This is a genomic window from Aetokthonos hydrillicola CCALA 1050 (assembly GCF_017591665.1).
GTDB classification, from domain to species: domain Bacteria; phylum Cyanobacteriota; class Cyanobacteriia; order Cyanobacteriales; family Nostocaceae; genus Aetokthonos; species Aetokthonos hydrillicola.
In genome coordinates this window covers 57,672-115,342 of sequence record NZ_JAAKGC010000014.1, presented here as the reverse complement: position 1 = coordinate 115,342, position 57,671 = coordinate 57,672, and the positions used below count along the sequence as shown (strand labels likewise).

General features: G+C 40.1%; 47 protein-coding genes and 1 CRISPR repeat array (2 of these 48 cut by a window edge). Of the genes, 24 read left to right on the top strand and 23 right to left on the bottom strand.

Going from position 1 to position 57,671, the window contains the following annotated elements:
- Positions 1–1,096, bottom strand: the 5' end (the start) of a protein-coding gene (locus tag G4P69_RS09945; protein WP_208341335.1) for an ATP-binding protein. Its footprint begins 1,241 nt before the window's first position; only the first 1,096 of its 2,337 coding nucleotides appear in the window; its start codon is at positions 1,094–1,096; its stop codon lies off the left edge, out of view.
- A gap of 517 nt (positions 1,097–1,613) precedes the next feature.
- Between G4P69_RS09945 and G4P69_RS09940 the strand changes: the two genes are divergently transcribed.
- Positions 1,614–1,880, top strand: coding sequence for an NIL domain-containing protein (locus tag G4P69_RS09940; RefSeq protein WP_208341351.1), 267 nt, complete (start codon positions 1,614–1,616; stop codon positions 1,878–1,880).
- Positions 1,881–2,064: 184 nt separating this feature from the next.
- On the opposite strand, the gene G4P69_RS09935 is transcribed toward G4P69_RS09940, so the two are convergent.
- From G4P69_RS09935 to G4P69_RS09905, 7 genes are all read right to left on the bottom strand, one after another.
- Positions 2,065–2,652 carry a Crp/Fnr family transcriptional regulator gene (locus G4P69_RS09935; protein WP_208341336.1) on the bottom strand — a complete coding sequence of 196 codons (588 nt, stop codon included), beginning with the start codon at positions 2,650–2,652 and terminating at the stop codon, positions 2,065–2,067.
- Positions 2,653–2,994: 342 nt separating this feature from the next.
- Positions 2,995–3,258 (bottom strand): hypothetical protein, encoded by a 264-nt coding sequence (locus tag G4P69_RS09930; RefSeq protein WP_208341337.1) that lies wholly within the window; start codon positions 3,256–3,258, stop codon positions 2,995–2,997.
- Positions 3,259–3,389: 131 nt separating this feature from the next.
- A complete protein-coding gene (locus G4P69_RS09925) occupies positions 3,390–5,471 on the bottom strand; it encodes an Hsp70 family protein (protein WP_208341338.1) in 2,082 nt (693 codons plus the stop codon).
- Between the two features lie 91 nt (positions 5,472–5,562).
- Positions 5,563–7,224 (bottom strand): Hsp70 family protein, encoded by a 1,662-nt coding sequence (locus G4P69_RS09920; protein WP_208341339.1) that lies wholly within the window; start codon positions 7,222–7,224, stop codon positions 5,563–5,565.
- Between the two features lie 15 nt (positions 7,225–7,239).
- On the bottom strand, positions 7,240–7,848 hold the full coding sequence (grpE, locus tag G4P69_RS09915; RefSeq protein ID WP_208341340.1) for a nucleotide exchange factor GrpE: 609 nt from the start codon (positions 7,846–7,848) through the stop codon (positions 7,240–7,242).
- Between the two features lie 471 nt (positions 7,849–8,319).
- Positions 8,320–9,183, bottom strand: coding sequence for a hypothetical protein (locus G4P69_RS09910; protein WP_208341341.1), 864 nt, complete (start codon positions 9,181–9,183; stop codon positions 8,320–8,322).
- A gap of 2 nt (positions 9,184–9,185) precedes the next feature.
- Positions 9,186–10,247 (bottom strand): AAA family ATPase, encoded by a 1,062-nt coding sequence (locus G4P69_RS09905; protein WP_208341342.1) that lies wholly within the window; start codon positions 10,245–10,247, stop codon positions 9,186–9,188.
- 190 nt (positions 10,248–10,437) lie between these two features.
- On the opposite strand from G4P69_RS09905, the gene G4P69_RS09900 reads away from it, so the two are divergent.
- Both G4P69_RS09900 and G4P69_RS09895 read left to right on the top strand, forming a co-directional pair.
- Positions 10,438–10,722: a helix-turn-helix domain-containing protein gene (locus G4P69_RS09900; protein ID WP_208341343.1), complete on the top strand. Its 285-nt coding sequence runs from the start codon at positions 10,438–10,440 to the stop codon at positions 10,720–10,722.
- A 127-nt stretch (positions 10,723–10,849) separates the two neighbouring features.
- Positions 10,850–11,077, top strand: a complete 228-nt coding sequence (locus G4P69_RS09895; protein WP_208341344.1) for a hypothetical protein — start codon at positions 10,850–10,852, stop codon at positions 11,075–11,077.
- Between the two features lie 858 nt (positions 11,078–11,935).
- On the opposite strand, the gene G4P69_RS39125 is transcribed toward G4P69_RS09895, so the two are convergent.
- Both G4P69_RS39125 and G4P69_RS09875 read right to left on the bottom strand, forming a co-directional pair.
- Positions 11,936–14,839, bottom strand: a complete 2,904-nt coding sequence (locus G4P69_RS39125; RefSeq protein WP_243902926.1) for a HEAT repeat domain-containing protein — start codon at positions 14,837–14,839, stop codon at positions 11,936–11,938.
- Positions 14,840–15,126: 287 nt separating this feature from the next.
- Complete coding sequence (locus tag G4P69_RS09875) at positions 15,127–15,726, bottom strand: hypothetical protein (RefSeq protein WP_208338939.1); 600 nt, start codon at positions 15,724–15,726, stop codon at positions 15,127–15,129.
- 419 nt (positions 15,727–16,145) lie between these two features.
- On the opposite strand from G4P69_RS09875, the gene G4P69_RS09870 reads away from it, so the two are divergent.
- The 6 genes from G4P69_RS09870 to G4P69_RS09845 all read left to right on the top strand — a co-directional run bounded on the left by G4P69_RS09870 (position 16,146) and on the right by G4P69_RS09845 (position 26,146).
- Positions 16,146–19,238 carry a zinc ribbon domain-containing protein gene (locus G4P69_RS09870; RefSeq protein WP_208338940.1) on the top strand — a complete coding sequence of 1,031 codons (3,093 nt, stop codon included), beginning with the start codon at positions 16,146–16,148 and terminating at the stop codon, positions 19,236–19,238.
- Complete coding sequence (locus G4P69_RS09865; RefSeq protein ID WP_208338941.1) at positions 19,235–20,407, top strand: TRAFAC clade GTPase domain-containing protein; 1,173 nt, start codon at positions 19,235–19,237, stop codon at positions 20,405–20,407. The genes G4P69_RS09870 and G4P69_RS09865 overlap by 4 nt, the downstream gene beginning before the upstream one ends.
- Positions 20,408–20,410: 3 nt before the next feature.
- Entirely contained in the window at positions 20,411–22,975 is a 2,565-nt protein-coding gene (locus G4P69_RS09860; RefSeq protein ID WP_208338942.1) for a GAP1-N2 domain-containing protein, read from the top strand.
- Positions 22,976–23,125: 150 nt separating this feature from the next.
- Positions 23,126–24,832, top strand: coding sequence for a TRAFAC clade GTPase domain-containing protein (locus G4P69_RS09855; protein WP_208338943.1), 1,707 nt, complete (start codon positions 23,126–23,128; stop codon positions 24,830–24,832).
- A gap of 2 nt (positions 24,833–24,834) precedes the next feature.
- Positions 24,835–25,008, top strand: coding sequence for a hypothetical protein (locus G4P69_RS09850; RefSeq protein WP_208338944.1), 174 nt, complete (start codon positions 24,835–24,837; stop codon positions 25,006–25,008).
- A 70-nt stretch (positions 25,009–25,078) separates the two neighbouring features.
- Positions 25,079–26,146 carry a beta-N-acetylglucosaminidase domain-containing protein gene (locus tag G4P69_RS09845; protein ID WP_208338945.1) on the top strand — a complete coding sequence of 356 codons (1,068 nt, stop codon included), beginning with the start codon at positions 25,079–25,081 and terminating at the stop codon, positions 26,144–26,146.
- Between the two features lie 235 nt (positions 26,147–26,381).
- Here G4P69_RS09845 and G4P69_RS09840 read toward each other — a convergent pair whose 3' ends face one another.
- Together G4P69_RS09840 and G4P69_RS09835 are read right to left on the bottom strand one after the other, a co-directional pair.
- Complete coding sequence (locus G4P69_RS09840) at positions 26,382–26,828, bottom strand: putative toxin-antitoxin system toxin component, PIN family (protein WP_208338946.1); 447 nt, start codon at positions 26,826–26,828, stop codon at positions 26,382–26,384.
- Entirely contained in the window at positions 26,810–27,031 is a 222-nt protein-coding gene (locus tag G4P69_RS09835; protein ID WP_208338947.1) for an AbrB/MazE/SpoVT family DNA-binding domain-containing protein, read from the bottom strand. Before G4P69_RS09835 ends, G4P69_RS09840 begins: the two co-directional genes overlap by 19 nt.
- Before the next feature lie 338 nt (positions 27,032–27,369).
- Here G4P69_RS09835 and ispG point away from each other — a divergent pair, with 338 nt between their 5' ends.
- The gene (ispG, locus tag G4P69_RS09830; RefSeq protein WP_208338948.1) at positions 27,370–28,596 is read left to right on the top strand and encodes a (E)-4-hydroxy-3-methylbut-2-enyl-diphosphate synthase; all 1,227 of its coding nucleotides are present in this window, start codon (positions 27,370–27,372) and stop codon (positions 28,594–28,596) included.
- 154 nt (positions 28,597–28,750) lie between these two features.
- Positions 28,751–30,040 (top strand): carboxyl-terminal processing protease CtpC, encoded by a 1,290-nt coding sequence (gene ctpC / locus G4P69_RS09825; protein WP_208338949.1) that lies wholly within the window; start codon positions 28,751–28,753, stop codon positions 30,038–30,040.
- Here the strand turns inward: ctpC and G4P69_RS09820 are convergent.
- The gene (locus G4P69_RS09820) at positions 30,037–30,222 is read right to left on the bottom strand and encodes a DDE transposase family protein (RefSeq protein ID WP_208338950.1); all 186 of its coding nucleotides are present in this window, start codon (positions 30,220–30,222) and stop codon (positions 30,037–30,039) included. The genes ctpC and G4P69_RS09820 overlap by 4 nt on opposite strands.
- A gap of 356 nt (positions 30,223–30,578) precedes the next feature.
- On the opposite strand from G4P69_RS09820, the gene G4P69_RS09815 reads away from it, so the two are divergent.
- The 5 genes from G4P69_RS09815 (at position 30,579) to G4P69_RS09795 (ending at position 37,197) form a co-directional block, all read left to right on the top strand.
- Positions 30,579–31,466 carry a DUF3102 domain-containing protein gene (locus tag G4P69_RS09815; RefSeq protein WP_208338951.1) on the top strand — a complete coding sequence of 296 codons (888 nt, stop codon included), beginning with the start codon at positions 30,579–30,581 and terminating at the stop codon, positions 31,464–31,466.
- Positions 31,467–32,195: 729 nt separating this feature from the next.
- On the top strand, positions 32,196–32,939 hold the full coding sequence (gene uppS, locus G4P69_RS09810) for a polyprenyl diphosphate synthase (protein ID WP_208338952.1): 744 nt from the start codon (positions 32,196–32,198) through the stop codon (positions 32,937–32,939).
- A gap of 55 nt (positions 32,940–32,994) precedes the next feature.
- Positions 32,995–34,185, top strand: a complete 1,191-nt coding sequence (locus tag G4P69_RS09805; RefSeq protein ID WP_208338953.1) for a family 2 encapsulin nanocompartment cargo protein terpene cyclase — start codon at positions 32,995–32,997, stop codon at positions 34,183–34,185.
- An 83-nt stretch (positions 34,186–34,268) separates the two neighbouring features.
- Positions 34,269–35,681 (top strand): family 2B encapsulin nanocompartment shell protein, encoded by a 1,413-nt coding sequence (locus G4P69_RS09800; RefSeq protein ID WP_208338954.1) that lies wholly within the window; start codon positions 34,269–34,271, stop codon positions 35,679–35,681.
- A gap of 100 nt (positions 35,682–35,781) precedes the next feature.
- Positions 35,782–37,197 (top strand): family 2B encapsulin nanocompartment shell protein, encoded by a 1,416-nt coding sequence (locus tag G4P69_RS09795; protein WP_208338955.1) that lies wholly within the window; start codon positions 35,782–35,784, stop codon positions 37,195–37,197.
- 115 nt (positions 37,198–37,312) lie between these two features.
- On the opposite strand, the gene G4P69_RS09790 is transcribed toward G4P69_RS09795, so the two are convergent.
- Both G4P69_RS09790 and G4P69_RS09785 read right to left on the bottom strand, forming a co-directional pair.
- Positions 37,313–37,903 (bottom strand): HD domain-containing protein, encoded by a 591-nt coding sequence (locus G4P69_RS09790; RefSeq protein ID WP_208338956.1) that lies wholly within the window; start codon positions 37,901–37,903, stop codon positions 37,313–37,315.
- Between the two features lie 89 nt (positions 37,904–37,992).
- Positions 37,993–39,459, bottom strand: coding sequence for a TIGR03985 family CRISPR-associated protein (locus G4P69_RS09785; protein ID WP_208338957.1), 1,467 nt, complete (start codon positions 39,457–39,459; stop codon positions 37,993–37,995).
- A gap of 865 nt (positions 39,460–40,324) precedes the next feature.
- Here G4P69_RS09785 and G4P69_RS09780 point away from each other — a divergent pair.
- From G4P69_RS09780 to G4P69_RS09770, 3 genes are read left to right on the top strand one after another with little or no spacing between them, the layout of a single operon-like run.
- Positions 40,325–42,370: a type III-B CRISPR-associated protein Cas10/Cmr2 gene (locus tag G4P69_RS09780; RefSeq protein WP_208338958.1), complete on the top strand. Its 2,046-nt coding sequence runs from the start codon at positions 40,325–40,327 to the stop codon at positions 42,368–42,370.
- The gene (locus G4P69_RS09775; protein WP_208338959.1) at positions 42,361–43,557 is read left to right on the top strand and encodes a type III-B CRISPR module-associated Cmr3 family protein; all 1,197 of its coding nucleotides are present in this window, start codon (positions 42,361–42,363) and stop codon (positions 43,555–43,557) included. The genes G4P69_RS09780 and G4P69_RS09775 overlap by 10 nt, the downstream gene beginning before the upstream one ends.
- 9 nt (positions 43,558–43,566) lie before the next feature.
- On the top strand, positions 43,567–43,722 hold the full coding sequence (locus tag G4P69_RS09770) for a hypothetical protein (protein WP_208338960.1): 156 nt from the start codon (positions 43,567–43,569) through the stop codon (positions 43,720–43,722).
- 198 nt (positions 43,723–43,920) lie between these two features.
- A CRISPR array of direct repeats spans positions 43,921–45,314; the repeat unit is 36 nt; unit sequence GTTTCCAACTATTCCGATTTAACCCAATCGGTAGGG.
- Between the two features lie 519 nt (positions 45,315–45,833).
- Here the strand turns inward: G4P69_RS09770 and G4P69_RS09765 are convergent.
- From G4P69_RS09765 to G4P69_RS09750, 4 genes are all read right to left on the bottom strand, one after another.
- Positions 45,834–46,358 (bottom strand): hypothetical protein, encoded by a 525-nt coding sequence (locus tag G4P69_RS09765; RefSeq protein WP_208338961.1) that lies wholly within the window; start codon positions 46,356–46,358, stop codon positions 45,834–45,836.
- Positions 46,342–46,662 (bottom strand): hypothetical protein, encoded by a 321-nt coding sequence (locus G4P69_RS09760; protein WP_208338962.1) that lies wholly within the window; start codon positions 46,660–46,662, stop codon positions 46,342–46,344. Before G4P69_RS09760 ends, G4P69_RS09765 begins: the two co-directional genes overlap by 17 nt.
- A 13-nt stretch (positions 46,663–46,675) precedes the next feature.
- The gene (locus G4P69_RS09755) at positions 46,676–47,110 is read right to left on the bottom strand and encodes a hypothetical protein (protein ID WP_208338963.1); all 435 of its coding nucleotides are present in this window, start codon (positions 47,108–47,110) and stop codon (positions 46,676–46,678) included.
- 118 nt (positions 47,111–47,228) lie between these two features.
- Positions 47,229–47,957, bottom strand: coding sequence for a hypothetical protein (locus G4P69_RS09750; protein WP_208338964.1), 729 nt, complete (start codon positions 47,955–47,957; stop codon positions 47,229–47,231).
- Between the two features lie 909 nt (positions 47,958–48,866).
- Here G4P69_RS09750 and ltrA point away from each other — a divergent pair.
- The 3 genes from ltrA to cas2 all read left to right on the top strand — a co-directional run bounded on the left by ltrA (position 48,867) and on the right by cas2 (position 51,442).
- Positions 48,867–49,829 carry a group II intron reverse transcriptase/maturase gene (gene ltrA, locus G4P69_RS09745; protein WP_208338965.1) on the top strand — a complete coding sequence of 321 codons (963 nt, stop codon included), beginning with the start codon at positions 48,867–48,869 and terminating at the stop codon, positions 49,827–49,829.
- 125 nt (positions 49,830–49,954) lie between these two features.
- The gene (cas1, locus tag G4P69_RS09740; RefSeq protein WP_243902104.1) at positions 49,955–50,959 is read left to right on the top strand and encodes a CRISPR-associated endonuclease Cas1; all 1,005 of its coding nucleotides are present in this window, start codon (positions 49,955–49,957) and stop codon (positions 50,957–50,959) included.
- Between the two features lie 207 nt (positions 50,960–51,166).
- Positions 51,167–51,442: a CRISPR-associated endonuclease Cas2 gene (gene cas2, locus G4P69_RS09735; RefSeq protein ID WP_208338966.1), complete on the top strand. Its 276-nt coding sequence runs from the start codon at positions 51,167–51,169 to the stop codon at positions 51,440–51,442.
- Between the two features lie 669 nt (positions 51,443–52,111).
- Here the strand turns inward: cas2 and G4P69_RS09730 are convergent.
- Positions 52,112–52,348: a helix-turn-helix domain-containing protein gene (locus G4P69_RS09730; RefSeq protein WP_310833764.1), complete on the bottom strand. Its 237-nt coding sequence runs from the start codon at positions 52,346–52,348 to the stop codon at positions 52,112–52,114.
- Positions 52,349–52,650: 302 nt separating this feature from the next.
- On the opposite strand from G4P69_RS09730, the gene G4P69_RS09725 reads away from it, so the two are divergent.
- Together G4P69_RS09725 and G4P69_RS09720 are read left to right on the top strand one after the other, a co-directional pair.
- Entirely contained in the window at positions 52,651–52,872 is a 222-nt protein-coding gene (locus G4P69_RS09725; protein ID WP_208338968.1) for a hypothetical protein, read from the top strand.
- Between the two features lie 357 nt (positions 52,873–53,229).
- Positions 53,230–53,748 carry a cupin domain-containing protein gene (locus G4P69_RS09720; RefSeq protein ID WP_243902925.1) on the top strand — a complete coding sequence of 173 codons (519 nt, stop codon included), beginning with the start codon at positions 53,230–53,232 and terminating at the stop codon, positions 53,746–53,748.
- Positions 53,749–53,884: 136 nt separating this feature from the next.
- Here the strand turns inward: G4P69_RS09720 and G4P69_RS09715 are convergent, their stop codons facing one another.
- The 3 genes from G4P69_RS09715 to G4P69_RS09705 form a co-directional block, all read right to left on the bottom strand.
- Positions 53,885–54,934 (bottom strand): AI-2E family transporter, encoded by a 1,050-nt coding sequence (locus G4P69_RS09715; protein ID WP_208338970.1) that lies wholly within the window; start codon positions 54,932–54,934, stop codon positions 53,885–53,887.
- 167 nt (positions 54,935–55,101) lie between these two features.
- Positions 55,102–55,611, bottom strand: coding sequence for a tetratricopeptide repeat protein (locus G4P69_RS09710; RefSeq protein ID WP_208338971.1), 510 nt, complete (start codon positions 55,609–55,611; stop codon positions 55,102–55,104).
- A 555-nt stretch (positions 55,612–56,166) separates the two neighbouring features.
- Positions 56,167–57,671: the 3' portion of an elongation factor G gene (locus tag G4P69_RS09705; protein WP_208338972.1), read on the bottom strand. 553 nt of this gene lie beyond the right edge of the window; only the last 1,505 of its 2,058 coding nucleotides appear in the window; the start codon falls outside the window, past its right edge; it ends in the stop codon at positions 56,167–56,169.

Genomic DNA, 57,671 nt, shown 5'->3' with positions numbered 1-57,671 from the left:
ATTTGAGCAAACCTTCTATAAAGTTTTTTGACTGAGGAATAGATTCAACAAATTTTGATTGAATCATCTTCAATTTCATTGAATAGTCTAAATCTTCATTCTCTTGTTTATTTGCTAATTCTAAAGACATTATTTGACCAATAAATTCACATGCAGTCCGTATACTGTAGCTCACGTATCTAGGTGATGAATGATGGCAAGCAATCAATCCCCATAATTTTTTCTCTCGAATTAACGAGATAGACATAGAAGCGTCAACACCCATGTTTTTCAAATATTCAAGATGAATGGGAGAAACACTTCTTAAAACAGATAAACTCAAATCAACTGGTCGCTTCGTTAGTGGATTATTGACAGGAATTAATTCTACCGGTTGATAACTAGCACTAGGAATCAACCGTAGCCAGTTCAGAGTGTATAATTTTTTTGCTTGTTTAGGAATATCTGAAGCTGGATAATGTAAGCCAAGGTAAGGGGTTAAATCTTCTGCTTTGTCTTCAGCAATAACTGAACCTACTCCTTCATCATTAAATTGATAAATCATGACTCGCTCAAAGTCTGTAAGTTTTCGTACTTCCTTGACGACAACTTGGCACATCTCTTGTAGAGTAGATGATTTCTGCAGCTTATTAATAGTGTTTTTTACTAGATGATAAAAAGTTTCAAAATCTGTGTTTTCTTGAAGATTTTTAGGTTCTAGTTCACAGATCAACAATCCATCATAACGATGAATAATCGCATCAAATAATATATCCTCTTTTTTATTATTTTTAATTGAGATTTTGAGAGGATTAACAGTTTCAAATTCTTCCAGCAAGCACTGCTTTATAGAAAGAACTTGCTTTGAACTTAGCAAGTTCTTTAGCGGTTTATTCAGTAATTCTTCAGGATGACGATTAATTAACTCGAAAGTATTGTTACTTACTTGTATGATTTTTAACTCTGGTTCCTCAATAACCAAAAGTATCCCATGAGGCTGGATTAAACCAGGGATGTGAATCGGCTCGCGATCGCAGTTCGTCAGATCCACGCTTTGGGAAATTATATTCTCACTCTGGTTCTGAGAACTTTTTTGTTGCTCGCAATTGCTTGACATTCTGTTTGTTATTATAAAAACTTATATATTTTATTAACCTTACTTATCATTACTTGATATTTTATTGAGATGCTCCCGGTGAAGGTATGTCTTGAGATTTACGTCTTCCTGATTTGCCAGTAAAACAAAATTCCTTTGTTAAGTCACTGTACTCTAAGTTTAAGACTTTATTTATCTTGAGGTCAAAGTAGAAATGGTAATTCCACGTTTTTGGTTTTACCTACTTTGCCATCATTCCACAGCTTGGCTCGTCTAGCTTTGTGCTGGCAGAAGCGAGAAAATTTTTTTTCACCAGAGACTTACGGTAGCAACAACAAACAGTGCCGATCGCTTGATCTTCTCGGGTGCATTACGCTTTGGCTCTTGCTCTCTACTAGATTTTTCCGGCTTGTGAAAAACCTTGTTAGCTGAGTGCTATTGAGTGTTAGCTTTATTTATATATAATTGTTATTGTGCAAATATACTACGCTAATCCTGCAGACTAAAAGTACTTAAAGGATAAAAAATGCAAGAAATTATAATTTCAGAGAATAAACTGACTCGCAAACGAATTCGTTTAAGGATTCCTAAAGAATATCACCAAGAACCTGTCATTTCTCGTCTGGTATCTGAGTATGGCTTGACGGTGAATATCTCTGCTGCGATTCTGGGAGCTAATGGAATTGGAGATGGTTGGTTTGACCTAGATTTACAAGGAACGAGCGTACAGATTGATAGTGCGATCGCGTACCTGAACGATCTGGATCTGCAACTCTGGGATGAAAGCCAAGACGATATTTGGTGAAAATGGGCATAGGGCAATGGGCATGGGGCATAGGGGCTTTCTTGCATGAGGAGCGCTTGAGATCTCGTACGCAGTATTGACTCGTTCCCACTCAAGATTTACCTATTTAATTCTCTCCTGCACTCCTATGCCCGGTGCCCGGTGCCCCATGCCCTATGCCCTATGCCCCATGCCCCATGCCCCATTAAATCTCATAATGCCAAAGTTCTTCCTCTTTGAGAACTATCCGATGAATGGGAAGACGGACAATTAAGCCTTGTTCCTCTAAGTTAATTAATAAACGAGTTATAGTTACACGATTAGAATTTAGCATCTCAGCAAGATCTTGATGCGTAAGCCGCAAATCAATAAGATGTCCGCTTTCTACTTCCCTACCAAACTTTTTAACTAACCATCCCAAAAGCTTTAACAGCATTATTTCCACAGTTTTATGGCTGCGAATCAGCATAAGTTCTTGAGCTTGTTGAATATGATCTTGGAGAACCTCTGTGAGTGGATACCACTCATGTAGTGGAAGGATTTTCGCTTCTACCTTGCTTAAACACTCAATTTGATAAGGTTCAATTTTTGATAAAGCTTTACCAACTATATCCCCTGGACCCCATATTCCTAAAGTGATTAACCTACCGTCTTCATGCCATGTTACAATCCGTACGATGCCCGTTTCTATTTTCCAAAGACTATTCGGTTTCAGTGGTAGTAACGACCGAGATTGAAACTCCTTCGTGACGTTGTCGCTAGAATGAGTTGGCAAAGGGGATGATAATGACATGGATGCAAACCCACTAATTCTATAGATAAACCGTACTTTAAAGTAAGTATATCAGATTTAGGGAATGAGAAGCGCACTTGCTTGGAAGCTTTTGTTGTTATGTCAATCATCCCGTGGATATTGTTATGGCTTAACTAGTACCAAATTAGTACTTTTGTCAGGTAATTAACGTGACTTTTTTCCCATGTAATTACCCGATAAGGTTTCTAATATTTACTGTTAGTATACGCAGAATCAAACTCATCCCATACCTAACTGTGGGTTGGGTTTTTTTATAAGGAAGGCTAGCTGAAAACCTGCGTTTCTTTAGAGTCAGTAGTGTTAATAAGATCATGGATGTCATTATGCCATGTTCGTAATAATACCAAAGCGACTCACATTTTCTTTTACTAGGACAATTTTTCTTAAAACGGTTTTCAGATCAGATAGTTTCTTTTCTAGTCCACGTTCTAGCTTATGTTCCATCGAATCTAGCTCAGCTAGATTCCCCTGCGTGCTATGGAAAAAGTTGGTGATATCTCTGGCGCTTAAGCTCACCCGAAGCGCAACAGAAGGATATGTGTTAAAGATAACAGGCTGCCCGATTAGACATTTGGTTGCAGCCACTTTACGATCATTGCTGCTGCTTCCGGCAGGCAAGATCGCGGAAAAATCTTTCTGCAGAAGCCGATAGATTATTTAAGGCTTCGTATGGATTGGCAAATAGTTGCTCATAGAGGAATTTATGGTGACGCTAATTATATAAAAAGCTTTAACCCTGTACGGCGTCGGGTGATGCCATCAAATTGACCACCACTTTCTGTGAGTTCCTGAGCGATCGCGCTAAACGTTTCGCTTAAATCACCCAAACTTGTAAAGAAACTGAGTTCCTCACTCGAAGAAATCTCGCGTAAAAAGTATTTATCCGCTTCACCAAAACCCACAGCAATAATTTCGATACCTGCTTGATGGCAACGTTTAGCAGCACGTATAGCTTCTGGTTGATTCTTCCATACACCATCAGTCAACACCAGTGCATAACGTAAACCTTTTGCTTCTTTCAAATGGCGGAAAATTTCATCAAATGGATGAGTTTCATTACCATAGCCTGTGCGGCCAATATATAGATTATCAATACCGCGTATAATTTTGTTAACGTTCTGACTTGCGCGGGCGGTTATCAATGTCTTATCTGAAAATTCAATGATGCCTATAGATGTATTTGTTACATCGCACTCATTTACAAAACCCTCTGCTGCCTTTTTCGCTTCTATCAAAGGCTCTCCAGTCATACTACCTGACAAGTCAAATGCCATGTATAAATTAAGATGCTCGCGTCTGGTTTCAGTAACCAATGGCAAGCAGAAACGCTCAGGGATATCATGAGGTAAAGGTTCAACAGTTAACTTTAGATTCTGCTGAGTACTCCGTTCAACTGCAGCGACATTTACCACACCATTGACATCGTATGCATACGTAATGTCAATAACAACTGTTTTTCCTTCCGTGTAAGGTATTTCTGTAAAAACATACTTCCCAAGGTAAGCACAACTGAGGGGATCTGTCGTCTCACCTTGCGTCATAAATACTTCTAACCAGTTTTCACCACTGCGACGAACACGCAACTGGTAAGGACGAGTTTGCTGACAAGGTATCAGCTGATTTTTTTGAATAATGATGCTGTTGACATATTTTGTACCATCTTCGTTTTGTGCTATCATGCCTAAGCTATGGCTCATCACGTCACTTGACTTTTTCCGTCCAGCTAGCTTTATGATTGGTTGTGAACCCTGTTCAATATCCATTGCGGCTTGAATAGCTGCACCTAGAGCCACAGCTTCATCTGGATTAACTCCACCTAAAGCAGGTTTACCAGACATAGCTTCCACATACGATCGCACCATAGGCATTCGTGTGGAACCGCCGACAAGCACAACCCCTTCAATATCCTTCCAAGTGAATTTAGCATCTTCTAAAACTTGGTTGACCAGCATTTGTGTGCGTTCCATTAAATCTCTGGTCAATTCTTCAAATTGTGAGCGCTTTATTTCGTAGCTCCCACTATAACCATTCCCTTTGACTGTAACTTTAACAGATTGTTTTGCAGACAAACTTATTTTTGTTTTCTCTGCTAAAACCATGAGCTCATTAAATTCTTCTCCAATGAGTTCTGCTCCAAACTCTTGCTTAAACTCTGCTGCCAGATATTGTAAAATCCGGTCGTCCCAATCTTTACCACCTAGCATGTGATCTCCCGACGTTGCAATCACACGCAATTCTGCTGGAGTTATTTCCACTAGGGAAACATCGAAAGTCCCACCACCTAAATCGTAGACAAGAATGTTTGACTGCGTGTTGGTGGGACGAACCCCATAAGCATAAGCAGCAGCAGTGGGTTCATTAATAATCCGTAATACATTCAATCCTGCTTGTTTACCGGCTTCAATAGTAGCTTGACGCTGCATATTATTGAAATATGCTGGAACTGTAATCACAGCATCAGTAACAGGTTGTCTTAAAAAGGTTTCTGCACAATTTTTGAGATATCTTAAGACAAAAGATGATAAATTAACGGGTGTATACTTCTTGTTATTTTCAATGTAAAGGGCATTGGGATTTCCCATGTCCCGTTTAAAGAAAGAATACACCCCTTCATCACCAAGAGATTGTTTTTCCTTAGCTTCGTCACCAACTAAAGGTGGATTACTTCTTAAATCGACAACAGATGGAGTGAGCAAGCTATTTTGCTCATTGGGAATCGCTTCTGCTTTGCCATTAGAGTTAATATAAGCAACAGCAGAAAACGTAGTACCCAAATCTATGCCGACAAAAGTACTCATGGTATTATACAAGGGGCATGGGGCATGGGGGAAAAAAAGAGATAAAATAACTTTTGACTTTTGATTTTTGACTTCCCGTAAGGGCGTGGTGCTAACTAATAACCAGTGATTTACTGCGGGAAGTAGCAGCTATGATTTCTTCTACAGACGTGATACACTCAGTTTGTAGAGAAATATCGACTTCACGATTTTCTTTTAACTCGCGGGCGTGCATATGCAAACGACCTTGCTCGTTAAGTTGGAATGTAACTTCGATTGGTGAGTTTGGCGGTAAACCAGCAGGGAGAGTCATATCTGTTTTACCCAATTCACGGCTGTCGGCTACTTCGTATTCTCTATCATTAGATAAGTTATCAACTATTATCAGTTCAACAGTCTCTTGGTTCTCATCCCTTGTACCAAAAGTTTGACTAGCCGTTGCTGGTAGCCTATCGTTACGAAGAATCATATTTGTCACAAGTTCTTTTCCTTTTTGGGGATGCCATGTGACAATACCAAAAGTGCGGCTGGTGACGTTTATAATTTTTGTTTCTAGTGATTTTTTTACTGCTGGAAGTTGTAAACCATAATCATTAGCTAATTCTTGTTGAACATCCTCCAACACTTTGCTGTCGACTTGTTCAAGTCTGACAGTGTCAGCAGGAATTCCCACCGCACCAGCTACACGCTTGATAAATTCATCGTCAAGCATCAGCTTTTGTCCATAAATTGCTGCGCCTTTAGCAACTGCTTCGTCTGGTTCAGAGAATTTAGGTTCTTTGCCAAATTCTGCGAACAGTCGCTTTGCAACCTGTGGCATTCTGGTAGAACCACCTACCATTAACAACTGATCAAAGTCGTAAACTCCACGCTTCTTTGCTTCTGCAAGTGCTTGTTTTGTTAGTTCAATTGTACGGTTTAGTAGTCCTTCTGTGAGTTCATCAAATTTTTCGCGTGTTAGGGTGATTCTCGCGGAATCAACACCATGAACGATTCTGATATCAGTTTTTTCTCTTGCGGTGAGCGTTTGTTTTGCTTTTTCGGCTTTTTCGTAGAGATCTTGCAGAACTTCGGGAAAGTCTAGGGGATCGTCGGTGGAATTTGTTTGTTGTTGCCATTCTTCTGCAAAGTGCCTGACAATAATCTCATCCCAGTTACGACCACCCAAGTAGTGATCTCCATCGGTACAAACTACGGTGATGTTTCCTTGTTCAATTTTGATGATGGTGACGTCAAATGTTCCACCGCCCAAGTCATATACTAAGACTGTTTGGTCAGTTTGTTCATTGACACCGTAGGCGATCGCCGCAGCCGTTGGTTCGTTGATAATACTGCGTACTTTTAACCCAGCAATTTCTCCTGCTTTTGCAGTTGCTTCACGTTCAGGAATACCAAAGTAAGCTGGACAGGTGATGACAACATCAGTAATTTTGTACGAGGTGTACTGTTCTGCATCCTGTACAACTTTCCGCAAAATGTAGGATGATATTTCTTCTGGTGTGTAGTTTGTCCCTGCGTAATTAAAAGAAAACTCGTTTGATCTACCCATATAACGCTTTACCATCTCTACTGTATTATCTGGGTATAGAGCGCTGCTGTTTTTTGCTTCTTTACCGACAATACGCTCATCGTCGCTGAATTGTACGACTGATGGAGTTGTGCGATCGCCTGCGATATTAGGGACAACGGTAGGACGGTTATACTCATCTACATAGGCAATACAAGAATAAGTTGTACCTAAGTCAATACCAAAAATAGGACTTTCTCCAGACATTTTTTCTCCCTCTATTTATTCGTTCTTTGTATACCGATATACAGTCACGATTTCTGGTCGTACAACGCGTTCACCGTAACGCAAGCCTTTGCGCACACGGCTGGCTATGTGTCGATCTAAATCAGGATTGTCAGTTTTCTCTGTTTTTTGAGCATTTTGCCAAGTACGGTCAAAAATATCGGAATCTGTTTGATAGATCTCGAAACCATGGCGAGTTACCATATCCTCAATGTCTTGAACAAAAGCGCTTATTTCCCCAGCAACACAATTTAGTTCTTGGGATTGACATAAAGATCCGTACTTGGACGCGATCGCGCTCATATCGTCATACAAAGATACTAACTCCATCACAAGAGGACGTAGATGCTGGAAATTCAGGTCATTCCGATAATCTTGTAATTCTTGATGGAGTAAGTTAATAGTTCGTTCTTTGCTATCGTCGTACTTAATTTTAGCGTCAAAATCTGTTTGTAAGCGGGAGACAAGAACTGATACACCGCTTAACATTTGTCGAATTGAGGTTATGCTTTCTTGTACAAGATTTGAATATTCTTGCTTTTGGGCGACTAAGTCAGATGGTGAATCGGTGTGTTCAACACTCTCAGTTTGATGTAAATCATTCACGGCTATCTTCCCAGGTGTTTAAGAGCACTAATCTTTAATTTACTTATCAGGGTATGAGTTACACTTTCAGGACATGAGCAACTTATGTAACTTTTTATCAAGCACAGTGTGTAGGATATATACAATTTAGCAAGTTATATCACAGGAGTCAGGAGCCAGAATTCAGAATTCAGGAGTAGGGTGTGTTAGCGCTGACATCTTGCACAATTCTGAATTAGCCCGATATCCCGCCCGGAACTGAAGTTCCGGGCTAATAGCTTAAGTCCATTGAAATGGACTAAAATCCTTGAGCAGTCCTCTTGAGAGGACTTTAGCTATCAGAAGCGCGATTTAAATCGCTGGCTGGCTGACAGATCAGGTGCAAGATATCAGTAACGCACCGAAATTTCGGAATGATGAGTTGCGGCTTTATGACCTCACATCCAGAATGCCATACCTCCAGGTCTTGAGAGACTTAAGGTTATATAAATCCTAAATTTCGCTAATTACATTTTGCAACTCAACTAAATCAGGATATTGATTGATATCAATTTGCCTGAGCGCCCAATCAAAAAAAGCATCCAGCGCAAGATATTGAGATTTCTGTCGCTGCATAGCTTTTTGTAGATCCTTCCCATGAAACCAGATCAAATACTGCTGCTGTGTCCAGAAGCGTTCTTGGGTAAACTGTTGTTGATATATAGCAAGACTTTGCTCAAATCTATCTTGTGTGACTGTTTCCACAGCTTGTTGAAACTGGTGAATTAGCGCCACAGCTTGAGTGTGACAGTCAGATAGACTGAGTGAAGTTGGAAGCTTACCGCTACCACCTGTCCATGTTGTTTTAAGTTGCTGGCGAGTTGCACTTAATTGCAACAAATCAGCCAAAGCCCATCTTACTGATTGGTAATCTTGTATGCTTCTTGCAGCGTCTTCAATCCATGCTGAAATTATTTCAACACCAGGTGAATCTCCATGTCCCCATCTAGAAGTAGGATTATTGAATTTCTCTATATACTTTGTATTCCAATAATTATGAATTAAGTCAGCATTCAATAAATAATTTTCGACACAACCACGATGTGTAAGTAGCATCGAGTTGAGTCGAAGCAATTTGATGTCTGTAGTCGGTTTAGCATCAAAATCGCGATCGCGAAAAATTATGTATTGCTGATTTCTCGCACTATCTCTTGAAAAGTAACCCTGGACAAAAACCGAAAACGTAAATTTACCACCAGAGGGAACAATGGTCGGCTTATTTGTTAAAAGGTTCTCAACAATTCTGTTAAGCAGTCTAAAATCTAAACTTGTGAGTTTACCCTCACAGAAAATAACTTTACCGCTAACGACACTCACAATTACACCTCTAGCCGCTTGATATATGCTTCTGGCACTAGCTGCTCTATATAATCAGAGTGGGTTGTAATGATAAACTGATTATTTGTGCCTAATTTAGGCAAAGCTCTCAGCAGTGCTTGTTGCATCGGTGGATGTAGGTGTAATTCAATTTCATCAATAAGAATGACAGAGTTGTGAATATTCCAACTAGCAAAGTCCATTAGCATAGGAAAAATAGCACGTTCACCACCTGACATCTCAGAAATTTCATACTGGTTTTTCCCGTCGTATAAATAAAACCAGGGTTCACTTAAGATATCATCCACATTCTCTCGCAGAACCGGGCCTTCAAAGCTGCGTTCTGGAAAGACTGCTTGGTAAGCACGTTCAATTTCGGCGTATAAGTCTTTTTGTCCTGGACGTAGATGTGGAATTTTACCCATTTCTACATCCTGATGAAATTGTCGCCACTTAGAAAGGCGATCGCGCAAAAGATCTTCTGTGATTTCCAGTTTGCGATCTGGGTCTTCAGTCGTTAGACTAGTTGAAGTTCTCTGTTCTGTATACCACAGAATTGTACCTACTCGCTCAAATACTTGAAATCCTTCAGCACGCAGTAGTTGTTTAGCGTATTCTCGCCCTTTAAATTGAAATAATTCACCAGCACTACCTGCTTGAACACGCCCATTGTGCCATTTTAGGGTAACAATATGCTTAGCCGCAGGAGGCTGCAAATCACGACCCATGTCTCGTAATTTCTGTTGAAAATCTCCCACAGCTTCGAGTTCACCAGATGAGAACTGCACCTTCACGGTTACCTCTGGCTCAAATCCTCCCCAGTTACTACCCAGTAATTCATAGTTAAATCCAGCCCATTCTAAATCAGAGGGTTCTTTTAAGCGTCCAGTTGCTGTACCAAGCGTTGCGGCGATCGCTTGCAGAAGACTTGTTTTTCCAGCACCGTTCATTCCGATGAGAACGATAAGATCTCGTGCTAACCCAGTTTCTGGATCTGTAAAATCAAATAAATCTGGAGAGCGGAATTTTTTAAAGTATCTTAACTGTAGGGATTGAACTTTCATCTGTTATTCAAGTGAAGACCCTTTGTGATTGTCTAATTTTTGCATAGCACAAGCTGCGCGGCTGTTGACTCATGCCGCTTTTTTGTTTTGTATAGTAATCGCTGTTTTACTCAACTCTTAGTACAAATAATATTGCCATATGACAACTGAAAGTGCAAATATAGAATCAAAAATTGTAAAAGAGGTCATAATGGTTCCGCTAGATTGGGTGGTTATGATTGCTTGGAATAAGGAGTGCGGCACAAACCTAAGAAACTTAAGGGGTGGTAGGTCTAGGCGTGATATTGCAGAGGGACTTTCTTCTTTAGGTGTCGAATGCTCCCAGGAATACATAAGAAAGCTAGAACTGGGTGAAGCATCCTCAGTTTCAACAAAAATTGTTATTGCACTTGCTAAAACCCTTGATGTAGAACTGGTTGAACTGATTCCAGTTTTACGGGTAGAACTGTCAAAACTTATTGGTGGTTTTAGTTGATTTTTTGTACTGGTAGTTGTTATTATGAATAGAGGGAAGTCAAAAGTTGGGGCTTAATTGCTCTAAAAATTCAAGCAATGCGGAAGCCCTAACTACATAAACACCTAAAAACCTAACATTGATATATATGACCCAAAACGTATCTGATATTGAAGAACTTGATTTCAGTGATGATGAACAAAACACAGAAACAATCAAACATCTATTAGTAGGCTCCCCTAAAGCTGTGACCAACACGATACACGCCTTGTTTAAGCTAGGATACGCTGACCCTACAGCATGGAGTCGTCCAGTACCAACCAATAAGCACGGCGAGGTTATGAGTATTTTTACTCGATCTATTTTAGTGAAGTGAATGCCACTTTTTTAAAATTCAGTAGAACTAGAGTTTTTATTTAGACGATTGAGACGTTTTTTCACTGCTCTAAGAGGCGATCGCACCACTACTGATGTCTTGCACCATTCTGAATCAGCCCGATACCCCGCCCAAAACTTAAGTGGAATGGCACTAAGAAAAACCTAAAAAGGGGCTGACATGGTGACACCGGGACGCGGGGACGCGGGGAAAATTGTATCACCGCGTCCCCGTGTCTCCGCTCTCCGCGTCAATCTTAACCCTTAACTTAGTGCCATTCAACTTAAGTGTAGGGCTAATAGCGCGCATTCCATTGAAATGGACTGAAATCCTTGAGCAGTCCTCTTGAGAGGACTTTAGCTATTAGCCAGCGATTTAAATCGCTGGCTGGCTTGAAGCTGGATCTGTTAAGGTGAACAACCACTACGTAAACTCTAAACTCTTTGAAGCACTGTTTTGCTGTTCGACTATTCAACCAGATGAACCCAAGGTAAAGCAGAATGAACTGTATTGGATAGGCGTTTATCACCCGTGTAGAAGTCTGCTTGAAATCTTTGAGCTAATGCTTTTCATTTAGTATATAGACACGCGATCGCACTTATCTAAATAGCTGCGTAGGAACGTAGACGCCGGAGGCGGCTTCCCGCAGGGTAACCCAACATTTTGAGGACTTTGTCGCGTAGCACAAGCGTTCAAACCAGTCTAAACTTTTGCTGAAACTGAATCGTATTGGATTAGTGACACGCGATCGCACTCGTCCAAGATTTAGAGGAAATTCAAACAGTTTGGTAGTTTCAACTGGATTTGCTTTAGAGATGACTGATAGTCGCTGAAGAGTTCGTAGTTTGTTCTACAAGATTACTTGTTATGGGTGGGAGAAATATTACCAAAACTGATATTCCCAGCATGACCTATAGTAATATTAGTGTTACTATCGCCTGTTATATTGCCAGTATTTGTCAACTGGGTAGTTATACTGTTAATTTTCTCTTGTGCTTCTGATTTAACTTGCTCCCATCCTTGTTCTGGTAAACCTTTCCCTGCTCGCAATAGTGCGACAGGAAAATCTTCGCAAGCAAAGTCAAAATAGGGAGTTTGTTCTTTCTTATATTCTTGTTGGGTGCTTTGAGAGACAGTTGTCCGGAGATATCTCATCAAATCAGAAACGTGTACCATTGTATCCCCTGGTTGGTTTCCTGCACCTTGTAAAGCTTCTAGAAGATGATATGTGTAAATGCTCATTTGCTGGTCACGACGAACCCAAGATTTTTGTTTACCTGTGGAGGAGGTAAAGACTGCTCTCCCTGCTCCTTGTTCTAATTCAGCAATATACTTGTCGGGTAAAGCGTTGTGTAGAAACCCATCAGGTATTTCTGGTTCTTCATCTTTAGATGTTGCCATTCCTGCTGCATGGCAACTATCTATAATAACTAGTAATCTTTTAGAAGTGATTTGTTGTAGTGCTTCTTTAAAAGTTTTTGCAGGTAGGGCAGATTTAGTAATACTAACTGTAGTATCATAGGGTATTAAATAATATTCATCTGTATACTCATGTAGATAACCGTGACCAGAGTAATAGATTAATATAGTTGCTTCTGGGTCATTTTCTGCTTGTTGTTTCAGCCAATTTAAACCGTCTAAAATTTTCTGTTTTGTTGCTTCTTGCCCAAAAAGTAAACGCAGGTGGTCGTTATCATTAAGGTAACCACACAAGTTGGAATTTACCAAAATAGATTTTAGTGCTTGAATATCTTTAACCGTGACAGGGAGCGATCGGTTGGGATAAGCTGATTCGTTGACAGCAATGAGTAGAGCATAGTTATGAGAAATAAAATTTGACATAGGAGTTGGAGGTATTTGGTAAAATTTATAAATTTCTTGAACTTTTTCAAGTGTTTCTATAGCTATATAGCAATCACTAAGATTTTTTACTATTACAGAATTAGCATTGCTTAAAGCTTTAATTAGCAGAGGAATAGCCGATTGATGACCGACTTTACCCAGTACATATGCGGCACTATAACGCACATTCCTGTCTGGGTCTTCTAGAAGTTGAATTAATCCAGGAATAGCGGATTTATCACCGATTTTACCCAGTGCATCTGCGGCTCTTTCACGCACATTCCATGCTGGGTGTTCTAGAAGTTGAATTAATCCAGGAATAGCGGATTTATCACCGATTTTACCCAGTGCATCTGCGGCACTATAACGCACATTCCATTCTGGGTCTTGTAGAAGTTGAATTAATCCAGGAACCGCCTGAGGAGATTTTGTTTTTGCTAGAAGTAAGTTTTTTACTAACAGAGGTAGTCTCAAATTAACCAATAAATTAATTGTCTTTTCTTGCCAATCTCGGTTAACTGATCCTGCTAATCTTGCTCCTAGTTGCCAATCTACCTGTAAAGCTAACTTCACTACTTGTTCTGCTTGCGCTTGGTTCTTTACCAATTCCATCATCAGCGCTAGTGGTTCTGTCCATTTCAAATAATTTAAATACTTCCACTTCAAATCCTCAGCGCTAAAACTAGGTAAAAGCTGACATAACTTCTCTGCAGCATAATATTCTTGTAATAGCTGATGGCGAAACTCTACTTGCTCATAGCCAGCGCGTTGAATTAAATGATGCTTGAGTAAATCTTCCAGCCATTTTTTGGCTTGAGTTGGAGGATTATCAACCTTACCTTGAAGAAACTCCTCTAGTAATTTTTCCGCTACTTGTCTATCGATAGTAACTTGTAACTCTGTAGGTTCTTCTCCTTGAATCATGGCAAATGCCAAATGTGCTAATAATTCCGATACCCAATGGCGAAATTCATCAGAAACTTTAACTTTGTCCCAGAATTTTTTGTTATAACTTTCAGTAAAACAACGAAAAACTAAACCCAAATTTGCAGGTATGTCGCCTGCTTGAGTAAAGACGCTACACAACATCCATAATAATAATGGTGTTTTCCCAAAATCCTGCAACCTTTCACCCAACCTTTGCAGCATTTCCTCACCTTGTTCTGGTAAATAAACACGAACAAACTGCTGCATTTGTTCAGGTGTTAGTGGCTGCATTTCCAACTTCTTCTCAATATCTAAATCACCACCCACACCTAAATCTCGTGTCGTAAAAATCATTGGCGTGTAGCGACAATATGTCTGTCGAAATCTATTTAAGTCTAGTCTGGCGTCCTCGTTGGGTAGTTCATTTAACCCATCAATCAGAAGCAAAAACTTTTGTGCTAATAGTAAATTTTCAATCTGCTTGATTTCTAACGATAAGTTGTGCTGGAGCAGAAAATCTCGAATCAAGTCTAGAACTGAGGTTCTGTAGCAGCGTAGTTCTACCAGTACAGGAATTTTGAAATTTTCGTCTTTCCATTTCCCCTCGTCATCCACTATCTTTATACCTTTCTCTGCTTCTTCCCACAACAGTCTTTCTAAAGCTGTTGATTTACCAGAACCAGGTTGTCCTACCAGAAGAACATGATCCTTGGCGTACTTGCGTAATCCAACCAAAACACTTAATCGTTCAATTTCAACTTTTTCTTCTTGTTCTTCCGGTGTTTGCCCTAATTGTTTTCGCGGTTGTAATGTCTGTACTTGTAGATCGAAGCTAAAGCGCTGGGGGAGAATTTTTTTGTCTTCAGTGCGCCGATGGTCTAAAGCATCACTTGATATGTACCAATCCTCCCAACACTTATATATGTCATTCTCACAGATAGATTGTAGGTAGTCGCGAAAATCAGGATTGTCTTCTCCAAGTATGTTGACCATCGACTGGTGGAAAGTACAGTGCTGTTTTAGAACTATTATGACTGAAATAAGCTTTCTTGGTTAGTAGTTGCGCTTCAGCGCAGCGCTATAGACACGAAGTGGCTTCCCGCAGGGTAGTGCAACTACGAACCTTTTAATCCTCAAAAAAAATTTACATAATTGCTAGTAATCTTATCAATCTACCTGTCTCCACCAACAAATAAACAGCAATTACCCCTCTGTGCAGTTTGATATTATGGTTAAGCCTTCGTCTACTTTTTGTTAGTTCTATAGAAACGATTATGATTTCATCCCTGAATACCTTGACATAAAATACCTAAAATTTTATTTAGTTCCTTAATGTAATAATTATTCAAATCAATAAACATATCAGTTCCTTCCAACTTCAAAAACTTCCAAATATCTCCCGTTGTCACAGCACCATAAATAGTTTTTATTTCATTTCCTTCTTGTTGATTAAACAACTGTGCTGCAAACATTGCTGCCATGCATTGCCCTAAACCGCCTTTAATATTCTCATTTTTTGCTTCAACAATAATCATTACAGGTGCATTAATTGTTAATTGTTCTTTAGAGCGACTGATAATAAAATCACAATAGCCATTCAGTCCTTTTTCAAAATCAACATTAAACTCGCTCCCAGAAAATAAACTAATCTCATAATTAGCTTTACGTCTTACCTCTAATAAAATAGGCGCAATGATCATTTCTGAACGCGCTTTTTCAGTGTTGATTGCTAATGCCAATTCTGTTGTTTCTTCTAAACTAGTTTTTAGCGTGTCACTTATTTGTACAGGTTCAGCATTTGCGAATAGATCTATTTCTTCGTCAATATGAATATTGAAATCTTTTTTAAACTTACTCAATGTGAAATCGCTATAAGCCATTTTCCTTACTTATTATTTTCTCGTGTAGATTTTTTAGTCCGACTTTGCAGGCGTTATTCTTATGGCCCCTAGAGTGTAGCCTATGGTAGAATATATCTTGCTTTATTTCTATGCTAAATTAATAACGATGCATGTTTTAGCAGTTTTGTCTAATCAGCCCAGAAAGTAGTAATAGAGTATAGGAATCCTATCAGGAGCATCACCGAAACTGGAATGATGTAGTGCATAAAGCCCTGCAGGCATAGCTGCGCCTCATGTGGAGCGTATGCTCTGCACTGATGTTTCGCTCGCTGAATATACTCAGCGAGATGCTGGCACTACAAACGTTTAAGAAGATAACTATAATTTTAAGAGTATTCCTGACTGTTCCCTATTGCCTGTCTAGGTAAATAAGTTCAAAAATCAAAGCGCACTGCTTTATGACCGAAAATTCGCGCCCAAATTTCTTTATTCTACTAGACATTGATCCAACTCAACCTTGGTCTGACTTTTCTTTTCAAGAAAAATTAGATCTTAAGCGAGCAGAATGGACTAAAAAGGCAAAAAATCCTAAAAATAGGCTCAAGTACGAGAGTTATAATCGGTTAGTTCCACAAATCAAAGCTGTGATGGGTGATGTGGAACAGCGCAAGAAAGAAGCGGCAGCAGCAATTCAACAGCAATCCTTAGCTCAGCAAAAATGTCTTGAAGAATTTCAGAATGAGCTGAAGCTGATTGCAGTAAAAGGATATATTACAGATGATGAAGTTAGTTATTTAACGAAACAGTATTCTGATAAAATAACGCCACAAGAAATCAGTAACGAGCTTAGAAAACAAGGTATCCAAATTCAAACAAAGGTTGCTGAAGCTGAAGATTTTCTGGACTTCAGCGAGATGGAGCGGATCAAAGAGAATTTGGAAAAACTTGCTAAGAAGGATTTGTATGATTTTTTAGGCGCGTCAACCTCATCTCGGACTTCGGATTTACGCCTACGAGCAGAACAGATATACAAACAAAATCTAGCTAAAGCTGATAAATCACCTGAAGTGACTGCTAGCTCAGAACTCGCTGGTGATGCAAAAAAGAATTTTAAAGACGAGCCAACGCGATCGCGCTACGACCGATCTCTCGCAAGAGACAAGTTTGAAGTCGTATTAGGTGATAAAGTAAAAAAAATAGTAGATATCAGTTCACAAAAAGTGATTCGAGCGCAACAGTTTCAGCATCTACTAGAAATTGCTCGTTCAGAAAATTTAGATATTGATCAAGCTACGGAGTTTATTCGCGATCGCGCAGTTAAAATGCGAGCAGCTGTTGAATTGTTAGCTCAACCAGAAGTTAAACAGAAGCTACTTTGCACAAATCCTGCTTGTCGAACAGTAAACGATAGCAGCCATAATGCCTGCTCTAACTGTGGTACACCCCTAAAAATAGCATGTCCAAGCTGTGGAAAAGTATCACCAACTGAATATCGAGCTTGTCCAAGCTGCTCATTCCCGATTGGTAATGCCTTTAATGTCCGCAGCTTAATTGCCGATAGTCAACAGGCGATCGCACTCAAAGACTACGATAATGCAGCATCTTCCTTAAAACTAGCAAATCAGGAATGGTCAACAATACCACCTCGCCCGATTAACGATGAGTTGACGACACAAATCAATCAATTACTCCAGCAAGTAGAAAATTATCAGCAGCAAAAGAACTCTCTCCTATCACAACTAAGCCATGCAATAGACGAACACTGCTTTTATCAAGCACGTACTATCTTCCGACAGCTTGAGACAGAGTTTGGAATGTCAGAGTTAAATAGCGATAAACGGTTTGCTATTGCACGAGGCTATCGCCATAAAATTGACGCAGCCATTCGCGAAGCTGAAACAGCACTAGTAAAAGCAAGAGATATAGAAACACGCGGCGGTGATGCGGTTGAACTTTACCAAAATATCCTTTGGAAATGCAAAGACTGTAAACAAGCACTCGTCTCGCTAGCAAAAATACCTCCAGCTTCACCAACAGAACTAACCGCGCAAGTTGGGCATAAAGTTGTTCGTCTGCAATGGAAAAATAGTCCTACCAAAAACGTTCACTACACCATCGTGCGTAAATACGGCTCTGCTCCTATATCAAGCCATGATGGTGAACAGTTAGATACTATTGCTCACACAATTTACCAAGACATAAATCCTACTATTGGTATTCCTATTTACTATGCTGTCTACGCCAATCGCCAAAGCGTACTCTCCACCACAGCAGCTTTATTAAATAAACCCGTACTTATCACAGAAGACGTTGCAAACGTAGTTACACAAATTGCTGATAAACAAATTACCCTGACATGGGAAGTTCCGCAATATGCTAGCGATGTCTTAGTATTCTCTTCAACAGAACATCAACCTAGCCTTAATAATGGTCACAGGGTTCAGGTTATTAATAAATCAAGAATTGTTGAGCAAAATCTACAAAACGGTAAAGTATATTACTATACAATATACACTTTATTCAAAAACGATGAAGATAAACCTGTTTACAGTCAGGGAGTTTCTGTACTGGCGATTCCAGAAGAGCCACCGTCAGTTATTGAAAACCTGCAAATAGAAGCAGAAAGTTCTTCATCACAAAAACAGGTACGGTTATCATGGCAAACTCCGCGTAAAGGAGAAGTCGCTATTTTATTAAGCAACACATTGCCTATTTTCAATAAAAGTAATGCCTTACCACAAAGCAGTATCTCTAACTATGGCAAGCTCTTTTTAACGACTAACAAAAGCAATGAGGTTCTTGTTCCCAAACTAGAAACAGAGATTGTATATTTCACCCCGATCACCTTGTTCAACAACATGGCATATGTTGGAAAAACAGTCGAGTATGTGAACATTGAAGATGTGAGGGATTTACGGTGTCAAAAGCAGCGAGATGAATTGCAATTGCAGTGGAATTGGGGACCTAATTGTCAGCAAGTCATTGTTGCGTATAGCCATAAGAACTTTCCCTCTCCCGAAAGTAGTAGTAATGTGGTTCGTGCAAATCTTACAAAAATTCAATACGACTTGCTTGGCTACTATCCCATAAAAAACTTAGCACCAAGAGATTATTATATAGTTGTATATAGCGTCATCATCAGAAATGGACAAACTATTATTGCGTCTGGCTTGAGTACACACGCACGTTGCCTAGTTAATTTAACCAGCGATATTAATATTCAATATAGCATCAAGCGCAGATGGAAGTTATTTGGTAAAAATAAATTGACCTTAGAGATTAAGGTAGTAGGCAAAGGTGAAATGCCAGAATTACTCCTAGTTTGTAAGCCCCATGGAATCCCCCTGAAGAAAGACGATGGTGATATTATTCTTCGTGTTCCAAAATTAGTGATAACATCAGCAAATGAAACCTTAGGTATTGATTTTGAGGAGCATGATCAATGCTATGGGAAACTTTTTTTGGAAGATGATAGCCTATATAAGTCAAGAGGGGGTTACGTACGGATTGACCATCCCTCCCAGGAGAATATGGAGGCTTTTATCCGATGAAACCTATTTTGTGTCCTTTTTGTTTTAGCAAGTTCAGTACAGCAAATATTTTATTTCGTTGTAATAACACGAGTTGTTCTGACCGTGGTATAGATAAGGTTTATGATAGTTATCAGGGTATATCCTCTGGTTTAATTGGAAAAGTTTTCTCCCCTGAAATCAGCTTTTTTGATAGAACTTTTAATCGCTCTCATCTACCCAAAGAAGCAAATTGTCCAACTTGTAACCGAAAAACAGCTAAGCGTATCTGTCCAATATGTCATTTTGAATTGATGTATGACGCAGGTACTAACCAAGAAGAAATTATTGCTGTCATTGGTGGACGTAGTACGGGAAAAAGCAGTTATATCGCGGTGTTGATTCAACGCTTAAAAAATGAAATAGGCGCAGATTTTAATGCGGCGGTAATGGCTATTGGGGATGCAACACGAAATCGTTACGAAAACGACTTTTTCAAACCTATTTTTAAAGATAGCAAGTTAATTCAAGCGACAAGGAGTGGTGGAGTAGACTCAGTCACAAAAACACCAATGATATTTCGCATTACCATTGACAATCAAGGAAAACGAAAAGCAGTTAACTTGGTGTTATTTGATACTGCTGGAGAAGATATGCGTAGCATAGATTTAATGTCTACTGAAGCGCGTTATATTCTCCATTCAGACGCTATTATTTTTCTGCTTGATCCACTTCAAATTGATGCCGTGAGGCAGCAACTATCAGGAGTGGATATACCGCCGTTAATTCCTGATGCGGCACCGATACCAATTGTGGAACGGTTGTATGAGTTGCATGAAAAGGAATTTGGTATGAAGCCTCAAGAAAAGATTAGCAAACCAATTGCTTTCACGTTAGCGAAAATAGATGTTCTTTTCCCTATTATTGATTCTAGTTCAGTCCTACACTATACCAGCAATCATAAAGGATATTTAAATTTATCAGATGTTCAATCAGTTCATACAGAAATTTCAGCTTATCTTCAAAGCTGGCTGGGTTTAAACTTCAACAACTTGGTAAAAACCCATTTCCAAAAATACAAATATTTTGGAGTCTCATCTTTTGGTAAGTCACCTGCTAATGGTCGAATCAGTGCTATTTCACCGTTGCGAACAGAAGATCCACTACTGTGGATTCTTCAGGAATTGTCTTTGATTAAAGCGAAGAAGTAATCTATGGTTATTCTACAGCAGTATTACACATCCTGGCATAACCAAAAAATTCAAAAAACTGGTTTTCAGGTAAAAGCACAGTCACCAGGAATCACACCAGAAATAGCCGATACATTAACTAAGCTGATCGGATATTCTATTCCGTCACAGTCAGATACATCTACTTTTGCCACTCATCCCATTGCATTTCGTTATTATGTGGATAATAATCTGGCAATTTTGATATCTAGCCAATCGAGTGGTAAAGATGAACTAGGACGGAGTGGGAATTTTTTTGCTCACAGTATTGTTGGTACTCCAGACGAGATTGCATACCCTCTTGCGCCCATTTTTTACTGGAAAAGTCCCTTTTGGATCAATCAAGATGAATCTGATGAGACTATATTACCCTTAATCGAACATTTTCATGCTGAAGTTGTCTTCGATTTTGACTCTGTGTGGTCATTTATTTATGAGAGTAACCGGCGAGAGTGGTTTTATCAGATGATTTGTGCAGTCGTTGACAACCACCAATCACAACGGAGAATCATCATTGTCGATGAAGCCGAATCGGTAGCTTTATGGATTGCTGCTATTAGTACTGTTTTGCCTCCAATCTACTGTCATTTTCTCAGTTTCTCTACATATCATCACGATCCTGGTAGGGTTCCATTTATTATTACAGGTACAACAGCAGACTCTAATTTTCGTTGTACAAGTGATACATACGTTTCTTACTTTATTCTCAATGCTTATGAAGGATGTGTAAGTAAAGCGCCACGCTCTGATTATGCTGACTATATTTCAGCGCGATTGAATCAAGAACAATATGAAGATGAGGTTTTAGATTTTTTCAACTGGGTAGAGCGATTAGACTCACAACCGCAGGTTATTGACAGACAATTAGATAACTATATCAATTTTTATCAAGCAGTTAATAGTCAAGAGGTAGAACTTGAACCTATAAAGTTAGTTGTAGCTATACGCTCTATAATTAATGTTATATCCCAGAAGGTTACAATTGGGCTTGAAGATATAGCTGATATCCGCGCTGCTTGTAGAACTTTAGGCAATACGTTACTAAGAAGACAAGACAAAGAGCTTATTGAAGAATATCAGCGGAGTTTGGAACTACTTAAAAAGTACGACGGAAATTTTGAGGAAACTTTTGAGGTAGTATTTGATATCCTCTCTCTGGTGGTTTTGCAAAAGCGTCGAGAAGAAGCGAATATATTTTCTGCCCTGATAGCGGAGTTTTATCCTGAAAGTTTACGCAATTCAGCTATTAACCAGCCAAACAATATTCAGAAGTACGCAAATCACTTGAGAGATAATGATCTTGCACAAGTCGTTATTTTCTGGGAATTTCTAGGCAAGGATTTGCAGCTGACACAAGAAACTGAGAGATTTTTGCAACCTATTTTTAGTAAAACATTTAGGGCATTACAGCACCAAGCATCTGCTAATGGATTGCAAGTACCAGATCTAGCAGCCAAAGTTATAGCAAATATCAGCGCGGCTGATAGTATTGACGATCGCGCCTTGTTCAGGATTGCGTGTGAGTATAATCCTGTTTTGGAATGGCTGTATTATGCAAAGGTGGAAAAAGTCAGTTTGGTGGAGCGATCGCAACACTATTGGCGATACTGGGAAAATTTTCAGCAAGAAGCGCCAAACCTCTCCAGGTATGAATTACAGCGTGATCTCATCAATAGTACTACTTATCTACAAATTATACAAACACTACGTGATTGGGTTAACAATGTTCACATTGATTCTCGCTCAAAGACTCTTAATGAAGCAATAAATTTTATATTGTCCAAGCAGTTTGAGAATTTATCGACAGTGGATACTCCAACAATAATTCTTCACCTTCTATCAGAAGAATCTTTACTCAAACACTTAGACCAGAGAATATACTACCAGTTTGTTCAGTCTATCCTAGCACAAGCAAAAATTTGTAAGCTCGATAGCTTAACTCTCAAACTATACCAAAAACTTTTGTTAGAGCTACTCCCTGAACAAACATATTCTTACTCTCAATCTATAGATGGATTAAAAATTGATTGGCAAAAACAAAGTATTATTAGAGGAGCGATAGATTTGACTAAAGGTATACTTCAAGCAAAGACTGTCCCAGAACTATGTAAATACTTCAATTCAATTACCCGAGAACAATATAAACAAGACGCCAGTAAATTATGCAAAGAATTTTTTGTAAGTGAAATTGATCCAGATGCTCATTTTAAGCTTATCTGTGGAGTTTACAGCAAAACACACAGAGAAGAGTTTTGGGAAATATATTGGTCAAGTTTCCACTCATACCTTCTAGAGAAAGAGCGGATTAACGATATTGTTCGTATTATGGATTTATGGTTTAATGCGTCGGCAGACTTGGTTAACCATCCTTACGCAGTTCCTGAATTCTTTACAGAATTACCAAGCTTACTTGAAGAAATTCAATCTTCTAAGAATTATAGAAGAATTGAAAGAGAATTTCAATCTCAATTAGCTGCGAAAGATTGGTATCCAGTTATTGAAAAATATTTTCAAAAATCACGAAAAAGGTTTCTAGGTAATTTTTTTTAATAGAAAGAGTCAGGAGTCAGGAGCCAGGAGTCAGAATTCAGAATGAATTCCGTCTTACGAGACAACAAAAGACTTCAAGTCACCATTTGATTGATTCTGAATCCTGAATTCTGACTTCTGAATTCTTTTTTAATATCAAGGACGTTAGAGATGGAAGACGAAATTGGATACTTAATATGTTGGCTAATCGGTGGTATTCTCCTTTTATCTCTAGTTTTTCTCGTTGCCAACCTTTTGATCACTAGCTTTGTTGTTTTAGTGTCAATAGTTGCCTTTGCTGGAGCAGTCACAGGTATTTTTACAGGTATTAGAAACTTTATTACTGTATTTAATACCCTACAGCAAGATGCTAGAGTTAAGCCTAGTAATACCCAGATTAAAAGATTTTTTAGTAGTCTATACGTTGAACAGCCAGCCTATTTGATGTACGCATACGATGCTGGCTGGTTCGTTTTACAAAGCGTTTTATCTGAAGTATGGAATCCAACAGATTCAGAAGCAAGACACTGGTTTTCAAAAGGAAAAGAATCTTTATCCAATGCAAATTATAGCTCAAACCTGCTCAGCAAAATATTTTATTGGGGATTATCTATAGGAACGTTTATAGGAGCGCTCTTTCATTATATAGCAGCTTTCATCATAGTTGCTATTTTTGCATTATTGCAATCTATCTTCCTGATTCTTGGATTTATTATAACCAGTATTGTCATACTTTTTTTAGGAATTGGCACGTTTATTTACAGTCGTTACTACCGTATATATCACCGATGTCCTGACTGTCACTACCAAATGCCTATTCCTGTACACATTTGTCCAAACTGCTCAACAGAACACACAAGATTGTGGCCTAGTGCATATGGGATTTTAGATCACCGTTGTGAGGGTAAGTTGTCTTATAGAACAACTTGTCAAAAAAATTTACCAACGTTGAGCTTTTTAGGTAAAAATAAGCTAGTAAAAAAATGTCCAAATTGTGGGAGAGTACTAGAAAGTTTAGGTGGTACAAATATCCATATTCCGATTGTAGGCGGACCTGCGGTTGGTAAGACACATTATATTGTTACTGCAACAAGAGAACTGATAGAAAAATATGCTCCATCAAATAGATGGCAAGTTACCTTACCAGATACTCTCCATAGCCGTGACTATGAATCATCTACAAGATTAATATCTTCTGGTAAGCGTCTGCCAAAAACTTCTATCGCTGATATTAGTGCGAAAGCTTATAATTTACAGATTAAGCAAAAGCCGGGGCAAGTTGTACCCAAGTTGCTTTACTTATATGACGCTGCAGGAGAATATTATACTACCGATAGTAGTGCTCAGCAACAGGAGTATTTTAAGTATGTTCACGGTATATTGCTGATTATAGATCCATTTTCAATAGAAAATGTTTGCTCTGCTTATAAAGCCCAGCTTGATGAAGACAACAAAGCTGGGGGAATCATCTCCCCAAGTAGAGCAAGCCTCGACACTGTTTATGAAAATATGTTGATGCTGTTTGAGACTAAGCTTAATCTTAAGCGTAATCAGCGGGTGCATACACCTGTTGCTGTTGTTGTCACTAAGTCTGATGCGTTTGATCTAGAGGAAAAAATTGGCGAACCAGCAGCACATAAATATATGGTAGATCATCCCAAAATTCGTCATATAGAGGAGGCAATGGACAAGGTTGTGGAAGAGTTCCTCATTGACTATGGTGCTGGTAATTTTGTTCGTAACCTCCGCAGTCATTTTTCTAGAATCCGATTTTTCTCATGCTCTGCTGTTGGGATAGGGAACAACAGCAAATCAGCTTCCTCTTTTGAAGGTTTACGAGTTCTTGATCCCTTGCTGTGGCTGTTAAGACAGGTTTAGCAATGAACTCGAAAAGTCAATCAACTATCAATACTGCTCGGTTAAGGAAAATTGTAGGTTGGGTAGAGCGACAGCGAAACCCAACAAATGCCGATAAATGTTGGGTTACCCTGCGGGAAGACGAGGCGTCTACGTTCCTCAACCCAACCTACACTAGATTTAAGTTTTTGGCTTAACCGAGCAGTATTGCATTGACACTGAGAGTTTTGAATCGAATAATAATTATGCACGTGAACGAGATTTGAAATGACAAACTTTAAACCGGGAGTAATCGAAGGCTTTTTTGGTAAAACGTGGAGTTGGGAAATGCGCCGCAGTTATGCTCAATTCCTCAAAAATATCGACTACGGTTTTTATATTTATGCCCCTAAAGCAGATAAAAATCTACGTAGAGATTGGCGGCAAAATTGGTCAAATGATGATCTAGAAGAATTAATTCATCTTGCCGATTCTTATCATAACGAAGGACTTAAATGGGGAATCGGCTTTAGTCCCTTTGAAATTTACCTAAATTATAAAAATCAAGATATTCAAGATTTAGAAAAAAAAATTCGTTACTTTAATAGTCTCAATTTAGATATATTAGCAATTTTATTCGATGATATGAGAGGAGATTTTAGTGACATTTCAAAAATTCAAGTTGATATTGTGCATAGAATAGCAGACTTGAGTAACGCTGGGACATTTATTATGTGTCCTACATATTATACAGATGACCCAATTTTAGATAAAGTATTTGGAGAGAGGCCACATAATTATTTACAAACTCTAGGCAAGGAATTAGATCCTAAAATTGATCTTTTTTGGACTGGACCAGAAGTTTGTTCAAAATCTTATCCAGAATCTCACTTAAAAGACATAGGAGAACGGCTTGGTCGTCTTCCTTTTATTTGGGACAACTATCCAGTAAATGATGGAGCTAAGATCAGTTTATATTTGCATCTCAGAGCTTTTGAGAACCGTCCTTATCAAATGTCTGATTTGGTTTCTGGTCATGCAGTCAATCCTATGAACCAAGCTTTCTTATCACAAATTCCTCTGACTACATTAACGATGAGTTATCAGCGTCGGGAATTTTATTCCTCTTCAGATGCTTTTGTCGAAGCAGTCGAGCAATTATGTCCTACAGAACTAGCTCATGCTTTAGTCAAAGATGTATCTCTATTTCAAGATATTGGTCTTGATCAACTTGCTACGGATATTAGGGAGGATTTGATTAAAAAGTATGAAGCTTTTGACAGTCCTTATGCTGATGAGGTTGTGCAGTGGTTGAAGGGAGAGTATGCTTTTTCTCCGGAGTGTTTGACAAGTTAAGTTAAGAGCCGGGAAATAAATTTCCCGGCTCAAAGCCCAAACCCATTAAAATGGGTTAACTCATAAATGATAAATATAAATACTGAATTAACGCCACAAAAGTATCGAAGATTGAACTATAAAACATTCGTTTCCATTCCTCTTATAGAGGAATTTAGCTTTTAGACAGGGATTTATAATTTCTGGCTAATTTAAATGCAGTCACTAATAGTGTTTTGGTTGCTTTAGCGAAACATTAAGGTGAGTCACCATCAATAATATTTAGGAAATCTTCAGCCGTGATAATCGGGCAAGAAAAATTATCTTCTAGGTTGAGTAAATCGCGGTCGCCCGTCACAAGATAGTCTGCCTCACCCGCGACAGCCAGAAGTAAAAAAGGTACATCAAACGGGTCGCGACATTCGGGAATTACAGGTAAGCAATCGGGCATTGCTACAGCTTCACAAAACAGTATGTAATCTGATAGTAAATCTTCCTGCTCAGTTGGTGTCAGCTTAAATTTTGGATAAGCCAGCGCTCGAATTAGCTCGGTTGTTGTCGCTTTAGAAACTAAGGGAGTGAACAGATCATCCTGCCATGCCAAACGAAGCCTCGATATTCTACCTCTAAATACCAGCGCAGAGATCACAGTATTAGTATCAATTACGACTCGTGGACAACCCATCACGACTGGCGAGCCCAAGCGATCGCATCAGCCACATCCTGCTCCGTCAGCCCTAAATCTGCCAGCTTAGCTCGAACTGCATCAGCCCGCTGAATTTTTACGGGAGTCAGAATAATTTGCCCGCTCTCAACCTTGACTTCAAAATACTCAGCCTCCCCGATTTCACGAGTAATACTCTTAGGTAGCGTTAGTTGATTCTTAGAAGTTAACTTGGCGAGCATGACAAGCCTCCTAGTCTTTACTAGAGAATGTAAGGAATCCTTACTTGAGTATTTATATCTTACCTCATTAATTAGCCTTACAGCAGAATGAGTATTTTAGGCATTGTGCAGACAATGAAAGCCAAAACCCGTAACTGTCGTTGAGCTTTTGCCTTTGTTTTTTCTCTCTTCAGATTTAAATATAATCAACAGGTAGCGAGGTTAATTATTCAACCTCTGATACAATCTGTTACTTTTTCTCGAATTCCATCGTCCAAACTAGCACTTCATGTGGCAATCTGAGAAACAGAGCATTTTCAAATCTGATACTCTCGCTACACCAAACTACTGAATGAGTTATGCAAACCTTGCCTAAGCTTACTACTGTCGATACTGCTTCTAGTCAACCCGTCTTCGATACCACAATCAAGCGCATTAAAACACGCCCAGTAAAAGTTGGTAACGTCACTGTTGGGGGTGGTCACCCTATAGTGGTGCAGTCCATGATTAATGAAGATACCCTAGATATAGATGGGTCTGTAGCTGCAATTCGCCGTTTACACGAAATAAACTGTGAAATTGTTCGCGTTACCGTTCCTAGCATGGCTCATGCTAAAGCTTTAGCCGAAATTAAACAAAAATTAATCAAAACTTACCAAGATGTGCCAATTGTTGCCGATGTACATCACAATGGTATGAAAATTGCCCTAGAAGTTGCTAAGCACATAGAGAAAGTACGGATCAATCCAGGCTTATATGTGTTTGAAAAGCCTAACTCCAGCAGAACCGAATACACACAAGCAGAATTTGACGAAATTGGAGAAAAAATCCGCGAAACTCTGGAACCTTTGGTGATTTCTTTACGTGATCAAGGTAAAGCAATGCGGATCGGGGTTAACCACGGTTCTCTAGCTGAAAGGATGTTATTTACCTATGGTGATACTCCAGAAGGTATGGTGCAATCAGCATTAGAATTCATTCGTATTTGTGAATCCCTAGACTTCCGCAACATAGTCATTTCTATGAAAGCTTCTCGCGTTCCAGTGATGGTAGCCGCATACCGTCTCATGGTACAGCGGATGCATGAGAATGGGATGGATTATCCATTACATTTGGGTGTAACGGAAGCAGGTGATGGAGAATACGGACGGATTAAATCTACTGCTGGTATTGCTACATTGTTAGCTGATGGCATTGGTGATACAATTCGCGTTTCACTAACAGAACCACCAGAAAAGGAAATCCCCGTCTGCTACAGCATTTTGCAGGCTCTGGGTTTGCGTAAAACAATGGTGGAGTATGTTGCTTGTCCTTCTTGTGGACGTACTTTGTTTAATCTTGAAGAAGTATTGCACAAAGTTCGAGAAGCTACTAAGCATCTCACAGGGTTAGACATAGCAGTTATGGGGTGTATTGTCAATGGTCCCGGAGAAATGGCTGATGCCGATTACGGCTACGTTGGTAAGACTCCAGGATATATTTCTCTCTATCGTGGGAGAGAAGAAATTAAAAAAGTTCCAGAAGACAAAGGAGTGGAGGAGTTAATTAACTTAATTAAGGCAGATGGACGCTGGGTAGATCCTTAAAATTTTTTATAAGTTTTGTACTAGTAACCATGAAGGTAACCGGATTACAAAGCATTTTTTTGAATTAAAAGAATATGCTCGGTCTGTACACTTTTGTGTGTGTTAGATTGAGCATACTGACTTAACACATTTTCCGTCTGGCGTAGCTTTCATTATGGTGATTACAAGAAATGGGCTTGTTTTGGGTGCTACGGCGGTGACGCTAGCGACGATCGCCGTTTCTATTTTTGGCATTCACTCACAGGGACAAGCCTTATTTAAAGAAAGTCCTAAGGAATTAGTAGATGAAGTTTGGCAAATTATTGACCGCCAATATGTAGACGGTACTTTCAATCATTTAGATTGGCAGGCCGTACGTAAAGAGTATTTAAGCAAATCCTATAACAATAAGCAGGAAGCTTACAAGTCTATCCGAGAGATGCTTAAGAAGCTAGATGATCCCTACACCCGGTTCATGAGTCCAGAGGAATTCAAGAGTCTGCAAGTGGATACCTCTGGCGAACTTACCGGTATTGGGATCCAAATTGGTCTAGACGAGAAAAATGGCAAGAAGCTGACTGTAATTGCACCCATTGAAGATACACCTGCTTTTAAGGCGGGTTTATTGGCTAAAGATGTTATTACCAAAATTAATGGTAAAAATACAGAGGGAATGGATATCAACCAAGCGGTAGCTTTGATCCGAGGTGAAGCAGGAACACAAGTTACCTTGAGCATTGTGCGTAATGGTCAACCAAAAGACTACACAATTACACGCGCAAAAATTGAAATCCATCCAGTGAAGTATTCCCAAGAGCAAACTCCAGCAGGCAATATTGGTTATATTCGCCTGAACCAATTCAGCGCTAATGCTGGGAAAGAAATGCAAACTGCTATCCAAAATTTAGAAAGTAAACAGGTAGCTGGGTATGTTCTGGATTTACGTAATAATCCAGGAGGTTTACTCTTCTCCAGTGTGGAAATTGCCCGCATGTGGATCGATAAGGGTACAATTGTTTCTACTAAGGATCGCCAAGGTGAGGTAGAGCGGGAAGTGGCAAATGGACGTGCTCTGACCAAAAAACCTTTGGTGATACTTGTGGATAAAGGTTCAGCCAGTGCTAGTGAAATCCTGTCGGGTGCTATGCAGGATAATAAACGTGCTGTTCTGGTTGGTTCTCGAACTTTCGGGAAAGGTTTAGTGCAATCTGTACGTCCTCTGGATGATGGTTCAGGAGTGGCAGTAACAATTGCTAAATACTATACCCCACTAAACCGTGATATTAATAAGCATGGTATTGACCCAAATGTCAAGGTGGAACTAACCGATACCCAGCGTCAGAACTTGTGGCTGCGCGATCGCGCAAAACTAGGCACCCAAGCAGATCCACAATTTGCCAAAGCAGTAGAAGTTTTGCGCCAAGAAATTGCTAGTGGTGCTAACACAAGCGTACCAAAAAATTAGATTGGTTGACATTTGCCAGATCTAATTAGCCCAACGCGACGCGCGATCGCTTCCTCCTGGGAAGTAAAAGAACCCCACCGCTCAATAATCTCAGGATCGTCCTCAGCTACTTGCTCGCTGAGGACAATTTCGCAATTACCAGCAGGACGCTTGACAATATGCCATGATTGTGATTTGTTCATATACCTTTTGGGACTAGTAAAACACAAAAAATTCAACACTCGTTTTTTCAGAGTGACAACATCATGAATCTTGGATAAGAATCTGTATTATGTTTAACACGATTCGCTACGAATCGAACTTAAGTTAAACAAAAGGAGGGTGTAAAAACATATATTCGTTTTTTTGTCAATTCGTAAATCTAAATCATTTTATATTAAAAAATAACAATACGTATACTTACAAATAGTAATAAAAGCTACTATTTTTCTACGCAATGTTTCTTAAGCCTTTATTCAAGATTAGGAGACTTTAAATGTGATGGAATAATAACAATATTTGGATCTCAATTGGAAGTTGTTAGAAGGAATAATGCCCTATGGGTTCTAGTAAATTGCTATCTAAGGCCTCAGACTATCAATTCACTCAGCCAATTGTAGACTTTGACTATAAAAACTTCGATACTGAAACCCGAATAGTCATTCAACAAGAGACTAAAGAAATTAAGAGCTTGATGCGTACTACAATTCAGGCAATAGTCGAAATCGGGCAGAAGCTAACTCATGTGAAGACACGCTTAGGTCATGGGAACTTTGGAAATTGGTTAAATGTTGAGTTTGACTGGAGTCTTAAAACTGCCAGTAGATTTATGCAAGTATACGAGAATTTCAAATCTGACAATTTGACAGATTTGAATATCGCTATTTCAGCTTTATACCTGCTAGCCTCTCCTTCGATTGGTGAAGAAGTCAGAAAAGAAGCGCTCAAACGTGCCAGCGCTGGTGAAAATATCACCTACACAAAAGCGAAAACCATTATTGCCGAGTATACCAAAGGGAAGAACAATAAGAAGAATGTTTTATGTGCGGGGTGCGATGCTTTTGAGGTAGATTCTGAGCATGGTTCAAATGAAGTCATTTACAAATTCCAGAATGAAACTTACGAAAAACAAGACGCTCAACTTGAACTTGCTAAACAGCTAGTACATACACAGAAACACCAGCACTCATCTCAAGACTTAGTCTCTAATCGAGATTCTTTTAACAATTCCACCATAAGACCAGTCAGTGCAATATATCAAGCAACTAGCTCTCAGGAGACATTTGATGATCTACTCGATATAGAGACTGGAATAAAAAAACTGACACCAGAGCAATTAACTTTACTCATTACAAACTCTGCAAGCAACGGGTTGAGCTATTGTCAATTAAGCGCAATCATAATTGCCGCTCAACAAGCACTTAATTCCTTAGATAAGTCTGCCTAGAATCACAGTTAGATCTTTAAAATGTGTCCAATATGGACACATTTTAAAGACCTCAGAGACGTTCATTTACCTTGTCATGAGCGGCATCATGGTGAGGTGATTGGCATAGAATTTGACAACTCACAACTTTTCAAACATCCTCTAAAAGAAGAGTTGATATTGCAGAAATGTTCCGTAATTTTAATAAAGACGGTTATAATTTGGAGGACACGAATGTATTTGGAGAACGACTAATATCTCTGATTTTTATCTGACTACACTTTCCTTTAGAAAGAGAGTTTTTTCTGAGTCTAAAAGTTTTAGGGACAGAATCAAAATATTTCCTTAAAACTGTCTTAAATGTCCTTGCATTTGTTGTTAAATTTGTGAAAGTATGTAAAAATCCTAAGTCGTAGCTTTATCAGGTTAAAGCAGTGCCTTAGGAAAAGTACCGCCCTTTAACATTGTCGTTCGCGAAGCGTCTCCCCTTGGGAGACGCCAACATTACTCCCACAAGGGAAGGCTCTTAAGAGTGAACTACTATGCATACAGGTGAATCCAGTGCTGCACGAGGGTTTCCAACGCCACATGCTCCACTTGGGAAGACCCCGAGACGAGCCAGTGCTGCAAGCTGTACACTGAGCTTGTTGAAGTGAGGGCTTCCCTCCGTAGGCAACTGGCGTCCGCAGTGGCTCCTCCGTAGGGAACTGGTGAACCCGAAGGGGTGAACGATTTGAGACGGTAATTATTATGGACTCAACAATTTCCATGTTTGCCCAAAACATACCTCCGCAAGATAACGCTGACGGACATATCCCGCGTCATCTTGCGATCATCCTCGATGGGAACCGTCGCTGGGCACGCGCTAACAAACTAGCAGATGTTAGTGAAGGACATCGCATTGGTTTCAATAAGATTCCTGAGGTTCTGTCATGGTGTGAGGATTTGGGAATCCGAATCGTGACGTTGTGGATGCTGTCTACGGACAATATCAGGAACCGTCCGAGTAGGGAGCTTGCAGCTTTGTACGAGATTGACGAAGATGTGGTGCAGCGCCTAGTAGAGACCAAGCGCTTCAAGCTAAACGCTATCGGATCGCTAAAACTCCTACCGGATAGGCTAGCAGGGGTGTTACGAACCGCTGTACAGAAGACAAAAGATGTATCGGGGATGCTGGTCAACCTTGGGATCGCCTACGGCGGACGAGAGGATATCCTGGAAGCGATCCAATCCGTGATTGCTGATGTTGTTGCCTCGGGCGAGATCGAGATCACGGAGGAGCTTTTCTCTGCACGTCTGTCGACCGGAGGTCAACCAGATCCAGATCTAGTCATTCGTACGTCCGGAGAGTACCGAACTTCAGGGTTTTTGCTATGGCAAGCGGCGCTCTCTGAGCTGTATTTCTGCGATTGCCATTGGCCTGACTTCACAAGAACCCATCTCCTGCGAGCTGTGGAAGCTTACAGCCTACGCGATCGCCGTTTTGGCTATTAGCTAGGCTTCATGAATCATAATTTCTATGCAAGCGAGGAGCCAAGTGGATAAATTCATGACAAATCCAACGGGGCTAGGCACTTCAGCCGCCCGGCTCGTTGAACTGCTTAAGAGCAACCGTGAACAAGCCGCAGCGCATTCGACACCGAATGCTGCGACATCCCCCCCTAAGCCGCCTCAAACGCCCCTCTCCAAGGGCTTTGTAACTGGGTCAATCACGCCCACCACCTTTCTAGGTCCAAGCACATCCGTCAATCAGCCACCGTTTGAATCTGCAGCAGGGGTTACCATACCCTCCCTGTATTGCCCAGATCCAGTTCGCATTGACGAGGATCTGGGGAACGATGTCAACGAAAGGCTGATGGACTGGGCTGAGAAGATCGGGATCTTCTCTGAAAATCTCGACTCCGTTCGGGCTTTCAACTACGGTCGCTACGCCATGCTCGTTCATCCCGACACAGATGACCCCGACCGAATCTTGCTGGCTGCACAGTCCATAGCTATTCTGTTTGCAGTAGACGACCATTACTGCGATGACGAACGCGCTGGGTCGGATCCCACCATTCTAGGGCGTCGCCTCGCCCTCGCCCAACCAGCGCTAGATCCGGCTTATATTCTTGACCCAGAATACGACGCTCAATACAAGGCAGCAATGAAGTCCGACCCGGTTCGCGTTGCACTCGCGGCATATATTGATCGCGTGGCAGAGTATGGTACGCCCGTGCAGGTCGATCGGGTTCGCCTGGGTACCCTCACCCTGTTTATTCCGATGAATTGGGAAGCAACTTGGCGGATCACTGGCGGTGTGCCTCCTGCTTGGGAATACTTAGCTGTTCGCCAAGCCAACAGCGCTGCACCTTGCATGACACTAATTGATATCATTGGTGGCTACGAAGTGCGGGGCGAACTCTACTCCATTCCTGCAGTCCGCCGAGCCACCATGATTGCAGCTAGCGCAACTGTTATTCTCAATGATCTTTACTCGATGGCTAAGGAGGCAAAGCAAGGTATCGCTGATGGCGGACTACCAGTCATTATTGCCGCTGAGACAGGCTGCTCCCTTCAGGAGGGAACCAACCGCACTGCGGAAATCCACAATAATTTGGTACGCGAATTCGAAATCGCCCAGCGGGAGATTATGTCTAAAGTCCCCTCGGTGGAGCTTTGGCGGTATCTTGCAGGTCTGCACGCATGGCTTGGCGGCAACCGCGAATGGCACAGTAAGAGTGCACGTTACAAGACCTAACTGAACGGACACCTCGACTGTACGAGTCGTTCTAATCGAGTTAATCAGATCAGTTTTTTGTTGTTAATCAGAGAGGATATTTTATGACCAGTTCTGCAAATTTACCCACCTCAGACATTGATCTTCTACAGCAGCAAATGAGCTTGAGTACGGAGGCTGCAAGTAAGCTAGCAACAACCACCAAAACTCAACCCCAGATGCAGGGAATTAGCTCACGGTGGCTGTTAAAACTGCTGCCTTGGGTACAAGTAGTGGGTGGTAGCTTTCGAGTCAACCGTCGCTTAACCTATGCAATTGGAGATGGACGGATCAGCTTTACTAATACAGGGTCTCAAATACAAGTTATTCCTCAAGAACTCACTGAGTTACCTTTGTTGCGGGGATTTGAAGATGTTGAGGTCTTAAATGCTTTAGCTGGTCAATTTGTACAACGAGAATTTGCTGCAGGCGATGTTATTTTACAAGCAGGTCAAGCAGCTGATCAAGTATTGCTGATTGCCCATGGTAAGGTAAATAAAATTGGTTCAGGCAAGTATGACGATCAAGTTGTTTTGGATGTATTAGCCGACGGCGACCATTTTGGCGACTACGCTTTAGTCGAATCCCAAGATACTTGGGATGTCACCCTTACCGCCCTTACTCGTTGCACGATCTTGTTTTTACCTCAAACAGCCTTTGAAAACCTGGTCAACCAGTCTGAGGCGTTACAAGCACAAGTGGATCAATTCAGAGCAAAATTGCGCCAACCCAAAAACCAAGAAGGGGAAGCTTCAATCGAGGTTTCCTCAGGGCACCTTGTGGAAGCAGCATTACCTGGGACTTTTGCAGATTATGAAATTAATCCACGGGAATATGAGTTAAGCGTCGCTCAAACTGTTCTGCAAGTCAATTCACGGGTTGCGGATCTCTACAACGAACCCATGAACCAGACTGAAGAGCAATTACGGCTTACCATCGAAACATTACGGGAACGCCAAGAACACGAAATAGTTAACAATCGTAACTTCGGATTGTTACACAATGCTGATCTCAAGCAACGTATCTTTACCCGCAGTGGTCCCCCAACTCCGGATGATCTTGATGAGTTGATCTCTATTGTTTGGAAAGAACCGAGCTTTTTCTTAGCTCATCCTCGAGCTATTGCTGCTTTTGGTCGGGAATGCAGCCGTCGTGGACTCTATCCTACTCCTATTCCTATGGGCAACAGTACAGGTCTGACTTGGCGTGGTATTCCCATCTATACTTGCAATAAGATTCCCATTACACCAGAGCGTACTAGCTCCATCCTGCTAATGCGCGTAGGAGCAGCCAACCAGGGTGTAATTGGTCTTCATAAAACTGGCATTCCTGATGAATATCAGCCTAGTTTGTCTGTGCGCTTCATGGGTATTAACGAAAAGGCAGTTATCTCCTACCTAGTTAGCGTTTACTACTCTACAGCTGTTCTCGTTCCTGACGCCCTAGGAATCCTTGAAGATGTAGAAATTGGTCTCTAAGTAGCCGCACATCGTCCTTAAAATAGGGGAGAACAGCTGTTCTCCCTTATCCTCGATCCTTTCTTAGGACTGTAAATTTAGTAGATGAAAAGTTAAAATTATGACAGATGCTTTGAGCCCGTTGAATTTCGGGCTTGAGAACCAGCAACCACAAATGAGCTTAAGCACGAAAGCAGCGCAGAATTTAGCTGAAACCACGAAAACTCCGCCCCAGATGCAGGGGATTACTCCAAGGTGGTTATTACAAATGTTGCCTTGGATAGAAGTCACGGGTCGAGCTTATCGGGTTAACCGTCGCTTGACTTATAATCTTGGCGATGGACGTGTCAGCTTTACCAATACAGGAGCCGAAGTGCGGGTTATTCCGCAAACACTTTGCGAAATACCTTTACTGCGTGGGTTTGAGGATATTGAGGTACTCAACGCCTTGGCAGACCGTTTTGTGCAGCAAGAATTTTCTAGTGGTGAGTTCATTGTACAGGAAGGTCAACCCGCCGACCGGGTGTTATTAATTGCCCATGGTAAAGTTAATAAGCTTAAGGCAGGAAAGTATGAGGCGCAAGCTTTACAGGATGCCTATGTCTTATCTGACGGCGCTCATATTGGCGATCAAGCTATAATTCTGTCGCAAGATACTTGGGATGTTACCCTCAGAGCCATTACGCGCTCGATAGTTTTGTCTTTACCAATACAGGCATTTCGGGAGTTACTAAACCAGTCTGAAACGTTGCAAGCTCAAGTTGATCGCTTTAGATCTATTTTGAGGAAACCACGGGATAAGTATAATCAAGCCGCGATCAACATGGAGGTAGGTCATAGTCAGGAAACTCAGCTACCAACGACATTTGTTGATTACGACTTAAGTCCACGGGAGTATGAGTTAAGCGTTGCTGAAACCATTTTACAGGTAAATACCAGGGTTACTGACCTCTACAATGAACCCATGAACCAGATGGAGCAACAATTACGGTTGACTATCGAAGCGTTGCGAGAACGCCAAGAATACGAAATGATTAATAATCGTAATTTCGGGTTGTTGCACAATGCTGATCTCAGACAACGCATCTTTACCCGTAGTGGTCCACCGACTCCAGAAGATCTTGATGAATTGCTCTCAAGGCGGCGCAAATCAAGTTTTTTGCTGGCTCACCCTCGCGCGATCGCTGCTTTTGGTCGCGAGTGTAACCGTCGTGGAGTTTATTACCCAACCAGAGAGATTAACGGAAAGCTCGTACCTGTTTGGCGCAATTGTCCGATTTTTCCTTGTGATAAAATTCCCATTACTAAGCAGGGTACTAGCTCTATTATGGTTCTCCGTGTTGGAACAGAAACCCAAGGGGTGGTAGGTTTACACAAAACGGGTATCCCTAATGAATACCAACCGAGTTTGTCTGTAAAGTTTATGGGTATCGATGATAAGGCGATCGCTTCGTACTTAGTGAGTACTTACTACTCCATAGCCGTACTTATCCCTAATGCACTCGGCATTCTCGAAAACGTTGAAATTGGGCGCTGAAGTCTACCGATTATCATCTACAAAGATATTTAAATTGTAGTGCGGGCATCTTGCCCGCGTTGTGTTTGTTATGGTAACTGCTTTGTGACGCTGTTAGAATTGCCTTGTCATGCTATTACGCGGCAACTTTCTCCAACTGAGCAATAGCCCTCTCCAATTCCTGAGTCAAACAACTTGAACCTGCTTGTTGATACACTGCCAGCAAACTGCGAAAGTACCAAAGCGTTCCTTCTTTACCTGCTTTAAATTTATTCCAAACAGTTTCTCCTTCTCGATACCAATCCGCTAAGATTGAGCGGGCATTGTGTAATTTATCAGCTTGGGAAACTCGCCGTACCTCCAAACAAGCATGACGCATTCGTTCTATATGTTCTTGTTTACGTTCTTTCCAAGGAGGTTTGGGCATAACTTCTGATTCTGTACACCCATCAACTATATCAGCTACTTTTTCACCAAATTGTTGACGAATTTCTTCACGAATTTTTGCTCCACCTTGATCTTCAATTGCGTCATGAAGTAGCGCGGCGATCGCTTCATCCTCAGAGCCACCATCTTCTAACACTAATGCTGCTACACTCAACAGGTGAGTGATGTAGGGAATTTGACTGCCTTTTCTTAGTTGGTTAGCATGTAGCCGAGTTGCATAGACTAAAGCTGATTCAAAGCGAGAACCTAATTTTGGTTTTTCTAAGGGGTTTAAAGTCATAATTTTTGGTTAGGTAATAATAGGGAATTCAGGAGTCAGGAGGAGCTACGGAACTTGCTCCTCCTGATTCCCGCATCCTGATTGTTTGTTTAATCTTGGTAAAGTTTCCAAGTTTTTCGAATGTCGTCTGCCATGCGCGAGCGTAAATCTTCAGGTAACAATATCTCTACATTTGGACCCCAAGCTCTCAAACGCATGATCACATTGTTATCATTCTCCCGATAAAAAGCCGTATAGTAAGCATCTTCTGGGAAACGCTGCAAAATTTCTATTAGATGCTTTTCTTGTTCTGAATGATTAGCATAATTGTGAATTAACTCAGCTATTTCCTGATACTCTTTCACAAGAGTGAATGTTTCATGACGAAATGTATCTTTAATGTGCGACTCATGAAAAACACGGTTGAAGCGAAGCAACATTAAGCCAGAGGGTTGATAAAAATCAAAGCCCCAAGCTTGTTTCATATCATCTTGAACATCTTCTGGTTTAGGAAGATTCTTCCCGTGATATTTAATCAACAAAAATTCAGGAATACGAGTATCTGACCATTCTAAAAATTTTTCTGATTTAATGCGTTCAAGACGATAGTTATACCAGTTGATATGTCCTTCAGGATTAACGCCATAAGCACAAAGATATTTAGCACGTTGAACATAGTAAATACAGACAGGATAGACAAGACACTCTCTTTTACCTAAACGAGCACTGTGATAATAAAATAAGATTAGTTTAACTTGATCTGAACGCCAATTTTCTTGTAACTTCTCTTGAAGCGAATCCACTTCATCTTGAATTTTTTCAGGCACAACATAATCAACATGTAAAAACACGCGGCGGGTTCCAGAAACTTCATGAGAAATTTGGTCTGCAATTGGAGCTAATTTAGGGTCGAGGAAAGTTAGCATATCCAAGGCTTGAGCCAAATCAGCTAATTCAGTAGGATTTAAGCCACCAGGAATGTTAGGTTTCCCTGATCCTGAGTGAGGATCTTCTTCTACAATCCAACTTGGTAATTCATTAAGTTGATAAATTTGATTTTGTCTTTTAGATACAGAATATTGAAACTGAAGACATTTCTTATCTTTAAGGAAATTAATATCATTTTGTAAAGTTTTACGAGTTTTTGCAAAAAGACGATCCTTTAAGATCAGCTGGATAGCTTGCTCTGATAATGCAAGATGCTTTTGCAAATCGTGTTGCCAATCAGCAACAGAAATTCCGTAGAAAAACAACCAATCCTTTATTGTTTTATAACAAGGGCATTGGGAATTATGATCTTTTAAGATATCCGCTATCTTTTCTAGTGACTTACCTTGAGGGTGGTTTGATTGATGAGAAGGCTGTAATTTAAAGAATTCTTGGCACCACTCATTAAATGTTAATCCACCTTTTGGCTCTGTGTGGAGTTTTTGTTCTCCATCCCCATAGAACCAGTTGATCAATCTCCATCGCCGCATAGCAGTAATCAAATTTTGGCTTTGGTTGAGTGAACCTTCGACTAAATTGTCTAAAAGCCGAACGGTGGGAAACAAGGAAAATTGTTCAAAGTTAGACATAATCTGCTTTTTTAAAGCTGCCACTTTAACTTAACAAGCTATTGGACACCTCTGTTTCCAAGCCTTCGCAGAGAGCCGGGAGGTGGAGGGGAAATGTCAATGCTTCGTTCCAAGTTTAGTGAAAGGCTGGAAAACCCGCTTTCCTCCTCTATGGGATAGTGAAAATGTTCTTTAAGCGTTCTTAATTAGACATCTCCAGAAATGGGATGTAGGGGCGTAGCCTCTGGCTTCTCGCAGAGTACGGCGCTCGCCCTGAGCAAGGATTTCAAGGAACGCATCATTAATTTTCACCAGATGTCTATTGGATTGTTCACAATCTTTTACGGAGTTAACCATATATTGTATAGTTACCAGCTTATAACGAAATGTTAACAAGAAAGAATACAGGAGTCAGGAGTCAGGAGTCAGAATCACTGTATAAATTCTGTGTTGTTGGTGGATCAATAAAAGGGTTAAAAAATTTTGTTCCGGCTCCTGTATTCTGTATCCTGGCTCCTGTATTCTGACTCCTGTATTCTGGCTCCTTAGCTAAACCTTAAAAAAACCTAAATAACATTTTCTAGGTGACGAAAAGGACTAGTGTAGAAAGTATTGATTCGTCATGATTCTCTGTAGTTTTGTGCCATTTCCCATACCTGAGATCTTGCACCCCGGCTGAATCAGCCCGATATCCCGCCCAGAACTTAAGTTCCGGGCTAATAGCTTAAGTCCATTGAAATGGACTGAAATTCTTGAGCAGTCCTCTTGAGAGGACTTTAGCTATCAGAAGCGCGATTTGAATCGCTGGCTGGCTGACAGCCCAGGTACAAGATATCAGATACCGTAAATATCATTGTTCACTCTTTAGAGTTTGATTATCTTGCTTATGATGAACCAAGTTTACACTGCAATTACTTTTGCTCCTGTGCAGGGATTTATTGAAAAATCGCGTAAATTACGAGATTTGTATGGAAGTTCTTTTATTCTGTCTTATATCGCTAGTGCTATTTGCTGCAAAGCTACAGATCTAGGACTTTGGGTGGTTTCCCCAGCTTCAATTAATCTGACTCAAGGAACTCCTAACCAAATCATTATAAAAGGTAACTTTCCTAGACAAGATGCTGAGGAGGTTTTGAAGTCTACTTGGCATGGTGTTACACAAGCTTGTCGCCAATGGATTGAGGATAATGTTGACGGCAACTATTCTTGGCAACGGGAATGGAATTTATGGACAAATTACGCTTGGGAGTTTTTTTGGGGACAAGGTGAAACAATGAGCGCAGCGCGGAGTAATTTAAATGAAATTAAGCGATCGCGCAACTGGAGTGCTATCAACTGGACTGGGGAAAGTTCAACTTTGTCAGGAGCAGATGCTATAGCTATTCCTAGTTTGTGTAGCACTCATCCCCATAGCTGGAATTATCAAACTCAAAAAACAGAGATTAAAGAATTTTATAAAAATCTTAGTTATGCAGTAGGAAAGAACTTTATTGAACACATTATCGCGCAATTGAAACAAAATAATAAGAAAATAGAAAATAGATTAATTGAGAAATATGGTCAAGGTTTCATTCTTTTTGTTAAAGACAGATTTCCAAAGATTAGTCAAGGGGAGCGTACAGAATTGATCCATGAATATGGAGCAGCTATTATTGACATTGATGAAGAATTGAGCATTCCAGAACTGATAAAACGCTTGATAACTTTGGAAGTAATTAGTGTTCCTTTAGGAATTGCTACTGAAGACATTCCGGAAACATTCCGGGATTTAAATAGATTAAATAACAAGAAAAATCAGAGTACTATCGAACCTGATAATCGATGGAGTGGCTGGTTTCAAGGCGATGGAGACAAAGCAGGAGAATATCTCAAATCGTTGTCAAACAAACAAGATGCTAACCCTGACAACGATACCCATGATTTCAGTATGGCTATGCTAAAGTGGGGGGAAGAATCCTTAAAGCCTAGCTTGAATTATACCGGTAAAGGTAGAATAATTTACGCAGGAGGAGATGATTTTTTAGGTGTTTTCTATCGCACTCCTCCAAAAACAAGGTTTTTAGTGAAGTTAGTAAAGTGTGTAAGTTATAGGCTAGCTAAATCACAACCTGAATCGAAACAAGAAATAGATGAATTTAATCAAGAATTTAACAAAAAAGGGTTACACCAAGATGTCAAGCTTAGCAGTGAAATTCGAGAGGGATTTGCTTATATCATAAAAAATGAAAACGACTCAGAACTAAAACAAGCACTAGCAGAAGCCGGACTTAATCAAATAGAAGCAGAAAACTTATTTAAGGAACCTGTGCTTAAACCTCAAGAATGTCTTGATTGGTTTTATAAATTTAATCCAGACAACCATAATGCTTTATGGAAACAACACCAAAAACCAATTGGCGTTAGTGTCGGATTTGTTTGGGCTGCACCAGGTGTTCCGCAGAGAGATATACTGCAACATTGCCGAGATGTAGAGAAAAAAGCCAAGAAACAGGGACGCAACCGTCTAGCAATCCGCATTCTGTTTAATAGCGGTAATCATTTGGACTGGGTATGTCCTTGGTGGTGTTTGCAGGAAGTGTTGGAGGGATACTGCGATCGCTCTTGGCGGATCCTAGACGGGCATCGCGAAGCAGGGCGGCAAAACGGCGATCGCAACCAACAAACAGCTAAAAAAGCAAACTGGGGACATATTTACGCAGATGTAGCGGTACTAGAGTCTCGTCATGCTTTTAAAAACCAGATAGATATAGCCAAAGCACTATTTGGTATTTATTTTCCTGAACAAAAGTATATTTTAGAACAGCATTTATGGGATTCACAAGGAAAAACGGGTATTCTTGGTAATCAAGAAGGTGATTCTAAATATACTATTGAAGCTCTAAATAACTGGGTTATTAATCTTGCAAAAATAGGATTTCATCTATGTCAGTAATAGAAGTACAAGACAATGAACCTAATACTAATTTAGTAAAAGAATCACTTTTTAAATATTTAGTCGTAATTGAGCCATTAGGATTTTTATATGGCAGTGCTGGCAGATTTTTATCGCCAGAAAACTTGGTAGGACGTTCAGGTACGAGTTTTCCGCCTAGTGCTGCCAGTTTATCTGGTTTATTTGCTGCTAAGTATGCCGAAGAAGAACGACAAAAAGAACCAGACGACAAGAAATTTAAGCAAAAACTCAAAGCAAGATTAGAACCTTTATATTTTGCTGGTCCTTTTTGGGCAAAAAGTGATTCTCCTCAAAACTTTTATGTTCCTACTCCTTTCAATTGTTTAGTCAACGAAGGCACAGAAGATATTGCATATCAATTAAGCTGGTGTGGTTTGTGTCAAAAATGGGTAAATAAAACAGGAGAATCACCTACAGGTAAATTTGAAAGTGGTAGTTGGTTAGCAATACAGGATTGGGAAAAATTACAATCAACTGATTTGAATAAGCTTCCCAAAGTATGCTCATCTCCTCCTTGGAAAAAAATTCCACATTTGCACCCTCAACTGAGAGAAGATGAACGGCGAGTCAAGTTAGAAAGACTGGAAGACAATAGCGAAAGAGGTAGTTTATTTTTAGAAAATGGAGTCCAACTAAACCCCGATTGTTGCTTGGTTTATCTGTGTAGTGACGAAGTTAAATCTGGTTGGTATCGATTTGGGGGTGAGGGACACATGGTAGATGTGCAATGTTTACCACTGGAGCAATCTACTAGAAATCTTCTCACACAGGATGTTGGTAAAAGTTTTGCATTAATTACTCCGGCTATTTGGGGTTCAAATCGTTTATCAACTCGTTTTCCCGAGGTGTGGAATTGCAACCACTATCTAGCAACTGTACTGACTGAACGTCCCAAACCTTTTCGCTATCGACTGGGAGGTGAAGGAGAAACCAAACGACTGTCACGGGGACGATATGCAGTTCCGGTGGGTACTATTTATGTGATGGAAACCCCTCTCAATCCTTGGCAAGATTGGGACGAGAAATGGTTCCCCAAAGAAGGACCATCCCTGAAGCGCTGGGGATGCGGTTTAGCGCTACCGTTACCAAGCGCGATCGCTCATACCATTTCCGAAAATCCTGATACAAATACAGTGTGTAGGGGCGAATGCCATTCGCCCTCATAGATATTTAATGTGTATCAACATTTAAGTGAAAATGGCTTGTTGAAGTTTGGAGACGATATAGAGTTACTGACTATCTTTCCTGATGATTCTCCAGAGTGCGATGATTTTCTGGAGAATGAAGCAAGTAGAAAATCTGAGGAAGATAGCTTCCAAAAACTTTGGTAAAATAGCCCGTCCATCGTTTCAGTAGATCGGTACAAAAAAACTCTCCTTAGTTTGTAGTTGCGCTTTAGCGCATCAACATGCAACTAAAAAGCTTTTAAGTGATTTTACAAAATTTTACATAGTCCTTACTCTTTTTAATTTTGAAAAAAAAAACCCTGCTCTAAGTTCCAGATATGGGGGCTTTTAATTATTACTGTTGCTTACAACTATTCCGATTTGACCCAATCGGTAGGGAATATAATAATAAATATTATACGGTTCACGAAGAACAGTTTCCAACTATTCCGATTTAACCCAATCGGTAGGGGGTAGATTTTCAGCTGGCGCAGTAGATACTCAAGGTTTCCAACTATTCCGATTTAACCCAATCGGTAGGGATTTTGCGCAAACCCATAAAACTTTTGCACCAAATTGTTTCCAACTATTCCGATTTAACCCAATCGGTAGGGCATTCATTGCTGATAGATTGTGTGACGACTTTAATTGTTTCCAACTATTCCGATTTAACCCAATCGGTAGGGCGTACAAAACGTTGCGAGAACATTGGGAAGCCGGTTAGTTTCCAACTATTCCGATTTAACCCAATCGGTAGGGGTAACATTTGAAAGCGAGACAATTGTAGGCCCCAAAGTTTCCAACTATTCCGATTTAACCCAATCGGTAGGGCCACTATTTTTTCTTACAATAGCAGCAATGATAGAGTTTCCAACTATTCCGATTTAACCCAATCGGTAGGGCGGCGGAAATGTAGGAAACGGTCCAAATGGCGCACAAGTTTCCAACTATTCCGATTTAACCCAATCGGTAGGGAAGAAGAAACGTTCCTTCTTCATTTTCTCCTACAAGTTTCCAACTATTCCGATTTAACCCAATCGGTAGGGTTTAGCGGCAGCTGTAAAGACCGGAAACAAACCATCTCGTTTCCAACTATTCCGATTTAACCCAATCGGTAGGGAAGGTAGAATTCTACTGGAAAGATGGTAGAGTTTCCAACTATTCCGATTTAACCCAATCGGTAGGGCCTACAAGAAGCATGGGTGTTACAAGAAGTACTGTTTCCAACTATTCCGATTTAACCCAATCGGTAGGGTCAAATTTTACAAGGAAACTGTTCAGGAGATGGATCGTTTCCAACTATTCCGATTTAACCCAATCGGTAGGGTTTACGATCAACGGTCTGTAAGATTTTTGAGCACGTTTCCAACTATTCCGATTTAACCCAATCGGTAGGGCACTGATGGTTTGTGAATTTGCCAATCTGTGATCAGGTTTCCACCTATTCCGATTTAACCCAATCGGTAGGGACCCAAGCGTCTCAAACAATCGGTCAACCAGGTGAGGTTTCCAACTATTCCGATTTAACCCAATCGGTAGGGTTTCTTCACTAAAAAGCTCCTTTGTCTCGTTGCAGGTTTCCAACTATTCCGATTTAACCCAATCGGTAGGGACGTGAAGTTATTAGAAAACTTCGCATAGTTAAAAAGAGTTTCCAACTATTCCGATTTAACCCAATCGGTAGGGTGGTATTCATAAACAAAGACGCCATAAAAATAAAGGTTTCCAACTATTCCGATTTAACCCAATCGGTAGGGAGTTCGTCTAGCAGCCCTTACAGGGTAAGGGTTTCAGAGCCCAAATCGACACCACTGCTAAAAGTATAGTACATCATGCAAAAAATTGAGCAAAACACATACCTCAAACCTAAGCCCAGTAAGCAATCGACACCAGTTAACGAAAAATATAGGGTTTCAGGGATTGGGTGAGTGGTGTCGATGAGCATGTTACAAAATTTTTTTGGTTATCTATTAAAGATAAATAGTATTATAATTCTTTGGCTTGTAGTATGATTAACCGCCAAAAATTCAAGGTGCGTTACGGCTTCACCTAACGCACCCTACAGTCAATATACACTTCTTCATCTAGTCAGCTAGCCAGCCAGCGATTTAAATCGCTGATAGCTAAAGTCCTCTCAAGAGGACTGCGCAAGGATTTTAGTCCATTTCAATGGACTTAAGCTATTAGCCCGGAACTTAAGTTCCGGGCGGGGTGTCGGGCTGACTCAGCCGGGTTGCAAGATGTCAGTTATCGTTGTTCCAGAGTCACACCCATTCCTAACCCAAATCTATCGTATGTTCTTTTTGCCAAATCTGAAAGTAAGTTTGATACTTAGCATGAGCTTGCTTAATGCGCTCCTCGCATTGTTGTTTTATATTACCATATCTCTGCTCAATTAATTCAATTTCTTGTTGAAAAATTATTTCACGTTTGCTGATTTTTTGCTCTTGCCACTGTTTGATTCTTTCCTGTACTATGTTAGCTGGTCCAACCATGTTAATTTCCGATGGTTCAGCCTTTTGAATTTCTTGCTCCTCCTGGTTAAATAGAGACTTCCTTTGATGAATATAAAACTCTCGTTCTTGCTCTAACTGTTGTAAGCGAGACACAAAAAAATCTATTTCACTTTGACAGTCAACCATCCCGATATTTTTCAATAGGCTGTAGGGATCATTTCCACAAACCCACCTGAGACGAGCATCAATCATCTGCTCCCCATAGTCTTTTTTATCAGGAATCAACTCGGTTTTAAAAAAAGTTTCTGTGGTAAATTTGTCAGAATTATTACTGCAATTTTTCATGATATTTTTCGACTAGTTGATCGTAGGCTTCAGGAAGCTCTACGTTATCGGCATGGTAATTAGCGATCGCCCAAAGCAACGCTACAGGAAATAAAGCAACTATTGAAGCGATGAATGTACCCGCAGAAGCAATCATTGAAAAAGCAACGCCTGCTTCAATAACACTCAGGGATACGCTAATCAGTAGTGCTTCTTTATCAGGTTTCTTATCATGAACGCCCTCTAGATCATTGAGCATATTTAATTGAGCTTGGCTATAAACAGCCTCTGGCTTATCTTGAGAGTAATTGAACTTATCAACCATAATTTCCCTTTTTTTAATGTTTCTGATTTAGAATTGACTTACGAGTGTTTTCAGTCTCTGTTTTCAACTTCATGCCAACGAGAACCTTACTAGCGTTAGCATGAGCATAGAAGCTAGCTACACCGCCGCCGATCAACCCTGCAGATATTGCCAAAGGTCCCCTTCCGGCTTGTTTAGCAAGTAGCTGAGGAACTATCGACAATGTGAGGCTACCAGCTATAATGACTATAAATTGGGCGATCTGTCGTTGGTTGCGCGATAATCGGCGATCGCGCACAGCGTTATATTTAGCGATCTGCGATTTGGCTAAATTATGCTCAGCATACTCTTCAATCGCTGCCATAATCTGTACACGGTCATATCCAGGCATTTGTTTAAGGATTGTTTGGGGAATTTTGCGCCAGTGTTCAAGTCTAGCTTTACGCTTTGGGGGTATTTCAGGTATCATTGTGCTGTGCTTTGTTTAATGAGAAAATCAATAACAACCAAGGTCTTAATAATGGTGCGTTAGCGACTTCGTTTTAACGCACCCCACTGTTCATAGATTACTAGCCGATCGGCAGGGTTCATTTCCGTGCTTTTTGAAAGAGCCAAGACAAACAAGTTTGACTATCGGAATAAGTGCAGATTTGTGTATTCTTAACCGACATTAACTGACGGCTTAATTGGTTTTGTAAATCAACCTCAGGACCAATCATCACTACAGCACCGCCTTTCTGGACGATACTTTCAATTTTTGATTTAATGAGATTAAAGTCTTGACGCTGATGATTGACCATTTCAGCAGCTTGAATCGCGATTACTGCTGCTACGGGTTGATTGTTCCCTTGGCTTTGTTGGTGCTCAATCTCTGTTTCTAAACGAGAAAGTGTATCGATCAAGGATGTACCTTCAGCTTTACCAATTCCAGGTGGTTGAAGCGAGATCTGTTCGCATTGCTTTTGAAAAGACAAGCGATCGCGCTCTTGAAATTCCTGATTGTTTAATATAGCTACCTTATCCGCAAACTTTCCTTGAATATTAATATCACCCTCAACTAACTGCTCGATATATTGGTGACAAAGCGCTTCTAAGGATGTTTTATAAGGTTGATTTGACAAAGAGACATCCACCATAAAAGCGCTGGTCACTCGATTAGTAAATTCATCCATAATAAGAGGACTTCCAACTATTAAAACTCCAGTAAAACCACATAGCCAGATTAGCGGTGATCTCCAAAAGTTTGTTTCCTTCTGAACCTCTTTAAAGGAAATATGAGAACGAAGTTGTGAACGATTACGATTAGATAAACTCATAATCAGTAATTTTCTCCTATATATTGATTTTTCAAGGTACTGAATAGACTTCTTACACAAATTATCAAAACCCTACTTCAATCCTTTCATTTATAAACAGATTACCCAGTAGATAAACTTTTCTTTTGTTTTGCGTTGTTCTTCAAATCTCTCTTTACTAGGAGGTAACCCAATATAAATTACCATTTCAATGAGTTCTCTACCTTCTTTGGGATCGGCTAGATAGTGACGAATTTTCTTTCAATCGATCTTTCTGTTAAAACTTTGGGCTGAGAATATAGTATTATCTGCATCTGTAAATATTAGTACGCGATGATTGATCTTCATACGCCTCATTGGCGTTTTTTTGAGTTTGTGCTTGTATGTTTGTAATTAAATCTTATGAGTGGAAATAGAGTCTTCGATAAGTAAAAGTCTTGCCGAGCAAGGGAAAGCACTACTTAACTAGGGTTATCGACGCTTCAGCTAGCCATGGGTAAGATTGCAATATACCTTCAGTTTTTTCTTTTGTGCTCTGTAGCCAGCGCGTGATTCCCTACTTACCTAATAAATCGAACTTGGACGAATCGATTTCCGTTCGGATTTTATATTGAATTTGTTGCCGTTAAAAATAAACTGTAATTAAAAATTTAGCACGTTAACTACGCAAGAACCTTCTTCCTTGAATTCTAAACCAATCGCAATACTGCTCGGATAAGAATTTTTGTAGGTTGGGTAGAGCGACAGCGAAACCCAACAAACGATGGTAAATGTTGGGTTACCCTACAGAAAACCGCCAGAGGTGTCTAAGTTTCTCAACCCAACAAATTTGCTTAGACACACTACTACACACTTTTAATTGTCTTAGTATTGGAAACTTTCATTTCCGTGCAGGAAGTATATTGAAAAACAAATTCATTTCCACTTACCATGGATACAATTATTCAAGAATTTCTCACTTTAAGTAACTTTCAACGTGCCTGGGAAAAGGTAGCAGAAAATCGAGGGAGTGCAGGGGTAGATAGAGAAACTATTGATATTTTTGCTAGTAATCAAACACTAAATATTTATCAATTACGAGATGCTGTTGCTAACGGCACCTATGAACCTCATCCTTATAAGCAAGTAATCATTCCTAAAAAAAATGGCACTCAGCGAGAGTTAAAAATACCTACAGTTCGGGACAGAATCGTTCAGCAAGGATTATTAAACGTTCTTTATCCCATAATCGAGCAGAAATTTTCTCCTGCCAGTTTTGCTTATCGTCCGAATCTTTCCTATTTAAATGCCGTTGAAAAAGTCGCTGATTGGCGAGATAGCGGTTACTCTTGGGTTTTGGATGCTGATCTGGTTAAATTTTTTGATAATATTGATCATCAAAGGTTATTAAAAGAAGTTAGATTTCATGTTGATCATCCAGGAATTTTATGTTTGATTAAATCTTGGATTTCTGCTGGCGTGCTAACAGAAGAAGGGCTAGTTTTACCAAAAAAAGGTATACCACAAGGATCTGTTATTTCACCAATGCTAGCCAACATTTATCTAGATGAATTTGATCGTGTAATTTCTTCATCAGATCTAAAATTAGTGCGGTATGCTGATGATTTCTTAATTTTATCTCAGACTCAGGAAAGAATTTTTGCAGCTTACTCAGAAGTTTCTGAGCTTCTAAATTCTATGGGACTGACGATGCATACTGAGAAAACTCAAATTACTAATTTTGAATACGGGTTTCGGTTTTTAGGCCATGGTTTTTTAGAAAATGCTATATTTCCTGTAAATGTTAAAGATGAAAAGCTGAAGTCTGGAATAGAAAATCTAGAAAAAAATCAAGGTAAAAAAAAAGCCTCAAGCCTTCATCGGAGCCGAAAAAAGAATATGCTGCGACATTAGCTCACGATATACAAGATATTGACTCTCTAAATCAACCATTTCTCAAAACAACAGAAATAGAAGAATTATCTTCATTAAATGAAGATGAGACAACACATGAGCAAAAAAATATTTGGAATCAACATATGGCAGCTATATATTTAATTGAACAAGGAACAAATATCTATAAAGATTACCAACGTTTTATTATTCATGTTTCAGAAAAACCCAAACTTGAAATTTTAATTCGGGAAGTGCAGCAAATTTTAGTATTCGGAAATATACAACTTTCGACTCCTGTACTTCAAGCCTGTTTACAAGAACAGATACCGGTATTATTTCTCAGCCAAAACGGTAAATATCACGGTCATTTGTGGAGTGAAGAATTTACTAATCTACATAATCAGCTAATCCAGATAGAAAGACGTAATGACTCTTATTTCCAATTTAGTATGTCTAAGGCTGTTGTTTTAGGTAAATTAATGAATTCTAAGCAGTTGTTGATGAGATTTAATCGAAAGCGGAAATTAGAAGATATTGAAAAAGCTCTCTATGGGATTAATCAAGATATAGACGCTTTGGAATATATAGATGGTTTAGATTCGTTGCGTGGTTATGAAGGAATTGCTGCTGCTAGATATTTCCCAGCTTTTGGTAAGTTAATTACTAATTCCGCTTTTACTTTCTCTCAGAGATTTCGTCAACCCCCTATTGATGAAGTCAATTCTTTACTCAGTTTTGGTTATACACTTTTGTTTAATAATGTGTTGAGTTTTATTCTTACGGAAGGACTGTCTCCCTATATAGGTAACTTTCATTATGGTGAAAAGCAAAAGCCTTATTTAGCTTTCGATTTAATGGAAGAATTTCGCTCTCCTATTGTTGATACTTTAGTTTTGGATATGATTAATCATTCTTTAGTAAAACCAACTGATTTTGATGTTGTTGCAAGCACAGGGGGTGTGTATTTAAACCAATCTTCACGCAAGAAATTTTTACAAAAATTTGAAGCCCGCATGAATGAAGAAGTATCTCACCCAGATTTAATATCTCAAGTAACATATAGACATGCAATTCATTTACAGGTTAGAAGGTATAAACGTTATTTATTATCTGGTGTTCCATATGAATCTTTTTTAAGGGCTGGGTAGAAAATTTTAGCTTTTTTTGATCAAACAGAATTCAGAAGTCAAGAGTCAGAAGTCAGAATACATTACCCATAAAAAAGGGATGGTGTTTTAAACCCTGTCTTGTTTACAACGGACGAGGTTTTAAACCAATAATCATTCTGACTCCTGAATTCTGACTCCTGACTACTTTATAAAGAAGCTTCAAGAATTAGAACTGATTTTTTTCTTATGTTAGTGGTTGTCGTGTATGATATTCCTGATGATAAAAGGCGTACTAAGTTATCCAACTTTCTAGAGGGTTACGGGCGAAGAGTACAGTATTCTGTGTTTGAATGTTTTCTAACTTTGGAGGAAATGCGGCAACTTTTTGAAAAGTCGAAAAAACTTGTTAAACTGTCCCAGGACAATTTGCGATTTTATTGGATTTCGGAAGAATCGGTTTCCAGAGTCTTAACTATTGGCGGTCAAAAACCAGCAGATCCACCAAAGCACTATATCATCTAGGTTTTAAGATATTTAAGGTGATTTTGTAACATGCTCATCGACACCACTCAGCCAATCTCCAAAACCCTATATTTTTCGTTAACTGGTGTCGATTGCTTACTGGGCTTAGGTTTGAGGTATGTGTTTTGCTCAATTTTTTGCATGATGTACTATACTTTTAGCAGTGGTGTCGATTTAGCCTCTGAAACCCTTACCCTGTAAGGGCTGCTAGACGAACTCCCTACCGATTGGGTTAAATCGGAATAGTTGGAAACTTTTTGACATGGCCTACTACAGGGATTTTCCCTCCCTACCGATTGGGTTAAATCGGAATAGTTGGAAACTCTGCGTTGTTAAAGCCCGAACACGAGGCACCCCCCTACCGATTGGGTTAAATCGGAATAGTTGGAAACGGCTTCCGTTTTTGGGTTGTTGCTCTGCCCCTGATTTCCCTACCGATTGGGTTAAATCGGATACGACAATAGATGTACTGGCAGATCACGGCGGTTAAAACCGCCCGTGTCGCCTTTCATCCCATGGGTAAATACGGCGAGCTTTCAGGCTCTCGCACTCTCTTAGTAAAATTTTCGATTACTGCCATCAAATTAGCGATCGCGAGCTACGGTGAGTGCCGATCACCTTATGCTGTTACGAGTTTTAGAAACCAGTTGTTCTGGTAGAACAAGTCGCTCATTTTGTTTCTGTTGCTGTTTCTCCATCATCATCTGGAACATAACTAAGCAAATCGCCAGGCTGACAATCCAGAAATTGACAAATTGCGTTTAGCCGTTCGGGTGACATTCGAGGCATAATATCTGTTTTTCGTAACCTGTAAACGGAAGTTTCGGTAATGCCGATACCTTCTGCCAAGTCTTTGTTCCTAACTCTTTTTTTAGCCATTATTTCATGAAGCTTCCAGGAAATCACTTTATTTGTCCATCATCAATTACTCCACGATCCTAATATTCGCAGTGGAAAAACGATTAATCATCTTTTGATGTTCATAGACTGATAATACGCCGCAATACTATTAAAAATCTTCTCAGTACTATAAATATACGCTAAAAGTTGACAAAAATGTTCGTCTCACGTATCTTAGTAGGAAGGTAAAGGAAACCAAATCGTTAGTACCTTAACGCTCAAAAGGTTTGCGGTTCAAATTCTTCAGAGAAAGCGTATTATTTCCGACACCTATATGTACCGTTTTAATAAAAAAGTAGAGGTGAGCAATGATTCCAGTGACGTTTGATATTACACAGTCAAATGTGTTAGAAGGAGAGACAATTAAAGCTTATGTGCAAGCTGTACCGCGTAACGGCGAAACTGTTTTACTTCATCTTGGTGGAGTAGGAGTGACCACACAAGTATTAGAAGTTATACACTTACCAGCTTTAAATCTGAATAATTTTCCTTCAGTTTCAGTTAGAGTGAAAATTCTTAGTGAAGAATAACGCAAAACATCTTAAGTTCAGCAATTCGATAGGATAACAAAAATGTTGACGCTTTTCTGGAATTTACGAAATGAATTTTGTAGCTCTATGTATAGCTGTTAACTTAAAAATCATTATACCTAATCACAGACCATGCTGTTTAGCATGGTTGATTTATTCTTATTAATTTTCTAGATTTTCTTTTTTCTAAAAAAAGATAGCATTTTTTTATTTATTAGTGTTTCAAATATGAATTTAATAAAGGGATTACTTGGATTAATTACGGTTACATTAATTTACTGTTATATTGAAGATCGGATGTTAGTTTCTTGTGCTGCATAGAATCTTGCGCTAGATTTCCGCTGTAGTAGAGGTGAAATGATGGCTGCATACAGAAGATTGGTATCTACGTTGTATCAACAAAGGAAAACACAAATGTTCACTAGATTTCTCCGGGGAATTGCTTTCGCTGCTATCTCCATATTTGCTTCTATCTCCGTATTCGGTACTAACTCCGTATTTGCTGCTTCAACCCATGACTTGTCTACCAATCAGCCCACGGGAAAGTTGGTCTTTGAGCGCGTTCTTCCCAATGTGCCAGGCAAGAGCATTAAAGTCGTGCTGATCGAATACCCGCCCGGTGGATCAATCCCCGCTCACACCCATCCAGACTCGTCTTTCATCTATGCAACGGTTCTGAAGGGTGCAATTCGTAGCAAACGCAATGACGAGCCGGAAAAGGTGTATCACGTCGGCGATAACTTTGTCGAAGAACCTGGCGATCTTCATGGCGTCAGCAAAAATGAGAGTGACACTGAAACCGCAAGCCTACTTGCCGTCTGTGTCCTCGATACTGACGAAAAGAACCTACCCAACACAAGTCAAAATTCAAAATAATCAATTCAAAATTAAAGACAATCAGTGAGAGCTTGAAGCCGCCACTGCTTGAAGATCGCTGAAACCTTTTTCAGCGTTTCTCAGATTTTTTTTCAAAATGACTAGGCACAACAGGAGGAGACACCTAAGTTTCTTGTTATTGGGTTGTCACCTCTTCAGTAGCTGGTTGCTCGCAGGTTATTTCGTCAATAATGGTAACAACGACAGCAGCAATCGGAACTGCTAAGAGTACACCAAAGAAACCTAATAACTTACCCATGACGAGAAACGTCAGGATAACCATAACAGGATGTAAATTAACTTGCTTCCCCATCACCAAAGGCTGAACGAGGTGTGCATCTACCTGGTTGAGAATTAAAAACAATCCGAGAACCAGGAGCATCTTTACAGGTGAAATGCTAAGGGCAACTAAAGCAGGTAGAACAGTACCGACAATTGTACCAACGTAAGGAATCACCTCAAGCAACCCGGCAATAATTCCAAAAGCCAGTGCCGATGGAATGCCTAAAGCCCACAGTCCAAGTGTTGCTCCTAAACCAAGAAATATCATGGCAACCCCTGTCCCAAAAATCCATCCTTTTAATCTCACCTCTAGAGATGATAGAAAATGTTTAAATTTTTGGTGATTTCGGCGAGGTACTAGCCGGAGAATACCATTAATCAGTGATTTAGGGTCGTAGGCCATATACAAAGATAGGATAAGTGTCGCCACAAATTCCAACGGCAAGCCCAAGGTTTCACGTAACAAAAGTGGAACTTCCTTGAGTAATGCGTCAGCGGCACGCTGTAGCTGCACAATACCCTGGGATATATCTGGAATTAGACTATTAGTTCTGTGAAGCTCTTCGATTCGTCTATTAAGTACATCTAGGTAATGTGGTAGTGTCACCAATAAGTTTTGGGTTTCTGTAATCAGACTAGGAATGACTACTGCAAGAATCAATACAACAAACCCTAGTATGAACCCGATTAAGATAAGAATAGATAACCAAGGCGATTTGACAATTTTCTCCAGCCAGCGAAGCACAGTTCTCAAAATTAAAGCAATTAATGCTGCTAGGGCAGTTAGCTCTATAACCGGCAAAAGCCTGTATAAGATGTAAATTGATACTGCAACAATAACTGCAAACGGTGCACCACGAGAAAGTGCAGACCATCCAGTATTTGTATCATTAGAGCTTGCCATTCCTATATTTTGCCACTCCTTAAATGATGGACACACCAAACTGGTAAAATTCTATTGATGATTATGGATATATAGCTTTTTTTAAAGAAACTGGAATCTATCTACAATCTGAGTTCAATCTGACTAACGAGCGAGCTTTCCGGCTCGCACTCCAAAATCCTTAAACATCATTCGACAGAATGCTGCAACTGTTTAATTAAATTTTGTGCTTGTTGATAGCCTTTTGTATTTCCTTGCGCACGAAAAAGCTTCGCTGCTAGCTGTAAGTCTTGGATTGTGCCAGGTTGATCTCCTAAACCATAGCGAGCGCCAGCTCGGTGAAAATAAGAGTTAGCATCGCGGGGATTAAGTTCTATTGCGCGGTCAAAATCTGATACCGCGTTGAGATCGTCCCCCAGTTCATGCAAGAGAACAGCCCGATTGTAGTAGACATTGGCATCATTAGGATTCAATACTAGTGCGTGGTTAAAGTCAGCGATCGCTCCCTTATAGTCTCCTCGCTGAAATCTCTCACGTCCTCGGTTGAGAAAGTTTACTTCACCCTTAGAGTTACTTCTTATAGTATCAGTCCGAACAGTCTGCGCATGAACCGATGGCGTTAGCTCATTGGTAAGTGTTGACAAACTTAAGATTAAAATCGCTATGTAAAAATTTTTGTTAAAGTGATAGTAACCCATTGCATGTCCTATGAATTTTTATTTTCAGTACGTAACTTAAATAGATAATAGACATCTCCAGAAATTGATGTAGGGGCGTAGCCTCTGGCTTCTCGCAGAGTACGGCGTTCGCCCTTAGCAAGGATTTCAAGGAACGCATAATTAATTTTCACCAGATGTCTAATAGATTTTTAACTAAGCAAGGGTTTTTGGTTTACTATTCCTTCTTTAATTGTAGCGAAATTGCTAGGAAGTAATACCATTTCACGAAAAAAATGAAACAGATGGGTAGATGGGTAGGTTGGGTTGAACGCTCGTGTTACCCAACAAAGACAAGGCTTTGATGTGTTGGGTTTCGTTCCTCAACCCAACCTACATTTGTATCAATCATTTTTTGAATTGGTATAACTGCTTAATGTGATCAAGGGTGGGTAATGCTAGCACTACCCACCCCGGGAATGATTAACTTAGTTACAGCAATTTTCAGGTAATTAGACCACAGTCGTAGGGGCGCAATGCCTTGCGCCGTTACAAACAGTGTGGTTCATTTAGGTGAAAACTGCTGTTAATTCGTGACTATTTGTTGCCGTTACCGTTACCATTGCCACCATTGCCATTGCTACAGGCGAGGATGCGTTCGGCGAGTTTTTCTGGAACTTCTTGGAGATGATCGTATTCCCAGCGGAAACAACCAACCCCTAGAGTAAGCGATCGCAACTCCACAATAAAGTTTTGCATCTCAGCTTGGGGTAAATAAGCTACAACGTTATCCCAACCTTGCCAGTCGGTAATCCCCTCGTACCCCAAAATCTGACCGCGTCTACCACTGAGAAGTTGCAGCACTTTCGATGTAAAGTCGCTAGGAGTCCTCACTTCTACACGAACAATTGGTTCTAGAAGCGTTGGTTGACACTTAGATAGACCCGTTTGCATAGCAATACGAGCAGCTTGTTTGAATGCTTGTTCAGAACTATCAACGGTATGATAAGAACCATTGGTTAGTGTGACGGCTACATCTACAACCGGAAAGCCTAACGGACCATGTGCTAAAAACTCCCGTACACCCATTTCCACACCAGGAATGTACTGCTTAGGAACCACACCACCGACAATAGTCTCCTTGAAGTTAAACCCCTCGCCTCTCGGTAGGGGTTGAATATCAAGATAAACATCACCAAACTGTCCGTGACCACCGCTTTGGTGCTTATAGCGTCCGTGAACCGATGCAGCTGTTTTGCGAATAGTTTCCTTATAAGGCACTTGTGGTAAGTGAGTTGTCATCGGTAAATTATACTTACGGCGCAGACGGTCTAAGGCAACTTGCAGATGAATCTCGCCTTGCCCCCAAAGAATTACCTCGTGAGTGTCGCCATGTTGCTCCCAAAGAAGAGAAGAATCTTCTTCTAACAGCTTAGTAATAGCACCACTGAGCTTAACTTCATCGTTCCGTTTTTCGGGCGTAATAGCAAGAGCATAAACAGGTTCTAACTTTTGGGGTTTGGATAATGCTGTCACCTGCTGTTCAGTCGAAAGTGTATCCCCTGTCTTAATACCTTCTAATCGGCTCAAAGCAACTATTTCACCCGTATCAGCTTCATTAAGAGGTTGTTGCTGTTGTCCCATGAGGCGATAAATACCACCTGCGCGAACACCATTAAGGACAATACCATCAGTTAACTTGCCTCGCCAAACTCTTACTAAGGACAGCTTACCGCCTTGGGGAGTGTAGAAAGTTTTTAGGACTTGTGCTAACGGGGTACTACCTTTGTGTTTACTTAAACGCTTTTGGGCTGTTGTTTCTGGTTCTGGTGCTTCCCTTAGCAAGGCTTCGAGAAGAGGACGCACACCATAATCTTGTTCTGCAACACCAAAGAAAACAGGTACAACTAAATCAGCCCCTAATTCTAGTTTTAAATCTTTCAGGATTTCTTCTTGGGGCGGTTCGATATCTTCTAAAAGTTCTTCGAGTAAATGATCGTCAAAGTCTGCTAAAGCTTCGAGCATTTCTGCTCTTGCAATATGTTCTTCTTCTTTAAGATTTTCTGGAAATGGAATCGGATCAGCGGGTGCACCTAGATGAT

Excerpts from the sequence above, each read along its gene's own strand:
- G4P69_RS09935 (WP_208341336.1), bottom strand. The coding sequence starts at position 2,652 with ATGTCATTATCATCCCCTTTGCCAACTCATTCTAGCGACAACGTCACG.
- G4P69_RS09925 (WP_208341338.1), bottom strand. The coding sequence starts at position 5,471 with ATGAGTACTTTTGTCGGCATAGATTTGGGTACTACGTTTTCTGCTGTT.
- G4P69_RS09920 (WP_208341339.1), bottom strand. The coding sequence starts at position 7,224 with ATGTCTGGAGAAAGTCCTATTTTTGGTATTGACTTAGGTACAACTTAT.
- G4P69_RS09905 (WP_208341342.1), bottom strand. The coding sequence starts at position 10,247 with ATGAAAGTTCAATCCCTACAGTTAAGATACTTTAAAAAATTCCGCTCT.
- G4P69_RS09900 (WP_208341343.1), top strand. The coding sequence starts at position 10,438 with ATGGTTCCGCTAGATTGGGTGGTTATGATTGCTTGGAATAAGGAGTGC.
- G4P69_RS09895 (WP_208341344.1), top strand. The coding sequence starts at position 10,850 with ATGACCCAAAACGTATCTGATATTGAAGAACTTGATTTCAGTGATGAT.
- G4P69_RS39125 (WP_243902926.1), bottom strand. The coding sequence starts at position 14,839 with ATGGTCAACATACTTGGAGAAGACAATCCTGATTTTCGCGACTACCTA.
- G4P69_RS09875 (WP_208338939.1), bottom strand. The coding sequence starts at position 15,726 with ATGGCTTATAGCGATTTCACATTGAGTAAGTTTAAAAAAGATTTCAAT.
- G4P69_RS09870 (WP_208338940.1), top strand. The coding sequence starts at position 16,146 with ATGACCGAAAATTCGCGCCCAAATTTCTTTATTCTACTAGACATTGAT.
- G4P69_RS09865 (WP_208338941.1), top strand. The coding sequence starts at position 19,235 with ATGAAACCTATTTTGTGTCCTTTTTGTTTTAGCAAGTTCAGTACAGCA.
- G4P69_RS09860 (WP_208338942.1), top strand. The coding sequence starts at position 20,411 with ATGGTTATTCTACAGCAGTATTACACATCCTGGCATAACCAAAAAATT.
- G4P69_RS09855 (WP_208338943.1), top strand. The coding sequence starts at position 23,126 with ATGGAAGACGAAATTGGATACTTAATATGTTGGCTAATCGGTGGTATT.
- G4P69_RS09850 (WP_208338944.1), top strand. The coding sequence starts at position 24,835 with ATGAACTCGAAAAGTCAATCAACTATCAATACTGCTCGGTTAAGGAAA.
- G4P69_RS09845 (WP_208338945.1), top strand. The coding sequence starts at position 25,079 with ATGACAAACTTTAAACCGGGAGTAATCGAAGGCTTTTTTGGTAAAACG.
- G4P69_RS09835 (WP_208338947.1), bottom strand. The coding sequence starts at position 27,031 with ATGCTCGCCAAGTTAACTTCTAAGAATCAACTAACGCTACCTAAGAGT.
- ispG (WP_208338948.1), top strand. The coding sequence starts at position 27,370 with ATGCAAACCTTGCCTAAGCTTACTACTGTCGATACTGCTTCTAGTCAA.
- ctpC (WP_208338949.1), top strand. The coding sequence starts at position 28,751 with ATGGTGATTACAAGAAATGGGCTTGTTTTGGGTGCTACGGCGGTGACG.
- G4P69_RS09820 (WP_208338950.1), bottom strand. The coding sequence starts at position 30,222 with ATGAACAAATCACAATCATGGCATATTGTCAAGCGTCCTGCTGGTAAT.
- G4P69_RS09815 (WP_208338951.1), top strand. The coding sequence starts at position 30,579 with ATGGGTTCTAGTAAATTGCTATCTAAGGCCTCAGACTATCAATTCACT.
- uppS (WP_208338952.1), top strand. The coding sequence starts at position 32,196 with ATGGACTCAACAATTTCCATGTTTGCCCAAAACATACCTCCGCAAGAT.
- G4P69_RS09805 (WP_208338953.1), top strand. The coding sequence starts at position 32,995 with ATGACAAATCCAACGGGGCTAGGCACTTCAGCCGCCCGGCTCGTTGAA.
- G4P69_RS09800 (WP_208338954.1), top strand. The coding sequence starts at position 34,269 with ATGACCAGTTCTGCAAATTTACCCACCTCAGACATTGATCTTCTACAG.
- G4P69_RS09795 (WP_208338955.1), top strand. The coding sequence starts at position 35,782 with ATGACAGATGCTTTGAGCCCGTTGAATTTCGGGCTTGAGAACCAGCAA.
- G4P69_RS09790 (WP_208338956.1), bottom strand. The coding sequence starts at position 37,903 with ATGACTTTAAACCCCTTAGAAAAACCAAAATTAGGTTCTCGCTTTGAA.
- G4P69_RS09785 (WP_208338957.1), bottom strand. The coding sequence starts at position 39,459 with ATGTCTAACTTTGAACAATTTTCCTTGTTTCCCACCGTTCGGCTTTTA.
- G4P69_RS09780 (WP_208338958.1), top strand. The coding sequence starts at position 40,325 with ATGATGAACCAAGTTTACACTGCAATTACTTTTGCTCCTGTGCAGGGA.
- G4P69_RS09775 (WP_208338959.1), top strand. The coding sequence starts at position 42,361 with ATGTCAGTAATAGAAGTACAAGACAATGAACCTAATACTAATTTAGTA.
- G4P69_RS09765 (WP_208338961.1), bottom strand. The coding sequence starts at position 46,358 with ATGAAAAATTGCAGTAATAATTCTGACAAATTTACCACAGAAACTTTT.
- G4P69_RS09760 (WP_208338962.1), bottom strand. The coding sequence starts at position 46,662 with ATGGTTGATAAGTTCAATTACTCTCAAGATAAGCCAGAGGCTGTTTAT.
- G4P69_RS09755 (WP_208338963.1), bottom strand. The coding sequence starts at position 47,110 with ATGATACCTGAAATACCCCCAAAGCGTAAAGCTAGACTTGAACACTGG.
- G4P69_RS09750 (WP_208338964.1), bottom strand. The coding sequence starts at position 47,957 with ATGAGTTTATCTAATCGTAATCGTTCACAACTTCGTTCTCATATTTCC.
- ltrA (WP_208338965.1), top strand. The coding sequence starts at position 48,867 with ATGGATACAATTATTCAAGAATTTCTCACTTTAAGTAACTTTCAACGT.
- cas1 (WP_243902104.1), top strand. The coding sequence starts at position 49,955 with ATGGCAGCTATATATTTAATTGAACAAGGAACAAATATCTATAAAGAT.
- cas2 (WP_208338966.1), top strand. The coding sequence starts at position 51,167 with ATGTTAGTGGTTGTCGTGTATGATATTCCTGATGATAAAAGGCGTACT.
- G4P69_RS09725 (WP_208338968.1), top strand. The coding sequence starts at position 52,651 with ATGATTCCAGTGACGTTTGATATTACACAGTCAAATGTGTTAGAAGGA.
- G4P69_RS09720 (WP_243902925.1), top strand. The coding sequence starts at position 53,230 with ATGATGGCTGCATACAGAAGATTGGTATCTACGTTGTATCAACAAAGG.
- G4P69_RS09715 (WP_208338970.1), bottom strand. The coding sequence starts at position 54,934 with ATGGCAAGCTCTAATGATACAAATACTGGATGGTCTGCACTTTCTCGT.
- G4P69_RS09710 (WP_208338971.1), bottom strand. The coding sequence starts at position 55,611 with ATGGGTTACTATCACTTTAACAAAAATTTTTACATAGCGATTTTAATC.